50 protein-coding genes and 1 pseudogene (1 of these 51 cut by a window edge) are annotated in these 57,372 nt (G+C 70.4%); 25 read left to right on the top strand and 26 right to left on the bottom strand.

Annotated elements, in window-relative coordinates:
* The 7 genes from EDD27_RS09885 to EDD27_RS09855 all read right to left on the bottom strand — a co-directional run.
* Positions 1-892, bottom strand: the 5' portion of a protein-coding gene (locus EDD27_RS09885) for a pseudouridine synthase (RefSeq protein ID WP_241563948.1). 1,025 nt of this gene lie to the left of the window's left edge; 892 of the gene's 1,917 nt are visible here — the first part of the coding sequence; its start codon is at positions 890-892; its stop codon lies off the left edge, out of view.
* Positions 889-1,470, bottom strand: coding sequence for an SMC-Scp complex subunit ScpB (scpB, locus tag EDD27_RS09880; RefSeq protein WP_127940595.1), 582 nt, complete (start codon positions 1,468-1,470; stop codon positions 889-891). The genes EDD27_RS09885 and scpB overlap by 4 nt, the downstream gene beginning before the upstream one ends.
* Positions 1,471-1,985: 515 nt before the next feature.
* Positions 1,986-2,804, bottom strand: a complete 819-nt coding sequence (locus EDD27_RS09875; protein WP_127932125.1) for a segregation and condensation protein A — start codon at positions 2,802-2,804, stop codon at positions 1,986-1,988.
* Positions 2,801-3,736: a ParA family protein gene (locus EDD27_RS09870; protein ID WP_421917267.1), complete on the bottom strand. Its 936-nt coding sequence runs from the start codon at positions 3,734-3,736 to the stop codon at positions 2,801-2,803. Before EDD27_RS09870 ends, EDD27_RS09875 begins: the two co-directional genes overlap by 4 nt.
* Positions 3,737-3,859: 123 nt before the next feature.
* Complete coding sequence (locus EDD27_RS09865; protein WP_127932123.1) at positions 3,860-4,765, bottom strand: site-specific tyrosine recombinase XerD; 906 nt, start codon at positions 4,763-4,765, stop codon at positions 3,860-3,862.
* Between the two features lie 15 nt (positions 4,766-4,780).
* Positions 4,781-5,389: an NUDIX domain-containing protein gene (locus tag EDD27_RS09860; protein ID WP_127932122.1), complete on the bottom strand. Its 609-nt coding sequence runs from the start codon at positions 5,387-5,389 to the stop codon at positions 4,781-4,783.
* Positions 5,390-5,441: 52 nt separating this feature from the next.
* Complete coding sequence (locus EDD27_RS09855; RefSeq protein ID WP_127932121.1) at positions 5,442-7,106, bottom strand: CTP synthase; 1,665 nt, start codon at positions 7,104-7,106, stop codon at positions 5,442-5,444.
* A 111-nt stretch (positions 7,107-7,217) separates the two neighbouring features.
* On the opposite strand from EDD27_RS09855, the gene EDD27_RS09850 reads away from it, so the two are divergent.
* Complete coding sequence (locus tag EDD27_RS09850; RefSeq protein ID WP_127932120.1) at positions 7,218-7,880, top strand: DapH/DapD/GlmU-related protein; 663 nt, start codon at positions 7,218-7,220, stop codon at positions 7,878-7,880.
* Between the two features lie 120 nt (positions 7,881-8,000).
* Positions 8,001-9,125: an NAD(P)H-dependent flavin oxidoreductase gene (locus EDD27_RS09845; protein ID WP_127932119.1), complete on the top strand. Its 1,125-nt coding sequence runs from the start codon at positions 8,001-8,003 to the stop codon at positions 9,123-9,125.
* On the opposite strand, the gene EDD27_RS09840 is transcribed toward EDD27_RS09845, so the two are convergent.
* The 3 genes from EDD27_RS09840 to EDD27_RS09830 are packed head-to-tail and all read right to left on the bottom strand — an operon-like array spanning position 9,076 to position 13,213.
* On the bottom strand, positions 9,076-10,179 hold the full coding sequence (locus EDD27_RS09840; protein WP_127932118.1) for a BadF/BadG/BcrA/BcrD ATPase family protein: 1,104 nt from the start codon (positions 10,177-10,179) through the stop codon (positions 9,076-9,078). The two genes, EDD27_RS09845 and EDD27_RS09840, sit on opposite strands and share 50 nt — an antisense overlap.
* Positions 10,176-11,078, bottom strand: a complete 903-nt coding sequence (locus EDD27_RS09835; protein WP_127932117.1) for an N-acetylmuramic acid 6-phosphate etherase — start codon at positions 11,076-11,078, stop codon at positions 10,176-10,178. Before EDD27_RS09835 ends, EDD27_RS09840 begins: the two co-directional genes overlap by 4 nt.
* An 8-nt stretch (positions 11,079-11,086) precedes the next feature.
* Positions 11,087-13,213 (bottom strand): alpha-N-acetylglucosaminidase, encoded by a 2,127-nt coding sequence (locus tag EDD27_RS09830; RefSeq protein WP_127932116.1) that lies wholly within the window; start codon positions 13,211-13,213, stop codon positions 11,087-11,089.
* Positions 13,214-13,270: 57 nt separating this feature from the next.
* Between EDD27_RS09830 and EDD27_RS09825 the strand changes: the two genes are divergently transcribed.
* The 5 genes from EDD27_RS09825 to EDD27_RS09805 all read left to right on the top strand — a co-directional run bounded on the left by EDD27_RS09825 (position 13,271) and on the right by EDD27_RS09805 (position 18,577).
* Positions 13,271-14,587 (top strand): ROK family transcriptional regulator, encoded by a 1,317-nt coding sequence (locus EDD27_RS09825; protein ID WP_241563945.1) that lies wholly within the window; start codon positions 13,271-13,273, stop codon positions 14,585-14,587.
* Between the two features lie 49 nt (positions 14,588-14,636).
* A complete protein-coding gene (locus tag EDD27_RS09820; RefSeq protein ID WP_127932115.1) occupies positions 14,637-15,956 on the top strand; it encodes an ABC transporter substrate-binding protein in 1,320 nt (439 codons plus the stop codon).
* Positions 15,946-16,905 (top strand): carbohydrate ABC transporter permease, encoded by a 960-nt coding sequence (locus EDD27_RS09815; RefSeq protein WP_127932114.1) that lies wholly within the window; start codon positions 15,946-15,948, stop codon positions 16,903-16,905. The genes EDD27_RS09820 and EDD27_RS09815 overlap by 11 nt, the downstream gene beginning before the upstream one ends.
* A gap of 2 nt (positions 16,906-16,907) precedes the next feature.
* Complete coding sequence (locus EDD27_RS09810) at positions 16,908-17,723, top strand: carbohydrate ABC transporter permease (protein ID WP_127932113.1); 816 nt, start codon at positions 16,908-16,910, stop codon at positions 17,721-17,723.
* Positions 17,724-17,818: 95 nt separating this feature from the next.
* Complete coding sequence (locus tag EDD27_RS09805) at positions 17,819-18,577, top strand: GntR family transcriptional regulator (protein ID WP_164903550.1); 759 nt, start codon at positions 17,819-17,821, stop codon at positions 18,575-18,577.
* On the opposite strand, the gene EDD27_RS09800 is transcribed toward EDD27_RS09805, so the two are convergent.
* Entirely contained in the window at positions 18,555-20,921 is a 2,367-nt protein-coding gene (locus EDD27_RS09800) for a GcvT family protein (RefSeq protein ID WP_127932111.1), read from the bottom strand. The two genes, EDD27_RS09805 and EDD27_RS09800, sit on opposite strands and share 23 nt — an antisense overlap.
* Before the next feature lie 69 nt (positions 20,922-20,990).
* Here EDD27_RS09800 and EDD27_RS09795 point away from each other — a divergent pair, with 69 nt between their 5' ends.
* Both EDD27_RS09795 and EDD27_RS09790 read left to right on the top strand, forming a co-directional pair.
* On the top strand, positions 20,991-21,896 hold the full coding sequence (locus EDD27_RS09795) for a phosphotransferase (RefSeq protein ID WP_127932110.1): 906 nt from the start codon (positions 20,991-20,993) through the stop codon (positions 21,894-21,896).
* Positions 21,897-21,915: 19 nt separating this feature from the next.
* Positions 21,916-22,521 carry a DUF4126 domain-containing protein gene (locus tag EDD27_RS09790; protein WP_127932109.1) on the top strand — a complete coding sequence of 202 codons (606 nt, stop codon included), beginning with the start codon at positions 21,916-21,918 and terminating at the stop codon, positions 22,519-22,521.
* Positions 22,522-22,679: 158 nt separating this feature from the next.
* Here EDD27_RS09790 and EDD27_RS09785 read toward each other — a convergent pair whose 3' ends face one another.
* The gene (locus EDD27_RS09785) at positions 22,680-23,486 is read right to left on the bottom strand and encodes an alpha/beta fold hydrolase (RefSeq protein WP_127932108.1); all 807 of its coding nucleotides are present in this window, start codon (positions 23,484-23,486) and stop codon (positions 22,680-22,682) included.
* Between the two features lie 3 nt (positions 23,487-23,489).
* Entirely contained in the window at positions 23,490-24,290 is an 801-nt protein-coding gene (locus EDD27_RS09780) for a glucose 1-dehydrogenase (protein WP_127940593.1), read from the bottom strand.
* A 104-nt stretch (positions 24,291-24,394) separates the two neighbouring features.
* Here EDD27_RS09780 and EDD27_RS09775 point away from each other — a divergent pair, with 104 nt between their 5' ends.
* Together EDD27_RS09775 and EDD27_RS09770 are read left to right on the top strand one after the other, a co-directional pair.
* Entirely contained in the window at positions 24,395-24,997 is a 603-nt protein-coding gene (locus EDD27_RS09775) for a hypothetical protein (RefSeq protein ID WP_127932107.1), read from the top strand.
* Positions 24,998-25,050: 53 nt separating this feature from the next.
* Positions 25,051-25,263 (top strand): hypothetical protein, encoded by a 213-nt coding sequence (locus EDD27_RS09770; RefSeq protein ID WP_421915005.1) that lies wholly within the window; start codon positions 25,051-25,053, stop codon positions 25,261-25,263.
* Here EDD27_RS09770 and EDD27_RS09765 read toward each other — a convergent pair.
* On the bottom strand, positions 25,260-25,748 hold the full coding sequence (locus EDD27_RS09765; RefSeq protein WP_127940592.1) for a hypothetical protein: 489 nt from the start codon (positions 25,746-25,748) through the stop codon (positions 25,260-25,262). The genes EDD27_RS09770 and EDD27_RS09765 overlap by 4 nt on opposite strands.
* A gap of 342 nt (positions 25,749-26,090) precedes the next feature.
* Between EDD27_RS09765 and EDD27_RS09760 the strand changes: the two genes are divergently transcribed.
* The gene (locus tag EDD27_RS09760; protein ID WP_127932106.1) at positions 26,091-26,975 is read left to right on the top strand and encodes a serine protein kinase RIO; all 885 of its coding nucleotides are present in this window, start codon (positions 26,091-26,093) and stop codon (positions 26,973-26,975) included.
* Positions 26,976-26,982: 7 nt separating this feature from the next.
* Here EDD27_RS09760 and EDD27_RS09755 read toward each other — a convergent pair whose 3' ends face one another.
* Positions 26,983-27,513 (bottom strand): PadR family transcriptional regulator, encoded by a 531-nt coding sequence (locus tag EDD27_RS09755; RefSeq protein WP_127932105.1) that lies wholly within the window; start codon positions 27,511-27,513, stop codon positions 26,983-26,985.
* 58 nt (positions 27,514-27,571) lie between these two features.
* Here EDD27_RS09755 and EDD27_RS09750 point away from each other — a divergent pair, with 58 nt between their 5' ends.
* Positions 27,572-28,333 carry an alpha/beta fold hydrolase gene (locus tag EDD27_RS09750; RefSeq protein WP_127932104.1) on the top strand — a complete coding sequence of 254 codons (762 nt, stop codon included), beginning with the start codon at positions 27,572-27,574 and terminating at the stop codon, positions 28,331-28,333.
* A gap of 119 nt (positions 28,334-28,452) precedes the next feature.
* Entirely contained in the window at positions 28,453-29,367 is a 915-nt protein-coding gene (locus tag EDD27_RS09745; RefSeq protein ID WP_241563944.1) for an RpnC/YadD family protein, read from the top strand.
* Positions 29,368-29,496: 129 nt separating this feature from the next.
* On the opposite strand, the gene uvrB is transcribed toward EDD27_RS09745, so the two are convergent.
* Genes uvrB through EDD27_RS09730 form a run of 3 tightly spaced genes read right to left on the bottom strand, consistent with a single transcriptional unit; the run spans position 29,497 to position 32,372 of the window.
* Positions 29,497-31,608 carry an excinuclease ABC subunit UvrB gene (uvrB, locus tag EDD27_RS09740; RefSeq protein ID WP_127932103.1) on the bottom strand — a complete coding sequence of 704 codons (2,112 nt, stop codon included), beginning with the start codon at positions 31,606-31,608 and terminating at the stop codon, positions 29,497-29,499.
* A gap of 39 nt (positions 31,609-31,647) precedes the next feature.
* On the bottom strand, positions 31,648-31,881 hold the full coding sequence (locus EDD27_RS09735) for a helix-turn-helix transcriptional regulator (protein WP_127932102.1): 234 nt from the start codon (positions 31,879-31,881) through the stop codon (positions 31,648-31,650).
* Positions 31,882-31,895: 14 nt separating this feature from the next.
* Positions 31,896-32,372 (bottom strand): hypothetical protein, encoded by a 477-nt coding sequence (locus EDD27_RS09730; RefSeq protein WP_206641327.1) that lies wholly within the window; start codon positions 32,370-32,372, stop codon positions 31,896-31,898.
* Positions 32,373-32,521: 149 nt separating this feature from the next.
* Between EDD27_RS09730 and EDD27_RS09725 the strand changes: the two genes are divergently transcribed.
* The 3 genes from EDD27_RS09725 to EDD27_RS09715 all read left to right on the top strand — a co-directional run bounded on the left by EDD27_RS09725 (position 32,522) and on the right by EDD27_RS09715 (position 36,240).
* Positions 32,522-34,126, top strand: coding sequence for an SPFH domain-containing protein (locus EDD27_RS09725; RefSeq protein ID WP_127932100.1), 1,605 nt, complete (start codon positions 32,522-32,524; stop codon positions 34,124-34,126).
* Between the two features lie 89 nt (positions 34,127-34,215).
* Positions 34,216-35,457 (top strand): SPFH domain-containing protein, encoded by a 1,242-nt coding sequence (locus EDD27_RS09720; protein WP_127932099.1) that lies wholly within the window; start codon positions 34,216-34,218, stop codon positions 35,455-35,457.
* 9 nt (positions 35,458-35,466) lie between these two features.
* Positions 35,467-36,240 carry a sporulation protein gene (locus EDD27_RS09715; protein WP_127932098.1) on the top strand — a complete coding sequence of 258 codons (774 nt, stop codon included), beginning with the start codon at positions 35,467-35,469 and terminating at the stop codon, positions 36,238-36,240.
* A gap of 42 nt (positions 36,241-36,282) precedes the next feature.
* On the opposite strand, the gene EDD27_RS09710 is transcribed toward EDD27_RS09715, so the two are convergent.
* Entirely contained in the window at positions 36,283-37,113 is an 831-nt protein-coding gene (locus EDD27_RS09710) for a class I SAM-dependent methyltransferase (protein WP_127932097.1), read from the bottom strand.
* A gap of 148 nt (positions 37,114-37,261) precedes the next feature.
* Between EDD27_RS09710 and EDD27_RS09705 the strand changes: the two genes are divergently transcribed.
* The 4 genes from EDD27_RS09705 to EDD27_RS09690 all read left to right on the top strand — a co-directional run bounded on the left by EDD27_RS09705 (position 37,262) and on the right by EDD27_RS09690 (position 40,075).
* On the top strand, positions 37,262-38,305 hold the full coding sequence (locus tag EDD27_RS09705) for a hypothetical protein (RefSeq protein ID WP_241563943.1): 1,044 nt from the start codon (positions 37,262-37,264) through the stop codon (positions 38,303-38,305).
* Positions 38,302-38,916: a hypothetical protein gene (locus EDD27_RS09700; protein WP_127932096.1), complete on the top strand. Its 615-nt coding sequence runs from the start codon at positions 38,302-38,304 to the stop codon at positions 38,914-38,916. The genes EDD27_RS09705 and EDD27_RS09700 overlap by 4 nt, the downstream gene beginning before the upstream one ends.
* Before the next feature lie 10 nt (positions 38,917-38,926).
* A complete protein-coding gene (locus EDD27_RS09695; RefSeq protein ID WP_127932095.1) occupies positions 38,927-39,727 on the top strand; it encodes an inositol monophosphatase family protein in 801 nt (266 codons plus the stop codon).
* Positions 39,728-39,832: 105 nt separating this feature from the next.
* Positions 39,833-40,075, top strand: coding sequence for a hypothetical protein (locus EDD27_RS09690; RefSeq protein WP_127932094.1), 243 nt, complete (start codon positions 39,833-39,835; stop codon positions 40,073-40,075).
* Between the two features lie 3 nt (positions 40,076-40,078).
* Here the strand turns inward: EDD27_RS09690 and EDD27_RS09685 are convergent, their stop codons facing one another.
* On the bottom strand, positions 40,079-41,248 hold the full coding sequence (locus tag EDD27_RS09685; protein ID WP_127932093.1) for an ArsB/NhaD family transporter: 1,170 nt from the start codon (positions 41,246-41,248) through the stop codon (positions 40,079-40,081).
* A 58-nt stretch (positions 41,249-41,306) separates the two neighbouring features.
* On the opposite strand from EDD27_RS09685, the gene EDD27_RS09680 reads away from it, so the two are divergent.
* Together EDD27_RS09680 and EDD27_RS09675 are read left to right on the top strand one after the other, a co-directional pair.
* Positions 41,307-46,874, top strand: coding sequence for a WD40 domain-containing protein (locus EDD27_RS09680; RefSeq protein ID WP_127932092.1), 5,568 nt, complete (start codon positions 41,307-41,309; stop codon positions 46,872-46,874).
* Positions 46,875-46,962: 88 nt separating this feature from the next.
* A complete protein-coding gene (locus EDD27_RS09675) occupies positions 46,963-47,547 on the top strand; it encodes a hypothetical protein (protein WP_127932091.1) in 585 nt (194 codons plus the stop codon).
* 51 nt (positions 47,548-47,598) lie between these two features.
* On the opposite strand, the gene coaE is transcribed toward EDD27_RS09675, so the two are convergent.
* Positions 47,599-48,201 (bottom strand): dephospho-CoA kinase, encoded by a 603-nt coding sequence (gene coaE / locus EDD27_RS09670; protein WP_127932090.1) that lies wholly within the window; start codon positions 48,199-48,201, stop codon positions 47,599-47,601.
* 48 nt (positions 48,202-48,249) lie between these two features.
* Between coaE and EDD27_RS59175 the strand changes: the two are divergent.
* Positions 48,250-48,561: pseudogene (locus EDD27_RS59175) on the top strand (Clp protease N-terminal domain-containing protein); the annotation flags it as partial.
* Between the two features lie 262 nt (positions 48,562-48,823).
* Here EDD27_RS59175 and EDD27_RS09660 read toward each other — a convergent pair.
* The 5 genes from EDD27_RS09660 to polA all read right to left on the bottom strand — a co-directional run bounded on the left by EDD27_RS09660 (position 48,824) and on the right by polA (position 56,649).
* Positions 48,824-49,297 (bottom strand): GNAT family N-acetyltransferase, encoded by a 474-nt coding sequence (locus tag EDD27_RS09660; RefSeq protein ID WP_127940589.1) that lies wholly within the window; start codon positions 49,295-49,297, stop codon positions 48,824-48,826.
* Positions 49,298-49,366: 69 nt separating this feature from the next.
* A complete protein-coding gene (locus EDD27_RS09655; RefSeq protein WP_127932088.1) occupies positions 49,367-50,500 on the bottom strand; it encodes an epoxide hydrolase family protein in 1,134 nt (377 codons plus the stop codon).
* A 448-nt stretch (positions 50,501-50,948) separates the two neighbouring features.
* Positions 50,949-52,439: a 30S ribosomal protein S1 gene (gene rpsA / locus EDD27_RS09650; RefSeq protein ID WP_127932087.1), complete on the bottom strand. Its 1,491-nt coding sequence runs from the start codon at positions 52,437-52,439 to the stop codon at positions 50,949-50,951.
* Positions 52,440-52,631: 192 nt separating this feature from the next.
* Positions 52,632-53,726 (bottom strand): polysaccharide deacetylase family protein, encoded by a 1,095-nt coding sequence (locus EDD27_RS09645; protein WP_127932086.1) that lies wholly within the window; start codon positions 53,724-53,726, stop codon positions 52,632-52,634.
* 232 nt (positions 53,727-53,958) lie between these two features.
* A complete protein-coding gene (gene polA / locus EDD27_RS09640) occupies positions 53,959-56,649 on the bottom strand; it encodes a DNA polymerase I (protein ID WP_127932085.1) in 2,691 nt (896 codons plus the stop codon).
* A 104-nt stretch (positions 56,650-56,753) separates the two neighbouring features.
* Here polA and EDD27_RS09635 point away from each other — a divergent pair, with 104 nt between their 5' ends.
* Positions 56,754-57,125, top strand: a complete 372-nt coding sequence (locus EDD27_RS09635; protein WP_127940588.1) for a PaaI family thioesterase — start codon at positions 56,754-56,756, stop codon at positions 57,123-57,125.
* Positions 57,126-57,372: the final 247 nt, after the last annotated feature.

The following is a 57,372-nucleotide window of genomic DNA, read 5'->3' as shown; positions in this document are numbered from 1 at the left end:
CGGCTTCCCGGCCGTCGCGACCGGCGTAGCCGGCTTCCCGGCCGTCGCGACCGGTGTAGCGGGCTTCTCTGTCTCCGCGTCCGCTGGAGTCGGTCGTCCTGCCGCGGCCGGTGCGGTCCGTGTCCCTGCGGCCGGTGCGGTCGGCGCGGAACCCGCCCCGGTCGGCGCCGTAACCGCCGCGCTCACCGCGACGGTCGCCGCCAGAGGCGCCGCGCTCGTCACGCCGGTCGGCACCGTAGCCGCCGCGCTCGTCACGCCGGGCAGCGCCGTAACCGCCGCGCTCGTCACGCCGGGCAGCGCCGTAACCGCCGCGCTCGTCACGCCGGGCAGCGCCGTAACCGCCGCGCTCGTCACGCCGGGCAGCGCCGTAACCGCCGCGCTCACCGCGACGGTCGCCGCCGTAGGCGCCTCGGTCGTCACGACGCTGGGCGCCATAGCCGCCACGCTCGTCGCGGGGGCGATCCGAACGGTAACCTTCCCGCTCGCCGCGGGAAGCCTCGGGGCGGTCCCCACGCGGGTACCGGTCCTCTCGGTCCCCACGCGAGTAGCGGTCGTCCCGGTCCCCACGGGACCGGGAGTCGCGGTCAGCAGGCGCGTTGTTGCGATCCTCCCGGCCGTCGCCAGGCCTGCCGTACCGGGAGCGGGTGCCGGACCGGTCGGCGCGGAGCGAATCGCGGGAAGGGCGTGCGTCGCCCGCGGAGTCGCGGCCGTATCCACGGTCGCGGTCGTCACGTCGAGCGCCGCCACGGAAGTCGTCACGGGAACCGCTCCGGGAGTCGTCACGGTCGGAGCGGAAGGCGGGACGTCCGCCGCGGCCGGCACTACGGCCCGAGCCGCCGGTACGTCCACGACCGCGTCCATCACCGGACGGGGTGCTTCGCCTGTTGATCACTTTGTTGTCTCCTCGAGATTTTCCACGTCGTCGGGGAGGAAGGGGGCGAGCTCAGGAAGCTCGCTGAGATCCCGCAGTCCCAGACGTTCAAGGAAGTATGAGCTTGTCCGGTAGAGCACGGCCTGGCTCTCCGGGTCGGTGCCGGCCTCTTCGACCAGCCCCCTGGCGACGAGCGTCCGCATGACGCCGTCGCTGTTGACGCCGCGCACGGCGGCGACGCGGGCGCGGCTCACCGGTTGCCGGTAGGCCACGACCGCGAGTGTTTCGAGCGCGGCCTGGGTCAACCGCGTCTGCTGGCCATCGCGTACGAATCGCTCGACCAGCGGCGCGCAGTCGGCACGTGTGTAGAACCGCCAGCCGCCCGCAACTTCTCTCAAGTCAAAACCCCGTCCGGCGGCGGTGTATTCCGCCGCCAGCCCCCGCAAGGCCGCGGCCACCTCATGGGTGGGCCGCTCCAGCACCTGCGCCAGCGTCACCTCGGCCACAGGCTCGTCGACGATCAGCAGGATGGCCTCCAACGCCGCCTCCAGCGTCGGCCCCCCAGCACTCTCCTCCGATGCCTGCGCGCCGTCGTCCACCGATGCCTGGGCGCCGTCGTCCTCCGATGCCTGGGCGCCGTCGTCCTCCGATGCTCCGGTCGCGACGAGGCCGGCGTCCTCACCCTCGCCCGCGCCCCCGGCCGCACCCGTTGCGCCGGGCTCCGCCGACCCAGCACCAGAGAACCTCGGCTCAGGGATCACAGCCGAAGAGTCGGCTTCCGCGTCGGCGGCCGACGATGCCGCCTCAGGGACCGTGGCCGAAGGATCGGCATCCGGTTCGGCGGCCGGAGCGACCACGTCCGGCTCGACGCCCGAAACGGGCGCATCCTCCGACACCGCATCAGCCTCGGCCACCGGCGCATCCTCCGACACCGCATCAGCCTCGGCCACCGGCGCATCCTCCGACACCGCATCGGTCTCGGCGGCCGGTGTGTCATCCCCAGGTAGGCGGGGGGAGGGCTGGACGAGGGAGCCGGGCAAGGTCATCCAGGCGGGGAGCGGGGGTCCGGAGTCCGGGGACTGGCGGGGGTTGGGCAGCGGGTTGGGGTTGTCAGTCATTGCGTTGGTTTCTCCGCGGATTCCTCGTAGTCGTCCCCCACCGCGACGTCGCCCTCGTCGGAGCCCGTCCACGTCACGTGCAGGTCCCCGAGCGGCTCCACCTGCTCGAAGGTCACCGCCGACTCCCGGAACAGCTCCAGCACCGCCAGGAACCGCGCGATGACCTCGTAGGTGCCCTCGCAGTCGGACACGAGCGCACGGAACGTGGCCCGCCGCAGCCGGCGCAGGTGCATGACCAGGAGCGCCGCCTGTTCCTTGACGCTCGCCAGCGGCTGGTAGATGTGCCCGACGTTCACGGTGGGCGGCAGCTTGGGGGTGAAGGCACGTGCGGCGATCTTGGCGAGTTGCTCGGGCCCGATGCCCAGCACCAGCTCGGGCAGCAAGTTGGCGAACTGCGGCTCCATCGGCACAGTACGCGGGAAACGCAGCGCCTCCTCCGCCATCCGCCCCGCGAAGATCTTCGCGACCTCTTTGTACGCCTTGTACTGCAGCAACCGCGCGAACAGCAGGTCCCTGGCCTCCAGCAGCGCCAGGTCCTCCTCGTCCTCCACCTCGCCGGACGGCAGCAGCCGGGCCGCCTTAAGATCGAGCAGCGTGGCGGCCACCAGCAGGAAGTGGCTGGTCTGGTCGAGGTCCCACTCGGGGCCCCGCGAGCGGATGTAGGCGATGAACTCGTCGGTGACCTTGGAGAGCGAGACCTCGGTGATGTCGAGCTTGTGCTTGGCAATGAGGCCGAGGAGCAGATCGAAGGGTCCCTCGAAGACATCCAGGTGGACCTGGAAGCCCTGGGGTTCGCTCTGCTCAGCGTTGGTCACCTGGACATTGTCGCAGGCGCCGGCCAGCGCGCCAGCACCTCGCGGGCCAGCTCACGGTAGGCGTTGGCGCCGAGGGACGACGGGTCGAACGTGGTGATCGGCTCGCCGGCGACGGTGGCGTCGGGGAAGCGCACCGTACGGTTGATCACGGTGTGGAACACCTTGTCGCCGAACGCCTCCACCACGCGGGCGAGCACCTCGCGCCCGTGCAGGGTGCGGGCGTCGTACATGGTGGCGAGGAGGCCCTCGATCTCGAGGTCCTCGTTGAGGCGCTCCTGGACCTTGGAGATGGTGTCCATGAGCAGCGCCACGCCGCGCAGCGCGAAGAACTCGCACTCCAGCGGCACCATCACCCCGTGAGCACAGGTCAGCGCGTTGATCGTGAGCAGGCCCAGGGACGGCTGGCAGTCGATGAGGCACACGTCGTAGTGCGGCAGCAGCGGCTTGATCACGCGGCCGAGCACCTGCTCGCGGGCGACCTCGGTGACGAGCTGCACTTCGGCGGCGGACAGGTCGATGTTGCTCGGCAGCAGGTCGAGCCCTTCGACGCCGGTTTCGAGCAGCACGTCCTCGGCGGTGACGCCGCGCTCCATGAGCAGGTTGTAGACGGTCAGGTCGAGCTGGAGCGGGTTGATGCCCAGCCCGACGGAGAGCGCGCCCTGCGGGTCGAAGTCGACCAGCAGCACCTTGAGGCCGTATTCGACCAGCGCGGCGCCCAGGTTGATGGTGGTCGTGGTCTTGCCGACCCCGCCCTTCTGATTGACCATCGCGACCACGCGCGCGGGTCCGTGCACGTCTGGGGGCACCGGTTCAGGGAACACCGGCCGGGGCCGTTGCGTCGGCCCTAGGTTGACGCCATTGGAAGGCGCGTTGGTCTTCGTGTCGCCCCAGGGGTTGTCGGGGGTCCCCGGGGTAGAACCCTTGGTCGTCACAGTCACCAGCTCGAACCTCCCTGACGATCCCGAACCGGACCGTCCGGACGGACACTATGGCGTCACCACTAAACGCGGCAAGGCGGCACGCCGAGGACGCCGCACGTCGCAAAAGACTATAGATCACTGCCGGGCCCGCGGGTGCGCCGCGGCATAGACCTCGCGGAGCTTGTCGACCGTGACCAGGGTGTAGACCTGAGTGGTCGTCACGGAGGCGTGGCCGAGCAACTCCTGCACCACCCTAACGTCCGCGCCGCCGTCCAAGAGATGAGTTGCGAAGGAATGCCGGAGAACGTGTGGGCTTATCCCGTCGAGTCCGGCGCGTTCGGCGGCAGCCTGCAGCACCTCCCACGCTCCCTGCCTGGTCAGACGCCCGCCGCGGGCGTTGAGGAAGACGGCGGGGGTGCCGCGTCCGTGGGCGAGCAGCCCGGGCCGGGCGCGCACGAGGTACGCGTCCAGCGCGGAACGGGCGTAGCGGCCGAGCGGCACGACCCTGACCCGGCCGCCCTTGCCGCGCAGGCGTACCTGGTCGTCCTCGAGATCGTCCACGGCCAGCCCGACCGCTTCGGAGATGCGGGCGCCGGTGCCGTAGAGGACTTCGAGCAGGGCGCGGTTGCGCAGCGTCAGGGGCGCGCCGTCAGGGCCGGAGGCGGCGATGAGCCGCTCGACCTCGTCCACGGCGATGGCCTTGGGGAGCCTGCGGAGCTGACGCGGCGGGCGCACCTGGTGGGCGGGGTCGTGGGCGGTGACGCCTTCACGCAAGGCGAAACGGTGCAGCCCGCGCACGGCGGACACGGCGCGGGCTGCCGAGCTGGCGACCAGCGCGGGGTGCTCGCCGTCACCCTCGCGCAACGCGGCGAGGAAGGCCTGGACGTCGGCCTCCCCCACCTCGTCGAGTTCGGCGCGACCGCGCGCCTGCAGATGCTCGAAGTAACGGCGTAGGTCACGACGGTAGGACGCGAGCGTGTTGGCGGCCAGGCCCCGCTCCACCGCCAGATGGGCGAGGTAGCTGGAGAGCACTGCCTCCACGAACCGGTCCTTCCGTCACGCCTCCGGGGCGTCGGCGGGGCGCAAGCAATTGAATCCCTCGACCGAAGCCGCATATGCGGCGAGGATACCGGCCACGGCCGGGGAATTGTGGATCATTCCCATGAGCGCCTTCTCGACCGCGTCGGTCAGGGGCACCCATTCGACCGGCATGTCGATCTCCTCGTGCCGGTGGACGAAGCCGTTCTCCTCGTCGGGGATCTTGGTCAGGTCGCGGGCGAGGAAGACCCGGATACGCTCGTCGCTCATGCCGGGCGACGTGCGCAGGTCGATGAGCGTGTGCCAGGTCCCGGCCCGGTATCCGGCCTCCTCGGCTAGCTCCCGGGCCGCGCCCGCCACGAGCGGCTCGCCTTCGACGTCTCGGATCCCGGCCGGCAGCTCCCACATCAGCTGCCGGGTGGGATGACGGTACTGCCTGATCATCAGGACGCGGTCCTGGTCGTCGAGGGCCAGCACGGCGACCGCGCCGGGATGCACCACGTAGTCGCGGTCGGCGACCTCGTCGCGGGGCATCGTGACGGTGTCGGTGACCACGCGGATGACGCGACCCTCGAACCGCTCCTTCGACTCGACGACCTCCCACGCCTCGGGCGTGTCTTCGATCATGGTCGCACTCGCTTCCGGTCCTCGTCGGTCACACACGTCGCCCCAGGCATCCTCACGGGCCGACCTTAGCCCCCACGCGTCCGTCGGCGTAGATCAGGGAGGCGTTGATGAGGCCCTTGAACATCGGGTTGGCACGGGTCGGGCGGGAGCGGAACTCCGGGTGCGCCTGGGTGCCGATGAAGAACGGGTGGATGTCGACGGGCAGCTCGGTGTACTCGACGAGGCGGCCGTCGGGCGACACACCGGAGAACACCATGCCGACCTTCTCCAGCTGCTCCCGGTAGGCGTTGTTGACCTCGTAGCGGTGACGGTGCCGCTCGTCGGCCTTGGCCTTGCCACCGTAGAGGTGCCGGGCGAGCGTGCCCTCGCCGAGCTTGGCGGTGTAGATGCCCAGGCGCATGGTGCCGCCCATGTCCCGCTCGCCGGCGACGACGTCCTCCTGGTCGGCCATGGTGGAGATGACCGGGTGCTTGGTGTCGGGGTCGAACTCGGCGGAGTTGGCGTCCTCGATGCCGGCCAGGTTGCGGGCGGCCTCGATGACCATGCCCTGCATGCCGAGGCAGATGCCGAGCAGCGGGATCTTGTTCTCCCGGGCGTGGCGGATGGCGCCGATCTTGCCCTCGATGCCGCGTACGCCGAACCCGCCGGGGATCAGCACGCCGTCCACGCCGTCGAGCTCGCGCTCGGCGCCGTCGGGCGTCTCGCAGTCGTCGCTCTTGACCCAGCGGATGTTGACCCGCGCGTCGTTGGCGAACCCGCCGGCCCGCAGGGCCTCGGTCACGGACAGGTACGCGTCGGGCAGGTCGATGTATTTGCCGACCAGCGCGATCGTGACCTCCTTGGCCGGGCGGTGCACGCGGCGCAGGAGCTCCTCCCACTCCTTCCAGTCGACGTCCCTGAACGGCAGGCCGAGCCGCCGCACCACATAAGCGTCGAGCCCCTCGGAGTGGAGCACCTTCGGAATGTCGTAGATCGAGGCGGCGTCCACCGCGGAGACCACGGCGTCCTCGTCCACGTCGCACATGAGGCTGATCTTGCGCTTGATCGCCGTCTGCACGGGCCGGTCGGACCGCAGCACGATCGCGTCCGGCTGGATGCCGATGCTGCGCAGCGCCGCCACGCTGTGCTGGGTCGGCTTGGTCTTGAGCTCCCCGGAGGGCCCGATGTAGGGCAGCAGCGACACGTGCAGGAAGAACACGTTGTCGCGCCCCACCTCGTGCCGGATCTGCCGCACGGCCTCCAGGAACGGCAGCGACTCGATGTCGCCCACCGTGCCGCCGACCTCGGTGATGACCACGTCCACCTCAGGACCGGCCATGCCCCTGATGCGGTCCTTGATCTCGTTGGTGATGTGCGGGATGACCTGGACGGTGTCGCCCAGGTATTCGCCCCGCCGCTCCTTGGCGATGACGTTGGAGTAGATCTGCCCGGTGGTGACGTTGGCCGAGCCGTGCAGGTCGGTGTCGAGGAACCGCTCGTAGTGGCCGACGTCGAGGTCGGTCTCGGCGCCGTCGTCGGTGACGAACACCTCGCCGTGCTGGAACGGGTTCATGGTCCCGGGGTCGACATTGAGGTACGGGTCGAGCTTCTGCATGGTGACCCGGAGACCGCGTCCCTTGAGGAGGCGACCGAGGCTGGATGCCGTGAGCCCCTTGCCGAGACTGGAGGCGACACCGCCGGTGACGAACAGATGCTTGGTTTGCGATGCGCTGCGCAAAGGGGCTCCCGTGGCTCGAGGTGTGGTCGAAGTGTCCACGGGCTCTCAGGATATCAAACAACGCCCCTCACATGCCCGAACAGCATGGACCTAGCGGTAACTTTGGCACTTATGTCACTTGTACGGCGGGCCGTGGGCACGCTGATTCACCGTACCTACACGGCGATCCGGCGCGCCGGCGCGATTTCTCCGGCCTCGCCCGCGGGTTACCGGTTCCGCCGGTTGGGCGACGGGGTCAGCATCGCGTTCCCCCCGGGCGCGATCTTCGGCGAGGAGTGGATCGAGATCGGCGACCACACGCTGATCGGCGAGCGCGTGTCGCTCTCGTGCGGCATGATGCCCGGCGCTGACCTCGGCCCGGACTCGATCCTGCGCATCGGCCGCGGCTGCTCGATCGGCCGGGGCTCGCACGTCGTGGCCCACCAGTCGATCGACATCGGCGACGACGTCTTCACCGGCCCGTACGTCTACATCACCGACCAGAACCACGTCTACGACGACCCGGACGTTCCGATCGGCCGGCAGTGGCCGCGCAACAGCCCGGTCTCGATCGGCTCGGGCTCATGGCTGGGCGCGGGCGCGATCATCCTGCCGGGCACCACGCTGGGCCGCCAGTGCGTGGTGGCGGGTGGCGCGGTGGTCCGCGGGGAGTTCCCCGACCACAGCGTGGTCGCCGGGGTGCCCGCCAAGCGGGTGCGCGGCTTCTCGCCGGAGCTGGGCTGGCACACGCCCGGCCTCCCGTTGACCGTCGACGCCCAGCCTGCCGCCCCCTGAACACCGCTGTCCCCGTGCCGGACCGCCCCGGGGCAGGGGGCCGTCACGGGCGCCACAATCACGTGGGCGGACGACGGCGGAGGGTGGACCGAACAAGGTTCTGCCGGATAGCGTCGTGTCATGCGGACCGCCATCTGTGAGCGCCTGGGCATCGAGTTCCCCCTGTTCGCCTTCAGCCACTGCCGGGACGTGGTGGCGGCGGTCACGAACGCGGGCGGGTTCGGGGTGCTGGGCGCGATCGCGTACTCACCGGAGGAGCTCGACACCGAGCTGACGTGGATCGACGAGCGTGTGGGCGGCCGGCCGTACGGCGTGGACGTGCTCGTACCCGGCAAGATCGACGACTCGGCGCTGGACCGCCGCGTGCACCTGCTGGACCACATCCCCGACCGGCACCGCGACTTCGTCGCGCACCTGCTGGGCAAGTACGGCGTGAGCGCGCCCGCTCAGCCCCTCACGGCGGCGGCGGACGAGCTCGGCCGGCGGGTGACGGCCGCGGGCGCGACGGGGCTGATCGATGTGGCGTTGAAGCACCCGATCGGGCTGCTCGCCAGCGCCCTGGGCCCGCCGCCGCCGGAGATGGTGGCGAAGGCCAGGGAGGCGGGCGTGCCGGTGGCCGCGCTGGTCGGCACGGTCGAGCACGCCCGCAGGCAGGTGGCGGCGGGTGCGGACCTCATCGTCGCGCAGGGCACCGAGGCGGGCGGGCACACCGGCGAGATCGCCACGATGGTGCTGGTGCCGCAGGTGGTGGACGCGGTGGCCCCGGTGCCGGTGCTGGCGGCCGGCGGGATCGCGTCGGGGCGGCAGATGGCGGCGGCGATGGCGCTCGGCGCGGACGGCGTCTGGTGCGGCTCGGTGTGGCTGACCACGGAGGAGGCGGAGACGGCGCCCGCGGTCAAGCGCAAGCTCCTGGCCGCCTCGTCCCTGGACACGGTCAGGTCCAGGTCGCGTACGGGCAAGCCGGCCCGCCAGCTCAAGTCGGCCTGGACGGAGGAGTGGGACTCAGGACCGGAGAGCCCGGGGCCGCTGGGCATGCCGTTGCAGATCCTGCTGGCCGAGGGGGCGATGGCCCGTATCGGGGCGGCGGCGGAGAAGGGCGAGCCGGGGGCGGTGGACCTGGTCAACTACTACGTGGGCCAGGTCGTGGGCCAGCTCGACCAGGTGAAGCCGGCCCGCCAGGTGGTCTACGACATGATCAGCGAGTTCGGCGAGGCGGTGGAGCGTCTGTCTCGCCTGTCCGAGTGAAGACGTACAGGAACGGGTGACGCGGCCGGACCGAGCCATCGGCGGCGGCCTTGGCCAGGGCGAGCGCGCCGTCGGCCGAAGTCCCCAGCGGCGGTGTGAAGCGGGCGCCGGGCAGCGACTCGCGCACGGTCGCCTGGAACGGCTCCATCAGCAGGTCCGCGGCGTCGAAGAGGCGTCCGCCCCAGGAGAAGACGGGTTCGAGCGCGGCCGCGGCGGCGACGGCCGTGTGGCCGAGCTGCCGGCCGGCCTCGGTCCAGATCCGCCGGGCGACCGGGTCGCCGGCGCGGGCCGCCTCGGCCACGTACGGCGCGAACGACGCCAGGTGGTGTGCCGCGGAGCCCGACTCGTAGACGAGCGCCACCAGGTCGAGGGGGTCGCCGAAGCGGGCCGTCATGCGGTCGAGCAGGGCGGTGGAGCCGCCGGCCCGGCGGTCGTGGGCACGCAGGGCGGCGTGCAGGCCCTGCATGCCGACCCAGGCGCCGCCGCCGTGGTCGCCGAGCAGGTGCCCCCATCCGTCGGCCTGGTTCCAGACGTCGTCCAGGTCGGTGCCGAGCGTGATGACGCCCGTGCCGGCGGCCACGACGACCCCCGGCCGGAACCCGAGCGCGCCCACGTGTGTCGTCACCATGTCGCCGGCGACCACGAGCGTGTCCAGGTCGAACCGCTTCCCCAGCGCCCGCCACAACGTGCCGGGGTCCTTGACCAGGCCGGGCAGCCCGGTCACCCCTACCGCCATGCCGGCGAACCGGTCGAGAGCCGGCAGGGCGTCCCGCCCCGCCGCACCGGCCTCGTGCCTCCCGAGCCGGACCTGGGTCGCGTTCTCGACCATCCCGAGCCGGGCGTGGGTCGCGTTCTCGACCATCCCGAGCCGGGCGTGGGTCGCGTTCTCGATGACGGTGACGATCCGGGCGGCGAGCCGGTCGAGATCGACGCGGCCCCCGTCCCGTGGCACCGGCGCCGAGTCCTCCCCGTGGGCGATCCCCCCTCCGGCCTCGATCCGTGCCCTGATCCCTCCGCCGCCGACGTCCACGCCGGCGAATCCGGTCCTGCTCATCCGGCGTGCCCGCCGAGCGTGGCGACGGCCGCCCGCACGCCCTGGCCGGCGCTGAGCGCGGCCCGGGCCTCGGCGGCGGAGCAGCCGGTGAGCAGCCGCACGAGCGCCTCCGGGACGGCCCCGTCCGCCTCGGCGAGGGCGGTGCGGCAGGCGTCCGCGCCGGCGCCGGTCGCCTCCACGAGCAGGCTCACCGCGCGCTCGGCCAGCTTGGCGTTGGTGGCGACGAGCCCGACCATGAGATTCCCGTACGTCCGCCCGGCCTTGATCATCAGCGCCGTCGAGAACGCGTTGAGCACCACCTTGGTCGCGGTGCCCGCTTTGAGCCGGGTGGACCCGGTCAGCGCCTCCGGACCCGTGTCGGCGGCGACGACGATGTCGGCCAGGTCGCGTAGCGGCGCGTCCGGGTTGCAGGTGACCAGCACCGTCAGGGCGCCCGCGGCGCGAGCCGCGCGGAGAGCGCCGGCGACATATCGCGTGGAGCCGGACGCCGTGATCCCGACCGCCACGTCCCCCGGCCCGAGGGTCTCGGCGTCCGCCTCGCCCAGCGTATCGGCGTCCTCGCGATCGATGGAGGAGTCGGTGAGCGCGGCGGGCCCGCCGGCGAAGTGGGCCGTGAACAGCTCACGCGGCGCGCCGAACGTCGGGGTGATCTCGGTGGCGTCCAGCACCGCCAGCCGCCCCGACGCGCCGGCGCCGAAGTAGTGCACCCGCCCTCCTCCGGCCAGCCGCCGGTGCGCCGCGTCCACGGCCAGGGCGAGCGGCCCTGTGGCGGCGCGGACGGCCTCGACGGCGCGGGCGTCCTCGTCCAGCAGCAGCCGCAGGACGTCGCCGGACTCCAGGGTATCGATGTCGGTGGTGCGGGGGTTGCGGCGTTCCGTGGGCGGGACTGCCTGGCTCATGGTGCTCCTCATCGTCCGTCCTCCGCTTCCCGTGCGCCCGCGTACGCGGCGAGCAGCCGGCGCGACTCCGCGGCGAGGTCACCCGGCCGCGCCGGGGCCGCACCGTCCCGCAGGAAGGTCTCGGCCCGCTCGCGGAGCCGTTCGCGCAGCTCCGTCTCGGCGGCGGGGTCGCCGGCGAGCCCACGGGTGAGGCCTCGCGCCCACAGCTCCCAGCGGTCGCGGTAGTAACCGCCGACGAGCCCCGCCCAGTGCCGGCCCGCGTAGTCGTCGAGCAAGGGGCTGTCCACGGTGCCCCACACCGTGATGATGCGGCGGGCGTTGTCCCGCAGGACCTCGCGGTCGGCCGGCCCGGCGGCCCACGACAGGGCCTTGGCCTCCCAGTGCTGGAAGGTGTACTCGGGACGGCAGGCCAGCATGCGGTCGAGGTCCTCGAAGACCTTCAGGAAACGGGCCACCCGCTCCGGGTCGCCCGCCGACTCCACGACATCGAGGTAGAGGCGGTCGGCCGCCCTGGCCATGTAGGCGATGCCGGTCTCCACGAGGTCGTGCCCGAGCGGCCCGTCCAGCAGGCCGGGATCCTGCTCGGCCACTTCGATCATCCGCTCCCAGGCCTGCGCCAGCACGGCCGGCCGGTACCACAGGGCACGGGACACGTCGGGTGTCCGCTCGTAGGAGGGGTTGGTGGTGAGCACGCCCGGGAACTGGTCGGGAGCGATCCGCACGCCCTGCGCGCCGTAGACGGTGTCCAGGAGCCCGCGCCAGGCGGCCCGCAGCCCGGCCGTCCCCTGTCCCCCGTAGCGCTGGGTCACGAAGGCGTCGAGCCAGGCGTCGAGATCGGGGACCCGGTTCCAGAGCTGGTCGGTCACCAGCTCGAAGACGACGGGGTTGTTGCGGGTGGCCTCCATGGACAGGCCGAGCCCGGCGGGCGGGCTCGGCGATGCCAGGGCCGCGTCGATCCCTTCGGGAACGCCGCGCAGGTCGGCGGCCGGGTCGGTGCGGCCGCCGAAGTTGAGCAGCGCGCACCACAACCAGGGTTTCCCGGAGAATCCGTCGAAGCGACCCCAGAGCGGATCGTGCTCCGCCCACAGGTCGGCGACGAGCATGCGGTCGTCCGAGATGGCGTCCAGGAAGGCGATGACGCGGTCCTCGGTCCAGAAGTCCCGCTGGTAGGAGAACGGCCAGGCCTGCATGAGCCAGACCGCGTCCGGGTCGGCGGCGCGCAGGCCGGCCAGCGTCGCCGACGCCACGGCGCCGGGGAAGGCCGGGTCGGCGTCGATGGGGATCATCTCGATGAACGGGTCGGCCGCGTACAGGTGGTCGGTGCCGAAGAGCTTGATCTGGGCGCGGGTGATCTCGGCGCCGATGCGCTCGTACAGCGGGTCGGCCGGGTCGAGGACCCAGGTCTCGAACCCCTGCCATTGGCGGCGGCCGGCTCGCGCCGTCGAGGCGATCTCGCGGGGGACGTGTCCGGTGAAGGCCGGCAGCACGGGCGTCATGCCGAAGGCACGCTCGCGGTCGAGGATGCGCGCTCCAAGCTCGCGGTGGCTCTCGATCCAGGACGAGGAAAGAGGGCCGGCGAAGTCGTCCAGGCAGCCCATGTACTGGAACGGCAGGTAGCCCGGCCCGCCCAGGAAGCCGCGGATCCGGTCGTCGTCCAGGCCGAGCAGGGAGTAGGCGGCGTGCAGCACGGCCTCGTGGCCGGTGACGGCGAGCGGCATGGTGATGCCGTGCAGGGCCATCCAGTCGATCTCGCGTTCCCAGTCGGCCCAGTCCCAGTAGGGCATCGTGTAGCTGAAGGTGCAGAAGTTGAAGTAATAGCCCTCACGCACGCGGGCCGAGGCGTGGCGGAGCGGGGCGTCGGGAAACGACGTCACCCGCAGGGGCAGCACCGTGTCCCAGCCCACGGACATGCCGCAGTGCTCCCGGAGGTAGTGGTGCAGCGCGACGGAGGCGCTCACCCCATCGGTCGCGGCGACGGTGAGCACGCCGTCCCTCGCCTCGTAGGCGTACTCACGGGCTCCGTCGCGCGCGGCGGAGCCCGCGAACCGGATCGACTCCGCCACGGGCCCGAGAACACGATGAGCGAGGCCGCGGACGGTGTCCGCCCACAGCGGCGCATGCTCGCCGGACGACATCACAGGTCACACCCCTCGACGAATTAGTTCCGTACGATACATAATTAATATGCTAGCGTGCCGGGACATCGATACGAAGGGCTCGGAGAGGTCATGGAGCAGCTGGTCGCCGCGGGCACGCAGTTCATGCGGGAGGTCAACGCGGCCGCGATCCTGAGCAAGCTGCGGGCCGAGACCAGCATGAGCGTGTCGGCGCTGGCCAAGGCGGTGGGGTTGTCCAGGCAGGCGGTCACCCGCGCCCTCAACGCGCTGGCCGAGGAGGGCCTGGTCGAGTTCGGCCCCCTCGAGCGCGACGCCCGCCGGGCGGGGCGGCCCGCACAGCTCGTGCGGTTCCGGGCGGAGGCGGGCCATGTGCTGGGCCTGTCGATCAGTCCGCAGGACGCGCGCGTGGCGGTGGCGGATCTGTCCGGTTCGGTCATCGCGACCGACGCCGTGCAGCTCGGCCCCGATGCCGGTGGGTCCCAGGTGGTGGAGACGCTCCTGTCCACGGTGGCACGGGCGCTGCGCGCGGCGGACCTGACGACCGGTGATCTCTGGTTCGCCTCGGCGGGCACCCCCGGCATCGTCGACCCGGCGTCCGGCGTCATCAAGCTCATCCCGAGCATGCCGGAACTGGCCGGCGACATCCTCCAGCGCCGGCTGCGCGAGACGCTGGGCTGCCCGGTCTACCTGGACAACGACGTCAAGCTGGCGACGCAGGGCGAGCGGTGGCGAGGCGCGCGACGACGCGAGGACTCGCTGGTGATGGTCCACTGGGGGGAGCGCGTCGGCGCCGGGATCGTTCTCAACGGCGAGCTCTACCGCGGCGCCTCCAACGACGCCGGCGACGTCGGCTTCCTCGATCTGTTCGCCGAGGGACTGCTCACCGACGAGGCGGAGACCGACGGGGCGGACGCCGGCCGTTCCGGGACCCGCCATCCGCACGGCCTCGGACCGTTCGAGGACCGGGTGGGCGGCGAGGAAATCGTGCGCCAGGCCGCGGCGGCGGCGGAACGCGCGGGCGACGGCGTCTTCCGCGCCCGGATCGAGGCCGCCGGAGAGCGTGCGTTCGAGGCCGTGCTGGACGCCGTCGTCGAGGGCAGGCCGGCGGCTCTGGAGGCGATCGACGTGGTGGCGCGCCGGTTCGCCAAAGGCATCGCCGTGATCAGGGCGATACTCAACCCCCGGCTCGTGGTCATCGGCGGCCCTTTGGCCAGATGCGGAGAGACGTTGCTGGCGGCGCTGCGGCGGCATCTGGCCCGCGAGCCGCTGGACCAGCCGGCGCTGGAGGTCTCGACGCTCCAGGAGGACGCCGTCGTCCACGGGGCGCTGCTGCACTCGCTGGAGGAGATCGAGCGCACCAGGTTCGGCCTGGTGAGAACCCGGTCGTCATGAGGCCCGTCGAGGACCCGACGCCACCACCCCCCGATAGAGGAGAAAGGTCATGCGTATAACGACACCAGCCCGGCGGCACGCGCTCGTGGCGCTGGGCGTCACGGCGGCACTGACCCTGACGGCGTGCGCGGGCACCAGTGGCCCGGCCGGGAACACGGCGCCGAAGGTCGACGTATCGACGACCATCCCCAGCGACCCGGTGACGCTCACCCTCGCCTATACCAACGACCCGCCGACCAAGGCGCTCATCGACGGCTTCACCAAGAAGCACCCCAACGTCACCATCAAGCCCCAGATGACGCCGTTCAACGACTACATCAAGTCCATCAAACTCGCGATGTCGTCCGACGCGGCGCCGGACATCGCCCAATACAACCCGGGTGCGATGAACTCCCTGGTCCCTGCCGGCCTCATCCTGGACCTGGGCCCGTGGTCCAAGGCGTACGGCTGGAACACCAAGTTCCCTCCGGCCAGCCTCGAGGTCCTCAGCTCCGACAAGTCGGCCAAGCAGTTCGGGACCGGCAGCCTGTACGCCGTGCCCGGCGGGCTCTCCGTGCTCGGCGTCTTCTACAACAAGAAGATCGTGAAGGCGGCGCCGAAGACGCTGGCCGAGTTCGAGGCGGCGATGAAGCAGGCGAAGGACGCCGGCCACACCCCGCTGAGCAACGGCGCGCTCCAGGTCGGCGGGTTCCACCTGTGGAACGCGCTGCTCAACGTCACCGGCGACGTCGACGACTACCGGTCCTGGGTGTACGGCAAGCCAGGCTCGACGATCGAGACCCCGGCCGCGCAGAAGGCCACCCAGTTGCTGACCGACTGGGCGAAGAAGGGATACATCTCCAGCTCGGCGAGCGCCACGGCGGACCCCGACGCGCTGGCCAGTTTCGCCAAGGGCGGCAGCGCGTTCCTGATCACCGGCAACTGGGCCGCCTCCACCCTGGAGACCGAGATGGGGAACGACGTCGGCTTCTTCCTCATGCCGACGGAGTCGGCGGACAAGCCGGCGAACGTCGCCTCGGGCGCGAGCGTCGCCTACGCCATCTCGGCGAAGAGCAAGCACCCGAACGTCGCCGCGGCGTTCCTCGACTACCTGGGCTCGCCGGAAGCGGCCAAGATCGAGTTCGACGGCGGCTTCATGCCGGTCGACACCAAGACCGAGCTGGGCGCGCAAGGGCTGCGCGGCGAGATCTCGACCGTCTTCGCGCAAGTGGCGCAGAACAACGGGATCGTCCCGTTCCCCGACTTCGCCTCCCCCGGCATGATCGACAAGCTGACCCCCGGCATCCAGGGCCTCATCAACGACAAGATGACCCCCGACGCCTTCCTCCGCTCCCTGCAGGAGTCGTGGGACGCCCACCATGGCTCGTGAGCTGACCTCGTCCGTCTCCCCGCCGCGCGCCCACGAGGCACGCGGCGGGGGGCGGGCAGCCCACGCGCCCACGCGCCCGCCGCGCTGGCGCGGGCGACGGGCGCGCGGCTGGCTCTACGTGCTGCCCGCGCTCGCGGTGTACCTGGGATTCGCCATCTGGCCGGCGCTGAACACGCTGCGCCTGTCCCTTCTGACGTGGGACGGCATCCTGCCCGCGACCTGGGCAGGCTTCGACAACTATGTCGAGATTTTTCAGGACTCGGCGCTATATGAGGCCATCCTGCACAGCCTCGTGCTGATCATCTTCTTCTCGTTCATCCCCATCGGCGTCGGGCTGCTCATGACGGCGCTGCTGATGGGGAAGGTGCGCCGGGGGATGACGTTCTTCCGCGTCGTCTTCTTCCTCCCCCAGGTGCTGCCGCTCGTCGCCGTCGGCATCACCTGGCGGTGGCTCTACAGCGACTCCGGCGTCGTCAACCAGTTCCTCGACCTGGTGGGGCTGGGGGCGATCACCCGCGCCTGGCTGGGCGACTACCAGCTGGCGCTGATCGCGCTCGGGCTCATCGGCACCTGGGTGATGAGCGGGCTGTGCATGATGCTCTTCCTGACCGGCGCGCAGAAGATCGACCCCTCCCTGTACGAGGCCGCCAAGCTCGACGGCGCGGGCTCGTTCCGGCAGTTCCGCCACGTCACCCTGCCCGGCGTGCGCAGGGAGATCACCGTCGCCGGCGTCATCACCACGATCGCCGCGCTGGCCAGCTTCGACCTCGTCTTCGTCACCACCAACGGCGGCCCGGCGGGTCAGACCAACGTGCCCGGCCTGCTGGTCTACCGGTTGGCCTTCAACGAGGGCGACATCGGCGGCGCCAGCGCGCTGGCCGTCGTGCTGACCGTCATCGTGGTCGCCGTCGTCAGCGCCGTCCGATACTTCACCAGGGATGAGAGTTGAGCATGCGTGGCGGTGTCAGTTTCAGGTACGGAGTGCTCGTCCTGCTGGCGGTCATGGTGCTGGTGCCGTTCATCGGCATCGTCCTGGCCGCCCTGCATCCGCCCGGCTCACAGCTCAACGGGCTGAGCATCCCGGACCGGTGGTCGTGGGAGAACTTCACGCTCGCCTGGGAGCGGGGCAACATGACCGCCCTCATGCGTTCGAGCCTGCTGATCGCGGTCTTCGTGGTGCCGCTGTCGGTGGTGCTGGCCACGCTCGCGGGCTACGGGCTGGCGATCCTCAGGGTGTGGGGGCACCGGACGTTGTCGTTCGGGTTCGTGATGGGGCTGACGCTGCCGATCGAGCTGATCGTCGTGGCGCTCTACTTCAACCTGCGCGAGGTCGGTCTCACGAACTCCTACATCGGCATCATTCTGGCCGAAGCGGCCCTGTTCATGCCGTTCGGGGTGTACTGGATGCAGACGCACTTCTCGAACGTGCCCGAGGAACTCGTGGAGGCGGCGCGCATCGACGGGGCCAGGGACCTCATCGTGCTGGCGCGGGTGCTGGTGCCGATCTCGTGGCCGGCGATCACCACGTTGTCGGTGCTGTACTTCATGTGGTCGTGGAATCAGTTCATGCTGGTGCTGGTGATGATGCAGGATCCCGATCGGCGTACGGCGCCGAGCGGGCTGGGGTTGTTCGTCGGCGAGCACACGACGGACATCCCGTTGCTGGCGGCGGCCTGCTTGATCGTCATCGCCCCGATCGTGGTCGTTTACCTCCTCTTCCAGCGCAGCTTCGTCAGCGGCATCACCCAAGGCGCCATCAAGGGCTGACCACCGCCCATGCCCCGGCCCGTCCTGGCACGGCCACAGGCGGCGGGATGGGGTGGATTTTGGCGTTCGTACCACCCTCCGTGTCAAGATGCGGTGTGGTCGGTACCCCGCCTGAGCTGGAGCGCGGCACCGGCGTCCCCGCGCACGTGCAGATCGAGCGATGGCTGCTCGAGTCGATCGACAGGGGCGAGCTGGCGCCGGGCGACCGGCTGCCCGGCGAGCGGGAGCTGGCCGGGCGGCTCGGCGTGAGCAGAATGACGCTCAGGCAGGCCCTGGCGACCCTGGAGCACGACGGTGTGCTGATCAGAGTCCCCGGCAGGACGGGCGGCGCGTTCGTGGCCGAGCCGCGCATCGAGTGCGACCTGACCGGCCTGGCCGGTTTCACCGAGCAGATGCGCCGGGCCCACCTGCGGGCCGAGGCGCGGATCCTGACCGCCCGGACGGTGCCCGCGACGGGCACGGTGGCCAGGGCGCTGGAGGTCGAGGCGGGCTCGCCGGTGCACGAGGTGGTGCGGGTGCGCTCGGCCGGGCGCTCACCGGTGGCGCTCGAGCGTTCCTACTTCCCCCACCTGCCCGGCCTGCTCGACCAGGACCTCACCGGCTCCCTCTACACCCTGCTGGCCGGCCACTACGACCTGGAGCCGCGCACCGCGGTCGAGCACCTCGACCCGGTGATCGCCCGTCCCGGCGACGCCGCCGAGCTGGGCATCGCGCCAGGTGCGCCGCTCATGCTGATCGAGCGCACGGCCTACGCGGCCGACGGCACGCCGGTGGAGTTCGCGCGCGACCTGTTCCGCCCCGACCGGGTCCGGATCTCCGTACGCAGCGGCGTCACGGGACCAGCGGGGTCTTGACCACCGTGCCCGGCACCCACGCCCCCTCGACCTCGATCTCCACCTCGGCCCCCGGCTCGGCCGTCAGGTAGGCGTAGGCGATGGACTCGCGGGCGGTGTAGCCGTAGCCGCCGGAGGTGACGCGGGCCACGACCCGCCCGTCCAGCCGGACGGGCTCGTTGCCGAGCGCCACGGCCCTCGGGTCGCTCAGCGTCACGCACCGCAACCGCCGGAGCTCGCGCCCGGGAACCGGGTCCAGCGCATCCTTCCCGAGGAAGTCCTTGTCCGATGTGACGCAGAACCCCAGCCCTGCCTCGTACGGCGTGGTCTCCGGCCCGATGTCGGCGCCCCACACGCGGTATCCCTTCTCCAGCCGCAGGCTGTCGATGGCCTTGTACCCGCCGGCCACCAGCCCGTACGGCTCCCCCGCCCGCCACAGGGCCTGCCACAACGCCAGGCCGTACTCGCTGGAGCAGTAGAGCTCCCAGCCGTGCTCGCCCACGAACGTCACCCGCAGCGCCAGCACCGGCACGTCCCCCACGGTGATCTCCCGCGACGACATGAACGGGAAGTCCATCGGATCCGGCGTCAGCTCCTTGACGATGTCGCGGGCGCGCGGCCCCCACAGGGCGAAGCAGGCGTACTGGCCGGTCACGTCGGCGATCCTGGCTGTGGAGCCGGTGTGCGCGGCCTGCTTGCGCAGCCATCCCAGGTCGTGCGAGCCGAACGCGGTGCCGGTGACGATGAGGAACTCCTCCTCGCCGCGCCGGGTGACGGTGAAGTCGCACTCGATGCCGCCGCGCCGGTTGAGCGCCTGCGTGTACGTGACCGCGCCCACCTCACGGGCGACCCGGTTGTCGCACACCCACTCCAGCAACTCCGCCGCTCCGGCGCCGGTGACCTCGATCTTGGCGAACGAGCTCTCGTCGAACAGCCCCGCCGTGGTGCGGGTGGCCCGGTGCTCGACCCCGATCGCGGGCGACCACAACCGGCCCGCCCAGCCCGCCGGCCGCTCCCCTCCCCCGTCCTCGTTCGACGCGTAGTAGTTGACCCGCTCCCAGCCCGACTTCTCCCCGAAGACGGCCCCGTGGGCGGCGTGCCAGCCGTAGGCGGGCGAGACCCGCAGCGGCCGCCCCGCCGACCGCTCGTGCCCGGGGTAGCGGATGTCGTAGTACGTCTCGTAGTTCTCGACCGCCCGCTTGAGCGTGTACGACGGCGAGCGGTAGTGGCGGCCGAACCGGCGCACGTCCATGTGCCACAGGTCCATGCTGGGCTCGCCCTCGACGATCCACTCGGCCATCACCTTGCCGATGCCGCCCGCGCCCGCGATGCCGTGCGCGCAGAACCCGGCCGCCACGAAGAACCCGGCCACCTCGGTCTCGCCGAGGCAGAACTCGTTGTCAGGGGTGAACGCCTCGGGCCCGTTGATCAGCTTGCGAATGCCGACGTCGGCCATCGCCGGCACCCGGATCCGGGAGTTGTCGAAGATCTCCTCGAGCCGGGGCCAGTCCTCGGGCAGCAGGCGGCCGTTGAAGTCGGCGGGCACCGCGTCGTAGGTGTTGGGGCCGGCCGTCCAGGGCGCGCAGGTGCGCTCGTAGCCGCCCATGACCAGGCCCTGCACCTCCTGCCGGTAGTAGACGAGCAGGTCGGGGTCGCGCAGCGTGGGCAGGCCGGTGTGGTCGTGGAAGGCGTCGGTCACGACGTACTGGTGCGACATCGGCACGATCGGGACCCGCACGCCGGCCATGCGGCCGATCTCGGCCGCGAACATGCCACCGCAGTTGACCACGATCTCGCAGTCGATGTCGCCCTGGTCGGTGCGGACCCGGGTGACCCGGCCGTTCGCGGTGTCGATGCCGAGCACCCGGGTGCCGGTGCGGATGACGGCGCCGCCCTCGCGGGCCCGCGCGGCCAGGGCGTAGCACAGCTGGGACGGGTCGATCTGGCCGTCCGTCGGCAGGTACGCGGCTCCGACGACGCCTTCGGGGTTCATGAGCGGGAACAGCTCCACGGCCTCGGCCACCGAGATCTCCTCAAGCGGCAGCCCGAACGTCCGCGCCCACCCGATCTGGCGCCGGATCTCGGCCATCCGCTCGGGGGTGGAGGCCAGCTTGATGCCGCCGCATTCGGTCCAGCCGGCGTCGAGGGTGCGGTAGAGCTCGACGGAGTACTGGTTCATCCGGGTCAGGGTGGGGTCGGCGCGCAACTGGCCGACGAGCCCGGCGGAGTGGAAGGTGGAGCCGCTGGTCAGTTCGTCCCGCTCGAGCACGACGACGTCGCGCTCGCCGAGCTGGGTGAGGTGGTAGGCGACGGACGCGCCGCCCACGCCGCCGCCGATGATCACGATGCGGGCCGAGTCGCTCATGCTCGCGAGGCTAGCCGCCACGCCGTAAAAGGTCTAGACCGTTTAGCGCGGGTCGTCCTAGCATCGAGCATGGCCGTGCCCCAGGTGCTCGATCGTATCCCCCTGCTGTCCGGCGTGCCCCGTACCGTCGAGGAGTTGCCCGGCGGGCTGACCAACCACAACTACAAGGTCGTCACACCCGATGGGGCGTACGTGGCGCGCGTTTGGGCCAGCGACGGGGCGATGCTGGCCATCGACAGGGACGCCGAGCACGCGAACTCGATCGCGGCGGCGGCCGCCGGGGTGGGGGCGCCGGTGCACGCGTACCTGCCCGAGCTCGGCGTGCTGGTGGTGGGGTTCCTGCCGGGGCGAACCTTCACGGAGGCCGACCTGCGGGATCCGGCGAACCTGCCGCGCGTGGCGGAGGCGTGCCGGCGGCTGCACGGCGGGCCACGTTTCGTGCGTGACTTCGACATGTTCGACGTCCAGCAGCGCTACCTGGAGATCGTCCAGAGCCGCGGCTTCCGACTTCCTGCGAAATATCTCGAATTCATGCCCGTTGTCGCCCAAATCCGGAAATGTCTGGAAGTGCGGTACGAGGGCACCGTTCCGTGCAACAACGACCTGCTGCCGGGCAACATCCTCGACGACGGCGAGCGCCTCTGGCTGATCGACTACGAGTACTCCGGGAACAACGACCCCTGCTTCGAGCTCGGCAACATCTGGAGCGAGTCGGACCTGCCGCTGGGCCACCTGGAGGAGCTCGTCACGGCATACTACGGCCGCCGGCTCCGCAACAAGATCGCCCGGGCCCGGCTGCTCGGCCTCATGTCCAAGTACGGCTGGACGTTGTGGGCCTCGATCCAGGACGGCGCCAACGAGAGCATCGACTTCGACTTCTGGTCGTGGGGGATGGAGAAGTACGAGCGGGCGGTGGCCGAGTTCACCGGGCCCGAGCTGACGTCCCTCATGGACGAGGCCGCGCGTACAGATTAGGCCGGGCAGACTTGGTGGCATGCTTGCCGCATTGACCGGTCTGGGCCTGTCCACGGCCGCCGGCCTGAACGCCTACATCCCGCTCCTGGTGGTGGGCGTGTTGTCGAACGTCACCGACGCCGTGAAGCTGCCCGACGGCTACTCCTGGCTGTCCAACTGGGGCGTGCTCGCGATGATCGCGGTGCTGCTGCTCGCGGAGATGGTCCTCGACAAGGTCCCTGCCGTGGACAGCGTCAACGACGCCATCCAGACCGTGATCCGCCCGGCCTCCGGCGGCGTGGTGTTCTCGGCCACGAACGCCGCCGCCGAGCTTGAGAAGTCCACGTGGATGACCGAGAACCCGTGGGTGGGATGGCTCCTGGGCATCATGGTGGCCCTGGCCGTGCACGCGATGAAGGCGGCGGCCCGCCCGGTGGTCAACGCGGGCACGGCGGGCGTGGGCGCGCCGGTGGTGAGCACGGCGGAGGACGCCGGGTCGCTCGGCATGAGCCTGATCGCGGTTTTCGCCCCGATCCTGGTGATCGTCGCGTTGCTGGTGCTCGCCGTCCTGTCCTGGTGGCTGTTCAGGAGGGTACGCCGTTTCCGCGCCCGCCGCCGTGCCGCCCGAAGTCAGCCTCCGGGCTGACCCCTTCTCCGTCTGCGGGGTGATCCGCCGGCCCTGCCGCGCCTCGTACGGTGATCCCGGTTAGCGAACAACCGCAAGACGTGTGCGCGTCACCGTGGCCCCCCACCCAGGACGCTCACGCGGCAGAGGGCCCGGCGGCGTCCGCACCGCCGGGCTCCTCACACCCGCAGACTCCGCAGCCACCCTCCCACGAGCTGGACGAACTCGGCCGGGCGCTCCTCGTGCAGCCGATGGCTGGAGCCTTCCCAGCACACGACCTTCGACTTCGGCACCTTGAGCAGGCCCGCCTCCCAGTTCGCACGCCGCGGATCGGCCCAGATCGACAACACCGGGCATCGCCTGCGTGCCAGGTAGTCGTCGCTGGCCGGCCGCACCCCGATGGCGTCCGGCGCCGTGAACATCGCCTCGAACGCCTGGACGAGCACGTGCGGCGGCATGCCGTGCAGCCTGCGCTTGTGCCAGCGGCGGATGACGGCGGGCGTGGCGGCGTTCGTACACCACTCGTCGATCGCCTCGGCGGCGGCGTGGGGATGCTCGCCACGCAGCCCCTCGATCATCGTGGGGAATCCCTGGGCGATGTCGGCGGTCATGCCGTAACCGGGGTCGAGGGCGACGAGCGCGCGCACCCGGTCCGGGTGCTCGACGGCGAGGATCGAGGCCACCTGGCCACCCATCGAGTGCCCGACGGCGACGACCTGGGCGACGCCGAGGCGGTCGAGCAGCACACTCAGATCCTCCGCCATCATGCGAGGCGTGTTGCCCGTCTCCGGGACCGACGAGTAGCCGTGACCGCGCAGGTCCGCCGCGATCACCCGGCGCCCGGCGGCGACCAGCGCGTCGATGTGCCAGGACCATTGGTGCGAGTCGGTCCCCCAGCCGTGCACGAGCAGCAGCGGCGGCCCGTCGCCGCCGCCGTCGTCGGTGTAGAAGAGGCTGATGTCGTCGCCGACGTCCGCGTACGGCATGACTCACCCCGCTTCTTCCGGGCGGGGCGGCAGCAGCGCCGAGTCCCCCGCCGTCCAGCCGCCGTCGATGGCGAGCTCGGCGCCGGTGACGTACGAGGCGGCGTCGGACAGCAGGAACGCGATCGCCTCCGCGACCTCCTCCGGCTGGCCCCACCGCCCGGCAGGGGCCAGAGGGAAGGTGCCCTCGCCCGACACGGCACCGAACGGCTGGGTCATCGGGGTGACGATCATGCCCGGGTGCACGGAGTTGACCCTGATCCGGTCCTTGCCGAACTCCAAGGCGGCGATCTTGGTGAGCCCGCGCACGCCCCACTTCGACGCGCCATACCCGCCCGTTCCCGGCAGCGCGAAGAGCCCCGCGACCGACGACAGGTTGACGATGGCGCCGCCGCCCGACTCCCGCATGGCCCCCACGACAGCCTTGAGCCCCAGGAAGACGCCGACCAGGTTGACCTGGAGCACCCGCTCGAACTCGTCCAGCGGCTGCTGCTCGATGGGCACCAGGCTGGCGATGCCGGCGTTGTTCACCAGGCCGTCGAGCCGCCCGAACTCCTCCACGGTCCGCGCGACCACGGCCGCCCACTGGTCCTCGCTCGTCACGTCGTGGGGGATGAAGCGGGCCTCCAACTCCTTGGCGGTGGCCGTGCCCTCCTCCACGAGCACGTCCGAGAGCACGACCCGCGCACCGGCCGCGACGCAGCGCCGCGCGGTCGCCGCCCCCATCCCCCTCGCACCACCGGTGATGATCACAACCTTGCCGTCCAGCACGCGCCACCGCCCCTTCTCCGCCCTGACCGCGAACATGTGCACTGAAACACAGGCCTCCGTCTCGTATCAAGGGCTTGCTTGGTCGCGCGCGCCAGAACCGCCCGGGCGCACTATCCTCTAGGCATCAACACCAACAGGGGGTGGCGAAGATCGAGTTCATGGTCATCGTGCTAGTGATCCTGGCGTTCCTGCTGCTGATGATGGGCGTCGGCGTCTACCTGCTGGTCAAGGTGGGCAAGAAGGCGGCAGGCAAGGCCAAGGAGGCCGCGACGCGGCTGAGCACGCACGTCAACGCGATGGGCACGGGTGACGCCGCCGAGGTCGAGCGGCTCCGCCTCGACCTGCGCCGCGAGGTGTCGCTCACCCGCCAGGCCGTCGAGCAGGCGCAGCGTCAGGGCTGGGGGCTCGGCGACCTGCCGCGACTCCTGGCCGACCTGGAGGCGCAGGCCGAGGTGCACGACGGGCAGCTCGGCATGTACGCCCAGCAGCGGCGCGTGTCGCCGTACATCGACCACGCCACCCTGGACCGGCTGCGCGAGCACCAGGCCAAGCTGACGGCGATGTGCGCCCGCATCCGCGCCGACCTCCTCGGCGACCAGGTGCACCACACGGCCTCGGGCATCGCCGACCTCAGCTCCCGCACGGACCTGGAGATCGAGGCCCGCCGCCGCGCGCCGGACCCACTGGAGGAGATCGACGAGCTCTACCGCCGCTCGATGGAGGAACGCAAAGACCGCCCCTGACTCACTGTGACATCATGGACGCGTCACGTGAGGTTCGCTGAGGAGGCGGCGTGGTGAGCACGACCTTGCCGACGTGGTTTTATCCCGGGCCTCCCGGCGGCTGGACCGCCGACATGCTCGACCACCTACCTCCCGAGGCACCGCGGCACATCGAGCTGATCGATGGGTCGCTGATCGTGAGGTCGCCGCAGACCAGCAAGCGGCTGCAGACCAACATCGGATTCGACGTGGACATCGACCTCACGTTGAAGTGGCCGCCGGCTTAGAGACGGCCCCACTCCCCGTAAACCAACTCCGCCAGCTCGGCCTCCGTGGCGCCCTCATTGGCCTTGGCCTTCGTGGCCTGGGCCTGGGCTTTGGTGGGCAGCAGGCCGTCGAGCAGGACGGGCAGCGACAGCCGCCGCAGCAGCACTTCGGACTCCGAGACCCCGTAAGGTCTGCGCGTCACCGCCACGTTCACCCGCAGCGCGTGCTCGTTCCCCGGTGGAACACCTGGACGATCGATCTCGATGGCCGAATACCGGAAGCCGTTCGTCAGGTTGCAGGCAGCACACGAGGCCGGGCCCCTGCTGAGTCTGCCGCCACATTCCGCACAGGTCAGGCGGTCGTAAGCGGCGTCGACCACCCGCCACGGATGCTTGTCTGGCTCATCGACGACCATTTCGGCAATGAGACGCTCGTCGAGCGGCTCCCCCGTGCCGAACTCGCGCTCGAGAAAGCCCCGCCAACCCTCCTCGACGATCTCGTCCACCAGCCCGGCACATCGGTCACAGCCAGGCGCCCCGGCCGGCTCCCAGTGACCACACACCCCGCAGCGTCGCATGCCCGCACGCTACAAGGCGCCCAGCACCGACCGCATCGCAATATCGGCCGGCCGGCTTTCCCTCGGGTCGGCCGGCGAATATTCGGTTGCGGCATGGAGACGTGCCTCGGCATACTCGGCCACGTTGATCGCTTACCGCGATGCGAAGGGAGGGTGAGACCGTGACGACGACTGTTCGCGTGCCGTTTTCCGCGTCCTCATTCCTTCCCACCGCATGCTCATTGATCTGATCGACGTGCCGGTGGGTCTCACACCTGGAGCAATCCCACCGTGCCGAAGCACTCACAGCACCGCCGCCGTGGCAAGTACGCCCTCGACGCCGACGACCTCGAATGGCTGGAGAGCACTCCCGACACCACCATCGCCGACGACGGCCCGCCCGAGGGTGACCGCTGGTCCACCTGGGACCAGAGCACGCCCACCGAGAAGGGCCCCAGGCCGTACCCCCACTGGCTGGTCACCGACCTGGCTGCCGTCGACACCGAGCACGGCGTGCTCAAGACCGGCAAGGAAGCCGACGTCCATCTGATCTCGCGCGGCGTGCCGGGCACGGACCGGGTGTGCCTGCTGGCCGCCAAGCGATACCGCTCGGCCGAGCATCGCCTCTTCCACCGCGACTCCGGCTACCTGGAAGGCCGCAGGACCCGCGACGACCGCATGAACCGGGCCATGGCCAACCGCACCGCGTTCGGCAGGCAGGCGATCGCCGGCCAGTGGGCGGTGGCCGAGTTCGGGGCGTTGTGCAGGCTGTGGGAGCTGGGCATTCCGGTGCCCTACCCGGTCCAGATCGTGGGGACGGAGATCCTGCAGGAGTTCATCGGGTCTCCGGACGGGTACGCGGCCCCTCGCCTCGCCCAGGTGTCCGACGGCCTGAATGACCTGTGGAAGCAGTTGGTCGAGGCCATGGTCACGCTGGCCGGCGAGGGCCTCGCCCACGGCGACCTGTCCCCGTACAACCTGCTGGTCCACGACGGCAGGCTGGTGATCATCGACCTGCCGCAGATCGTGGACGTCATCGCCCATCCGGCCGGGCCGTCGTTCCTGGACCGCGACGCCCGCAACGTCGCCACCTGGTTCGCCGCCAAGGGCGTCGCAGCGGCGGACCCGGAGGCTTTGGCCGCACTCCTGCGTACCGAGGCAGGAATCTCCCGGTGACGCACCGTCAACGGGAGCCCTCAAGGGACTCGATGGTGGCGCGGAGCCAGGCCAGCTCGGCCTGGCTCGTGGCGTGGGCGATGGTCAGCAGCCCCTGCCGGAACGGATCCCCGAACTCCTCTGCCCCCATCGGCCGATCCCCGTCATAGAAGAAACTGGTCGGCTCCTCCAGGAACGCCAGCCGCCGCCGCAGCACGACCGCCTGCGCGTCCGGCTCGCCCAGATGGCGGAGGAACGCCAGCAGCGTGAACCACCGGTTCTCATCGCTGATGTCGAGGTCGTCCGGCTCCCGCAGCCGCCGCTCCAGCTCCTCGCGCCCCTCGTCCGTCAGGTAGAGCGTGCGCCGCGGCGCGGCGGCCATCCCGGGCTCGTCCTTCCTGATCAGCCATCCGGCCGCGGCCATGCGTTTGATCGCCGGGTAGAGCGTGCCGTCGGCCACCGGGCGCACGTGCCCCATCAGGGCCGCCACACGTTTCCGCAGGTCGTATCCGTGTAACGGCCGGTCTCTGAGGAAGCCCAGTATCGCCAGCTCCAACATGACGACGATCATACCTCGGAGCCGATATATATTGGCCCCGATACACGAGGAGGCCGTCATGCACGATGCCATCGTCCACCCCAGCGGCGCTCGCATGCGCTGGGTCGAGCTGCCGGGTGCCGAGCCGGCCCGTGTGTACGTTCACGGCCTCGGCGCCACCTCGGCCCCCTACTACGCGGAGGTCGCGGCACACCCTCTGCTGGGGCGCCACCGCTCGCTCCTGATCGACCTGCTCGGCTTCGGCATCAGCGACCGGCCGGAGGACTTCGCCTACACGCTCGAAGCCCACGCGGACACGCTGGCCGAGGCGCTGGGCAAGGCGGGGGTCGCGGGCGCGTCGCTGATCGCCCACAGCATGGGCGGGGCGGTGGCCATCGTCCTGGCCGCCCACCACCCCGAGATGGTCGCCAACCTGATCCTCGTGGACGCCAACCTCGACCCGTACTCCCCGATTCCCGTCCAACCCGGCAGCAGCGGCATCGCGAGCTACACGGAGGAGGAGTTCGTCGCGCACGGATGGAAGGAGGTCCGTGACCGGGTGGGGCCGCACTGGTGGTCCACGATGCGGCTGGCGGACCTGCGCGGCCTGCACCGCACGGCCGTGAGCCTCGCCCAAGGCACCGATCCCACGATGCGCGAGATGCTCAAGGCCCTGCCGATCCCCCGCGCCTTCCTGCACCCGCAGGGCGACCCGCCGGAGGCCGCCGACGACCTGCGTGCGGCCGGCGTCCAGGTCCTCGGCATTCCCGAGTCCGGCCACAACATCATGCTCGACAACCCGGAGGCCTTCGCCCAGACGCTCAGGACCCTCCTCCCCTAAGTCCCTGTCGCGCCGACCGCCTCTCAACCGACCCTGCATCGCACGCCTGCACGACCAACCGGCGAAGGATCTTCCCACCTTCCAATACTCTCCGCGATCAACATGCGACAATAAGCGACATGCCGTCCCCCCGACACGACACGCTCATCCAGATGTTCAGCGACCGCCCGCAACTGGCCGTAGAGATCCTGCGCGACCTCATGGGCGTGGAACTGCCCGCCACCCCACTCCTTCGGGTGGAGGACAACACCTTCAACACCCGCCCCTCCGACGACTTCGAGGCCGACCTGGTCATCGTCCTGGGACCACCGCAAACCCCCGCGCATGCCATCATCGTGGAGATCCAGCAGGACACGTCCAAGCCTCCCCGGCAGCTCGCCCGCTACGCCGCCGCACTGTGGCTGATGCTTGGCTGCAACGTCACAGTGCTGGTCATCTGCCCGAACCGTGCGGCCGCCGCCTATTACACGCGACCGATCGATTCCGGGCTGGACGGTTATCGCCTGCAAGCCCGGGTGCTGGGACCCGACTGCATCCCGGCCATCACCGATCCCGAGCACGCCCTCGCCCACCTGGACCTGGCCACCATGTCGGTCATGGTCCACGGCCGCAACCGCAAGGTCGTCGAGGCGTTCGCCGCAGCACTCGTAAAGACAGACGACGAACACGCTCTGCAGTACCATGAATACGCATACAGCATGGCCTCGCCCGAGATCCGGTGCCTTATGGAGGAGATCATGACGTCCACCACCTGGCCGGTCTACAGCCCCATGGCCCGCGAACATTTCGGCCGCGGCAAAACGGAAGGCAAGGCGGAAGGCAAGGCGGAAGGTAAGGCCGAAGGGAGAGCGGAGGAGGCGGCCAGGATGGTGCTACTCGTGCTGGGCGCCCGCGGCCTCGACGTCCCGGACGGCATCCGGGCCCGGATCAGCGCCTGCACCGACCTCGACCAACTCGAAACCTGGGCCACCCGGGCTGCCACCGCCCAAACCCAGCACGACATCTTCGACGAACCAGACGATCAGCGGCATTAGTGCGTGGCGTCTTTACTCCCACGCGGCCGCAGCGAGAAAGGGAGCCGGCCTGGACGAGCGGCATGATCGTCCGTGGGCCGGTGTCCCTCTCCGTCGCGTGATCTGCCGGACGCCCAGGCCAGGGGGCCCTTACCGCACTCCGGCCTCGCGCATGTCCCTGAGCTCCCGCTTGAGCTCCTTGATCTCGTCGCGCAACCGGGCGGCCACCTCGAACTGCAGGTCGGCCGCGGCCTGGTGCATCTGCTCGGTCAGCGACTCGACCAGCGACTCGATCTGCGCGCGCGGCATCTCGCCCGCGATGGCCTTGGCGTGCTGCCCGGCCTGCCGCGACGCGAACCCGGGCATGGGCGCCTTGCCGCGCGACTGCTGACGGCCCCCGCCGCCGAGCAGCTTGTCGGTGTCGGCGTCCTCGCGCTGCAGCGAGTCCAGGATGTCGGCGATCTTCTTGCGGAGCGGCTGCGGGTCGATGCCGTTGGCCTGGTTGTAGGCGATCTGCTTGGCCCGCCGCCGGTTGGTCTCGTCGATCGCCCGCTCCATCGACGGGGTCACCTTGTCGGCGTACATGTGGACCTGGCCTGACACGTTTCGGGCGGCGCGGCCGATGGTCTGGATCAGGGACGTCTCGGAGCGCAGGAAGCCCTCCTTGTCAGCGTCGAGGATGGCCACCAGCGACACCTCGGGCAGGTCGAGGCCCTCGCGCAGCAGGTTGATGCCGACGAGCACGTCGAACTCGCCGGTGCGCAGCTCGCGCAGCAGCTCGATGCGGCGCAGCGTGTCGACCTCGCTGTGCAGGTAGCGGACCCGGATGCCGAGCTCCAGGAGATAGTCGGTGAGGTCCTCGGACATCTTCTTCGTCAGCGTGGTGACCAGCACGCGCTCGTCCCGGTCGGCGCGCTCGCGGATCTCGTGGACCAGGTCGTCGATCTGCCCCTTGGTGGGCTTGACGACGATCTCGGGGTCGACCAGGCCGGTCGGGCGGATGACCTGCTCGACGACCTCGCCCTTGACCCGCCCCAGCTCGTAGGACCCCGGCGTGGCCGACAGGTAGACGGTCTGGCCGATGCGCTCCAGGAACTCCTCCCACTTCAGCGGCCGGTTGTCCATCGCCGACGGCAGCCGGAAGCCGTGCTCGACCAGCGTGCGCTTGCGGGAGGCGTCGCCTTCGTACATGGCGCCGATCTGCGGCACGGTCTGGTGCGACTCGTCCAGGACCAGCAGGAAGTCCTCGGGGAAGTAGTCGAGCAGCGTGTTGGGCGCGCTGCCGGGCTCCCGCCCGTCCATGTGGCGGGAGTAGTTTTCGATGCCGGAGCAGGTGCCGATCTGCCGCATCATCTCGATGTCGTACGTCGTCCGCATCCGCAGCCGCTGTGCCTCCAGCAGCTTGCCCTGCCGCTCCAGCTCCGACAGCCGCTCGGCCAGCTCCGCCTCGATGCCCGCGACCGCGGCCGCCATGCGCGCCTCGCCGGCGACGTAGTGGGAGGCGGGGAAAATGTAGAGCTCCTCGTCCTCGGTGATGACCTCGCCGGTCAGCGGGTGCATGGTGGAGAGCTTCTCGATCTCGTCGCCGAACATCTCGATGCGGACGGCGAGCTCTTCGTACTTCGGGATGATCTCGATGGTGTCGCCGCGCACCCGGAACGTGCCGCGGGTGAAGGCGAGGTCGTTACGCGTGTACTGCATGTCGACCAGGCGGCGCAGCAACTGGTCGCGGTCGACGTCCATGCCGACGCGCAGCCTGGCCATGCGGTCGACGTATTCCTGCGGGGTGCCCAGGCCGTAGATGCAGGACACGGAGGCGACCACGATCGTGTCCCTGCGGGTGAGCAGGGAGTTGGTGGCCGAGTGGCGCAGCCGCTCGACCTCGTCGTTGATCGAGGAGTCCTTCTCGATGTAGGTGTCGCTCTGCGGGACGTAGGCCTCGGGCTGGTAGTAGTCGTAGTAGGAGACGAAGTATTCCACCGCGTTGTTGGGCAGCATCTCCCGCAGCTCGTTGGCGAACTGGGCGGCGAGCGTCTTGTTGGGCTGCATGACCAGCGCGGGCCGCTGCAGGCGCTCGATCAGCCAGGCGATCGTGGCCGTCTTGCCGGTGCCGGTGGCACCGAGCAGGACGTTGTCCTTCTCCCCGGCCTTGACGCGGCGCTCCAGCTCGGCGATGGCCGTCGGCTGGTCGCCGGAAGGAGTCATCTCGGTGACGACCTCGAACGGCGCCACCCTCCGCTGCAAATCTGTGACCGGTCGCATAATGCCCACTGTAGGCGGCGGGGCTGACAGAATCCGCCGTCAGGCCGACCGCTCCCCGATCCGCGGGAACGGGGTGGTGGAGAAGACGACCTCCACGGGCACCTCGAAGTATTCGGCGATCTTCAGCGCCAGGTAAAGGCTCGGGCTGTACTCCCCCCGTTCCAGGTAGCCGATGGTCTGATAGTGCACCCCCAGGGCATCGGACAGCTGCCTGCGGGTGACGTTCCGCTCTGCGCGCAGCAGCGCGATGCGGTTGTAGACGGTCTCGCTCATCACCACGTATTTTCTCAGACGACCCGCTGGAGTGCCCGGTGGCGCCGCGCCTCCATCAGCGGGCCCGACTCGCGCCTGGCCATCCTGCGCAGGATCGGCGGCGCGATGAGCAGGCTCGCCACCGCCCAGGCCAGGAGCACCAGGACCACCCCGGCCACGACCATGATCGCCAGACCGGCCGAGGACTGCAGCATCAGCAGCGCGATGCGGCCGACGAGACAGCCCAGCATGCCCTGCGGAACCGCCTTGACGCGCAGCAGGGTGCCGTCCTCGCGCTCGACGGCCATCATGCTGATCACGCCGATCAGCCCGTTGAACGCCACCCCCAGGCCGAGGATGCCCGGCAGGGTCAGCATGGCCAGGGGAACGGCGGAGCCCGGCGCCGTCGCGTCGCGCTGGAAGTAGAGCACGACCACGAAGGCCGCCGTGGAGATCACGTTGAAGGCGATGTCCTGCGGGCTGGTCAGGCTGTGCTTGACAAGCACTCTCACCGCCCCCATGAAACCTCCAAGTAGTATGTCTACTACATAGATAGCACCTCTACTACGAGACGCAACAGACCTGTGACAGGGCTTTGCAAGCGAACAGCAAGTCACACCCGATACGGTCGGATTCGCCTGTAGCGGAAAAGGAAGGTCTAATGTCACGACCCAGAGAGGCACTGATCCAGGCAGGTCAGGGCATAGCCCAAGCGGTCGCCCAAGGGGGTGATGTACGACAGGCCATGGGCCAGGCCATGGGACAGGTCGTCGACCAGGCGGGACAACTGGCCGGGCAGGGCCGCGGCTTCGCGCTGAACCCCCACGACTTCGCCGCCGCGCGTGACGGAGGCGCCTCCGTCGGCACGCTCATCGAGGCCAGGACGGCGTCGCTGACCGAGGCCGGGGAGATCGTCAACCGCAGCTTCGCCGAGAACGGCATGCACGTCATCTCCCCCGTGGTGATCCCCAAGGGCAGCACCGCGAAGGTGATCGTGCCGCTGGGCATCCTGGTGGTGCTCGGCCTCATCGGCGCGCTCGGCAACGTCATCCCGAACACCGATCTGATCTTCGGGCCGCACTACTGGGTGGTGCTGGTCCTGGCCGCGGTGTTCCTGTGGTGGCGGCGCAGCGTGGTGATGGTGCCCGAGGGCTGCAAGGCGCTGATCACCCAGTTCGGCAAGCTGGTGCACATCGCGGACCCGGGCCGGGTGACGCTGTTCAACCCGTGGAAGCGGGTCAGCTACATCGTCAACACCACCCGCGAGTACCCGTTCAACGCGCCGATCAGCGAGGCCCCGACCCAGCAGGGCGTCAAGGCGAGCGTGGACCTGTTCCTGCAGTTCAGGATCGAGAACCCGGCGGAGTTCATCTTCGTGCTCGGCTCGGTCAGCGGCTTCCAGTCCAAGCTGCAGAACGCCATCAGCGAGGTCACCCGCTCCCTCATCTACGCCCAGCGGGCCGAGGAGATCTACGACCTGGTGGGCGAGAGCACGCACGGCATGCTGGAGAGCCTCAACCAGCAGTTCCTCCCCGCCGTACGGCTCACCGACGTGAACATCACCCACGCCGAGCCGTCCAGCCAGGAGTACCGCATGGACCTGGCCGCCCCCGAGATGGTCCGGGTCGCCAAGGAGGCCTACACCTACGAGTACGAGCTGCAGCTGCGCAAGGAGCAGAACGAGGGCGACCTGATCAAGGAGCTGGCCGGGCTGCAGGAGACGCTGAGCGCCATTCAGGCGGAGATCGCCGGCTACCAGGCCCGCATGGACACCGCCCTCGAACGCGCCAGCCACCAGGCCAAGGCCCAGGCCAGGCAGCGCCTGGTCGAGGCGGAGTCCACGGCCAACGCCAACGCCGCGCTCCTGGAGGCGCAGGCGCTGGACATCAGGGCGCTGTCGGCCGCCGAGGCGCCCGAGATCCTGGACTACCGCTTCCAGCAGGACCTGCTGAACAAGCTCGAGTCGATCGCCACCAGGCTGCCGCAGGTGGTCCAGGTCGGCGACCAGACCGACATCGACTTCCTGGCCCTGGCCCAGCAGCTGGTGGGCGGCAAGGGCGCGGCGTTGTTCTCGGCCGAGGACATGGCCGCCATCCGCTCCAGGCTCGACGAGATCGCCTCCCGCGTGGCAGGCCGCGAGGCCGAGATCGCCGCCCTGCTCAAGAAGGCCGCCGCCGACGTGACCGTGCCCCAGGACCCGCCGGAGCCGGACGCGGACCTGGCACGCACCGTCGAACGCCTGCTGCCCGGCAAGGGGGAGATTTGATATGGCGGAGCGAACCCGACGCAGTGAGCGTAGTGGAGGCCCGACGGAGTCGGGACTCCGCGGAGTGAATGAGGAGTGGTGAGCGACCAATGACACGCGAGTTCTCGAAGATCAAGGAGTCGCTCGCCTCCTGGGGTGAGATCCGCCAGCTGCTGCGCGGCGGCGAGCAGGGGCAGCTCGTGCCGGTCGTGATCCCCAAGGACCGGCGCGGGTTCGCCTGGATGTCGCTGGTGTTCCTGGCGCTCTACTTCGCCGGCATGGCGGCGCTGACGGACCTCACGCTCATCGCGGCGTTCCTGGCACTGCTCTTCCTGCTCCTGGCGATGGTCACGATGTGGCGCAAGGCCATCATCGAGATCGAGGAGGGCACCACCGGCGTACGCAGCCGCTGGGGCGCCATCACCGGCACGCTCCCGCCGGGCCGCCACTACCTGTGGCTGCCGTGGGACCGGGTGGACGCGGTCGTCGACACCTCCACGGAGATCCCGTACTCGGCGCCGATCGTGGCCTGCCCGACGGCCGAGAACGTGCCGCTGAAGTCGATCGAGTTCTTCCTGAAGTTCAGGATCGTGGACCCCGTCGCGTTCGTGCGCACGATCGGCGCGGGCAACTTCGACCTGGTGCTGTCCAGCGCGGTGCAGGATGCGATCAGGCAGCGCAGCCGCCGGGTCAACACCGAGCGCGCGTACGACCTGCGCGGCTCCGACGTCGGCGACATGCAGGACGCGCTCAACCGCCAGCTCGGCCGCTACGGCGTGCGCATCACCGGCGCGAACATCCCCGACGTGCAGCTGCCCGACCAGTACCAGCAGCACCTGGCCACCCGCGAGAAGGTCGCCAAGGAGCTGTCGGCCTACGAGCGCGAGTGGGAGCTGACCCGAAAGCGCCGCATCGACACCCTGCTGATGGAGATCGAGCGCTCCAAGAAGACCCGTGACGCCCGCGTCGTCGAGGTCAAGGCCGCCCACAACAACGCGCGCAAGAACGTGGCGCGCATGCTGGAGGAGCAGGAGACCGAGGCGCAGCGGGTGACGTGGGAGATCGAGGCGCGTGGCAGGGCCGACCTGACCTCCGCCGAGAACGAGGCCAAGGCGCTGCGCCGGCTGGCCGAGTCGTACCGGGACAACCGGGCCGTGCTGCAGTACGAGCTGGCCCGCAAGCGCCTCGACGTGGGCGCCAAACTGGCGGAGAACGCACCCCAGGCGCTGGTCGTTCGCACCCAGCAGGGGCAGTCGGACTCCGCACTCTCCACCCTCCTCCTGGCCCAGTTGCTCCCCCGCATCTCGGGCACGGGAACAGCACAAGTGAACGGCCACACACCTTCCCCCTAGGAGAACCCCATGGTGTTCCGCAAGTTGATGGCCGCGTTCGGCGCGGGCGTCGAGGTTGACACGGTGTTGACCAACACGGGTGTGCGCCCGGGCGAGCCGCTGCGCGGCGTCGTGCACTTCCGCGGCGGCAACTCCGATTACAAGGTCGAGGGGATCTACATCGACCTGACCGCGGTGGTCGAAGTCGAGTCCGGCGACAACGAGTACAAGACGACCTACAGTTTCCTGCGCCAGCAGGTCGCGGGGACGTTCCAGCTCGCGAAGGGCGCGCAGCACCAGCAGTCGTTCGAGATCATGATGCCGTGGGAGACGCCGATCAGCGCGATCGCCGGGCACCCGCTGCACGGCATGAAGCTGGGCGTGCAGACGGAGCTGGCGCTGGCGGGCGCGCTCGACAAGGGCGACCTCGACCCGCTGTTCGTCAGCCCGCTGCCGGTCCAGGAGCACGTCATCGGCGCGCTCGACCGGATGGGCTTCCACTTCAAGAAGGCCGACCTGGAGCGCGGCACGCTGTACGGCTCGACGATGCCGTTCTTCCAGGAGATCGAGTACTACGCCGGCGGGCAGTGGCGGAAGTACTTCAACGAGCTGGAGCTGACGTTCATCGCCGGGCCGCGGCAGATGGACGTCATCCTGGAGGCCGACAAGCGAGGTGGCTTCCTGACCTCCAGCCACGACGCCTACAACCGGTTCACGGTCCGCTACGACGACCCGCCGAACTCGGCGGACGCCGTCCTGCAGCGGGGCCTTGAGCAGATGGCCCGCCACCGCGGCTGGTTCTGATGGGCTCGTCCTCCCGCCGCAAGCGGGAGGAACCGCCCGTCGTCACGTCGCTGCCGGCCGAGGAGCTGGAGCGGCTGACGGTCGGGCCCACACCGTCGTGACGGCCAGGAGGTGGCCGCTGACGCCCAAGAGGGACGGCTCGGACTCCAGGCGACGGGCGGCGTCGAGCAGCAGCTCGCGCCGCTCGTCGTCGTCCAGCCAGTCGTCGACGTCGCCGTAGAGCCAGAAGGCGCCCTCCAGGCCGTAGCGGCGCGGCTCGGGCAGGCCGGCGTCGGCGAACTCCCCCACGATCTCGTCGGGGTCGTGGAGGTAACCGCGGAATCCCTCCGCCCGGGGCGAGATCATCACACCGGTCTCCATCGCGTGGTATTCGGCCGCGCGCTGCTCCTCGCGGATGAGGTATCCGTGGTAGACGCTGTCGTGGAGGGCGGCGTACCGGCTGATGAACGCCACCGCGACCAGCCCACCCGGACGCACGGCGCGGCGGGCCTCCGACAGGGCGCGTAGCCGGTCGGCGCGGTCCGGCAGGTGGTAGAGCGGCCCCAGTAACAGCGCCACGTCCGCCTCCCCGTCCGGGACCGGCAGGTCGCGGGCGTCGCCCAGGCGCGAGGTCACGCCGGGGAGCGCCGACGCCTCCCTCACGTGCAGCGGGACAGGGTCGATCAGCTCGACCTCATACCCCTCCTCCGCCAGCCATTCGGCGTGCACGCCCGTGCCGCCGCCGACGTCGAGCACCCGGGCGGGCGCCGGCGGGAGCGTGCGGCGCAGCACGTCCCGCGTGCGCAGGAACTCCAGCCGGTTACGGCCGTGCCGCAGCCTGGTCAGCTCACCGCCGCGCTCGTAGTATCCGAGCACGTCAGGATCCAAGATCATGCCCAGGGATCCTACCGAGCGGCCCTCATCCGGCTCGAGGCAATATTCCCCGGCACCTTTCGCCACGTGATCGTTCTCTGGTGGTCGCGTGGCATGGTCGTTACCATGACCTCGGGAACTGACTGATCGTCGAACGGCGGGGCGAGCGATGGCACGGTTCATGGCGGCGATGAAGCGGGTCGCCCCATGGGCGGCCCGGAACGCCGACGGCGCCATCGCGCTCGGCCTGGCCATCGTGGTCGGCGTGCTCGGCATCATGCCGCACGAGATCTTCGGCCCGAAGGGCGAGGACGTCCAGCGCCAGCTCGTGACCGCCGCGACCCTGGTCATCCTCGCGCTGGTGGCCACCGCGCTGCTGCGCGACCGCGCCCGTCAGGCGCCCGTCGAGAAGACGATCACCTCGGGCGTGCTGGCCGAGCTGCCGGTGCGGCTGGCCCGCCTGGAGCAGATCGAGACGCTGGCCCACAGCACCCGCCGGGCCCTGGACACGCTGCAACTGGTACGGGTGCTGGGCAGCAGGCAGGAGATCGCCCAGTCGCACGCCGAGGCACGCAAGGACACCGCCAGATGGAGCTTCAAGGGCGGCACCGGCACCTACATGCGCGCGGTCACCCTCCCCGAGTGCGTGGCCGCGGCCCGGAGGGACAAGCGCCATCTCACGATCAGGATCGAGGTGATCGACCCGTCCGACGCCGAGGTGTGCGAGACGTACGCTCACTACCGCCGCTCGTTGTCCGACGTGCCCGACGGCACCGGCGAGACGTGGACGACCGACCGGGTCAGGAAGGAGTCGTACGCGACGATCCTGGCCGCCTTCTGGCACCGGCAGCGCTACGGCCTCCTCGACATCGCGGTGGGCCTGTCGCGGACGATGACGACGTTCCGCTGGGACCTGTCCACCACGCGCCTGATCATGACGGTCGAGGACCCGAACATGGCGATGACGGCGCTGGCGGGCACGTTCTACTACGAGAACTGCGACACCGAGCTGCGGCTCAGCTTCGAGCAGGCCCGGCGGGTGCCCCTGGAGATGTACAAGAAGGCGCCGCTGAGCGACGAGCCCACCATCGAGGAGGTGCAGGAGTTGTTCGAGCGCATCGGGATGCCCCTGCCCAAGTCCTACAACGGCCACGACGTCGTGGACATCGCCCGCAAGGCGTTGCGTGCCGTGGATCCTTATGGTGGGCCATGAGCTACCACGCCGTGCACCAGCTGTTACGCGAGGGCCGGGGCAGGTCGTGGGCTCTCGGGGCGCTGGCGGGCCCGGTGACCGCGGTGCGCCACCCGCTCGGGTTCGTCTGCCTGCCGCTGGAGCGGGACGGCGGCGAGGGGGTATGCCTCCACCTGTGGTCCGACTCGCTCGCGCACGCCCAGAGCACCACCTCGCAGATCCACTGCCACAGCTGGGACCTCGTGAGCCATGTGCTCTACGGCCAGATGCGCAACGTGCACGCGGTGGTCACCGACGCCGGCGCCGACGCCACCCACCGGGTGTTCGAGGTCGTCAGCGGGACCGACGGCGACCGCATCTCGCCGACCAGCCGCACCGTGCGGCACGCGACCGGCCTGGTGGAGGTCTTCGGCCCCGGCGACACCTACACGCTGCCGTCCGGCCGCTTCCACAGCAGCGTCGTCCCCGAGGGCGGCGAGGCGGCCACGATCGCGCTGGGCCGCGGCCGGCCCGGCAGCCGCGACCTGTCGCTCGGCCCACTGGGCGCCGGGCCGCACCAGGTGTCCAGGCAGCCGCTGGACCGCGACGAGACGGCCCTGGCCGTACGACTGATCACCGCGCACCTGACCTGAGAGGCACCTGATGGATCTGGACCACGCTCGCACGGTCGCCGTCGAAGCCGCCGAGGCCGCCGGGGCCCTGCTCCTGGAGGGCACCCGGGGCGCTGTCGGGGTGCGCGCCAAGGGCGGGGCGGGCGACGTGGTCACCGATCTCGACCTCGCCTCGGAGAAGCTGCTGCTGGAGCGCATCCTGACCGCCTATCCCTCGCACTCGGTGATCGCCGAGGAGTCAGGGCTGGTCGGGGACGCGGGCGGCGAGTGGACGTGGCTGGTCGACCCGCTGGACGGCACCAACAACGTGGCGATCGGGCTGTCGGCGTTCGTGGTGGGGGTGGCGCTGTGCCGGGACGGGCTGCCGGTGCTGGGCGTGGTGCACGATCCGGTCTCCGCCCACACGTGGTCGGCCGTCAGGGGGCGCGGCGCGCTCTCGTCCGAAGGGGTGCGCCTGGCGCCGCCGTACGCGCCGCGCCCGCACGGGCCGCTGCTGGCCTGGACCCAGGGGCACGGGGTGAGCAGAGACGACGCGACCGTACGCGCGCTGAAGCAGGCTCTGGAGCTCAACGCGCGCAGGGTGCTGCAACTGTGGGCGCCGCTGTTGTCGTGGGCGATGCTGGCGCGCGGCGACATCGACGGCATCGTCGGCTACCGGGCCGAGCTGGTGGACCTGCCGGCGGGCGCGCTGCTCGCCCAGGAGGCGGGCATCGAGATCAGGACGTTCGACGGCGGCCCGTTCGAGGCGTGCATCGACACCACCCCCGAGCAACGCAGCTTCGTGGCCGCCCACCCGCGCGCAATCCCCGGACTCCTCGCCCTTCTCCACTGAGGAAAAGTGCACAGAAATTGTGTGTCGAATGTCGATGAGTTCCGCCGCCGTTCGACGTCTCTTTAGAGGGAGCCGGACAACGGCACCGTGTGAGAGGAGCCCGACATGATGACCACGACCGAGCTGGCGCAGGTGCTCTTCACGACCGCCCTGCAGCCGTCCGACGAGCTGTCCCCGTACCAGATCCGCGAGGCCGTGGACGAGCGGCTGTGCGCGTGCGGCGGCGACTCCGGGTGGTGCGCGGCGTACGTGGCGCAGGAGGCCGGCGACCACCCCGAGACGTACGTGATGCGGATGCGCTGGGCGCTGAACGCCGTCGCCGGCGCCTACGCGCTGGCCGCCGCGTGAAGCTCATAACGCGACCAGCGCCCACACCGTGGCGAGCAGACCGACGACGGCCAGCCCGGCGCCGGTGAGCAGGAAACGCCGCATCGGCACCTTGACGCCGTGGCGGCGGCACGACTCGAACCACAACAGCGTGGCCAGCGACGCCCACGGCGTCACGACCGGGCCCACGTTGGTCCCGACCAGCAGGGACAGTAAACGGTCCCGCTCGGCGGCCGGGATGACGGTCTCGACGGCCTGGTAAGCGGGCAGGTTGTTGATCAGGTTGGACAACCCGGCGCCCACGGCGGCCGTGCGGTAGGGATCGCCCTCGGTGCCGATCATCCACGTCATCAGGTCCGACAGGCCGTTCCTGCTCAGCATGGGCACCACCAGGAACAGCCCGGTCACGAAGATCACCAGCTGCCACGGGAACAGGCTCCACGTCAAACGCTCACGAGCGCGCACCAGGAAGGCTCCCAGCACGATCGCGGCGGCCGCGGTGGCGGCGACGGCCACGTGCGTCTCGAGCAGCAGCAGGACGATGAACAGCAGGCACCCGGCCGACGCCACGCCGAACAACACCCGGTCGGCCACCGGCTCCAGCAGCGGCGGCGTGTAGCGCAGGTCGCGCCGCTCGCCGCGACGCCAGAAGAACACCCACAGGAACACCATCGTCACGGCGATGGAGACGATCTGGGGTGCCCACATGCGGGCCGCGAACTCCTGCGCGTCCAGGCCGATCTTCTCCATGCCGAGGAGGTTCGTCAGGTTGGACACCGGCAGCAGCAGGCTCGCCGTGTTGGCCAGCCAGATCGTGGTCATCGCCAGGGGAAGGGCGGCGATGCGGGCCTTGGGGGCCAGGGCGAGCATCACGGGGGTGAGGAGCACCGCCGTGGTGTCCAAGTTCAGAAATATCGTGACAAAAGACGCGAAAGCCGTACAAAGAAAGAACAGGGCGGCGTAGTTGCCGCGGCCCAGCACCGCCATCCGCGCCGCGATGGCGTCGAAGACCTGGGCCTCCTTGGTCAGCTCGGCCAGCACGATGACGGCGACGAGGAAGATCAGCAGAGGCCCGATGTCGTCCAGGCTCTCAGCCGCGGCCTCCCAGGGCAGCAGCCCGACCGGCACCGAGACCACACCCAGAACCAGCAGCCCGATCCTGATCCAGTCGAGCACTCCGAAACGCCGCCACACCCGTCGATGATCGCACATGGCCTGCAAAACGCCGACGCAGCAAGGGATACTGAGCGGCATGGCGCGTGACGGCAGGCCGACCGACATCTTCGTCAGCTACTCCCCCGCCGACACGGCGTGGGCCACGTGGATCGCCTGGGAGCTCGAGGCGGCGGGCTACAAGACCATGATCCAGGCGTGGGACTTCGTGCCGGGCACCAACTTCATCGACTTCATGGACCGAGGCGTCAGCGAGGCGCAGTTGGTGGTGGCGGTGCTCTCGCGCAACTACCTGACCTCCCGGTACGGCCGGATGGAGTGGCAGGCGGCGCTGCGGGCCGATCCGGACAACCCCTCCAACAAGCTCGTCACGATCCGGATGGAGGACGTCCAGCTGGAGGGCCTGCTGTCCACGATCACCTGGGTCGACCTGCTCGGCGTCACCGACCCGGGACAGGCCAGGGCGTTACTGCTGGGCCGGGTCAGGGAGGCGCTGGCGGGCCGGGCCAAGCCCGAGGCTGCGCCGGCGTTCCCCGACGGCTCCGGCGTGCCGGCGGCAGCGCCGACGCTGCCGCCGCCCGGTGAGCGGGCAAGGGCGCGCCGCGCCCCGGTCACGGCTCCCAAGTTCCCGCCCGCGGCGAGCTCCGAGCGCGGGCGGGAGTCGATCAGCGTCCTGCACATCGGCGGCCCGCGGTTCGGCCGCGCGCTGCCCGACCCGGGCGACCCGTTCACGCCGGAGGACATGCAGGCGCGGATCTGGGCGGATCTGACCGCCATGTACGACCGGGGCATGCCCCGCCCCGACCTGATGATCGTCAGTGGTGACCTGACCGAGTCCGGCAGCCTGGGGCAGTTCGGGCAGGCGACGCGGTTCGTGACCGACCTGCGGCTGCTGATCGGGCTGGAGCCGCACCGGCTCGTGCTGCTGCCGGGGCCGCGCGACGTCACCAAGGCGGCGGCCAACGCCTACTTCATGACGTGCGAGGCCGACGACGTGAGCCCGCAGCCTCCTTACTGGCCCAAGTGGCGGCATTTCGCCGGGTTGTTCGGCGAGGTGTATCAGGGGCTGGACGACCGGGTGTTCGACGGCGGGCAACCGTGGACGTTGTTCGAGGTGCCCGACCTGAAGGTGGTCGTGGCGGGGCTCAATTCGACGATGGCGATGAGCCATCTGGAACGGGACGCGTACGCGCTGCTGGGCGAGGCGCAGGCGGCCTGGTTCGCCGAGCGGCTGAGGCCGTACGAGGAGAGCGCGTGGTTGCGACTGGGCGCGATCGGGCATCCGCCGGGCGAGCTGAGGGACGCGCCGACGTTCGAACGGCTGCTCGCGCACCGGCTCAACCTGCTCTTCCACGGCGGAGCCCTGGAGGCCGCCGAGGGGCGGATCGCCGCGCCGCGGGCCGGGCGGCACCAGGTCGTCGAGATCACCCCGGACGGGCTGCGCACGTGGCGGCCCGACATGGGCGAGCCCGAGCCGGTGTCGTACAAGTGGCGGGCCGCGCGGGCGACGTTCACCGGCGAGGCCCCGCCCGCCCCGTCGCCCGGGCCCAAGCCGGACGAGCGCGAGCCCAGCCCGGTCGAGCTGCTCCTCGACCGGATCACCGAGGTCTGCGAGGCGCGGCACGAACGGGCCAAGATCCGCAGATTCGCTTCCCACCTCGTGGTGACCCACCCGGAGGACGGGTTCGTCCGTCAGACGATGATCGGCGCGCACGCCGGCGCGGTCACCGCGGAGGCGGCCGACGCCTTCGCCCGGCAGGCGCACGCCACCGGCCTGGCCGCCGAGCTGGTCTACCAGGGGCCGCCCGCGTCCCGTGCGGTCCGCGACGACCTCATGCGCAAGGGCGTGCGGCTGCGCAGCTTCACCGAGTTCCAGGGCCTGCTCGACCTGACCGGCTACGTCACCGAGCAGACGGCCAGGCTGACGACCGACCGCCGCTACCCGCCGGGCCTGTACGTGCCGCAGCGCTACCGCGAGCTGGACCGGCCGGGCAGCCAGGTCAGGAACGGGCTGACGGACGAGCTGATGCGCCTGCTGTCCACCGACCACGGCCGGTTCCTGCTGCTGCTCGGCGACTTCGGGCACGGCAAGACGTTCGCGCTGCGCGAGCTGGCCCGCCGCATTCCGGCCGAGCTGCCGCACCTGACGCCGGTCCTCATCGAGCTGCGTGCCCTGGACAAGGCGCATTCGGTGGACGCGCTGGTGGCGGCGCACCTGGCCAACCACGGCGAGGAGTTCATCGACCTCAAGGCGTTCCGCTACCTGCTGCGGCAGGGACGGATCGTGCTGCTGTTCGACGGGTTCGACGAGCTGGTGACCCGGCTGACCTACGACCGGGCGGCCGACCACCTGGCCACGTTGCTGGCGGCGGCCGAGGACAAGGCGAAGATCGTGGTGGCCAGCCGTACCCAGCACTTCAAGTCGAACAGCCAGGTGCTGACCTCGCTCGGCGAGATGGTGGGGGTGCTGCCGCAGCGGCGGGTGCTCAGTGTCGAGGACTTCACGCCCGACCAGATCCGCTCCTACCTGGACAAGAGGTTCGACGACGCCACCGAGGCGGTGGCCCGCATGTCACTGATGGGCGAGATCAAGGACCTCCTCGCCCTTGCGCAGAACCCGCGCATGCTGAGCTTCATCGCCGATCTCGACGCCGACCGGCTGCGTACGGTGGCCGGAGCCCGCCACACGATCAGCCCCGCGCTGCTGTACGAGGAGATCCTCGGCTCGTGGCTGGCGTTCGAGGAACGCCGGGCCAGAGTGCCCGGCTCGGCGACGGCGCTGACCGCCGAGGAGCTCCTGCGGGTGGTGACGGCGCTGGCGCTGCGACTGTGGGAGTCCGGGGAGTCGCTGCTCGGCGTGGACGAGCTGACCGAGATCGGCGAGACGCTGACCGACCTGGCCGGCGGGCACCTGTCGGCCGAGCACGCCGCCCACGCGATGGGCTCGGGCAGCCTGCTCGTGCGGACCGAGGAGGGCATGTTCGGGTTCATCCACGCGTCGGTCATGGAGTGGCTGATCGCCCGGCACATCGCGCGGGACGACGTCACGCTGCTGTCCCGCAGGCCGCTGTCGGCGCTCACGGTGGAATTCCTGTGCGACCTGGCCGACGTGCGGGCGCTGCGCGCGTGGGTGGCGGACCCGCCCGCTGACGACGTGTCCCGGGCGAACGCCGTCAAGATCGCGGCCCGGCTGCGCACCCCCGCCCGCGCCGACCTGCGCGGCGCCAGCCTCAAGGGCGAGGACCTGTCGGCCAGGGACCTGCGGGAGGTCGACCTGACCGGTGCGGACCTGTCGGAGGCGACGCTGGCGGGCACCAACCTGTCCAGGGCCGTCCTCCGCGACGCCAAGCTCACCGGGGCGCGGCTCGACGGCGCGGTGCTGACCGGGGCCGACCTGACCGGCGCGGACCTGTCGGGGGCGCGGCTGGCGCAGGTGGACCTGAGCGACGCGGCCGTCGAGGGCGCCCGCTGGCACCGCGCCTCGCTGATCAACGTGACCGGCACGCTGCCGCGCCTGCCCGGCGCGGCGGTGGTGCCGGGGCAGCCGGTGGAGGTGGAGTTCGCGCCGGCCGCGATCGGTGTCCCGTACGGCTACCACTTCCAGACCACCCGCCTGCCCGAGCCGGTCGCCTACAGTCCGGACGGCGCCACGATCGCCATCGGCAACGAGGACGGCAGCGTGCTGCTGTGCGCCGGCGGCGCGCCCGTGCGCACGCTGCAGGGGCATCGGGGCCGTGTCTACGCGGTCACCTTCGCGGGCGACCTGCTGGCGACCGGCGCGAGCGACGGCGCCGTGCTGTTGCGTGACGCACTCACCGGGGAGCTGCGGCACACGCTGACCGGTCACGCCGACGGTGTCTGGCCGGTGCGTCTGAGCCCTGCCGGCGACCTGGTGGCGGCCGGCGGCGGGGACGGCGTCGTGCGCGTGTGGGAGACCGCCACCGGACGGCGGGTCCACGAGCTGGACGGGCACGAGGCGCCGATCTACACGGCGGCGTTCGTCCACGGGGCGCTGGTGACCGGCGACGCCGCGGCTGTGGTGCGGGTCTGGGACCTGGCGTCCGGGCGGATGACGCGCACGCTCGACGGCCACCACGGCAAGGTCTACCGCGTGCTGGCCGCCCCCGACGGCCGTCTGCTGGTCACCGGCGACGAGGCAGGCGTTCTCAGGGTGTGGGACACCGCCACGTGGGAGCTGCGGCACACGCTGACCGGCCACCAGGGCAGCATCTACTGCGTGGCGTTCTCGCCCGACGGCTCGCTGCTGGCCTCCGGCGACACGGCCTGCAGCGTCCGCCTGTGGGACCCGGTGGGCGGCGTGGCACGCGGGGTGGTCACCACGCATCCGGCGTTCGTCTACCACGTGGCCTTCAGCCCGGACGGCCGCACTCTGGCGAGCGGTGACTCCAGTGGCGTGATCAGGCTGCAGCCGGTGGACGGCGGGCAGCGGGTGGAGTTGTCCGGGCACCGCAGCTCGGTCTGGCCGTTCGCCTACCGTCCTGACGGGCGCCAGCTCGTGACGACCAGCAACGACGGCACAGTGCGGTTGTGGGACCCGGACACGGGCAAGTGCCAGCGGGTGATCCGCGGGCACGGGCGGCGGATCTCGTCGGTCCGCTTCAGCGCCGACGGCTCGATGCTGGCGACCAGCGGCAATGACGGCGTCGTGCGCGTGTGGGAGCCCCGTACGGGGCGGCGGCTGCGGGAGTTCACCGGCACCTCCGACCGGCTGATCTCCGCGGTGTTCTCCCCCGCCGAGCCGGTGCTGGCCACCTCCAGCAACGACGGCGGCGTGCACCTCTGGAACGCCACCACCGGCGACTACGCGCGCGAGCTCAACGCCGAGACCGACCATGTGTGGGCCGAGGCGTTCAACCCCGACGGCACCATGATCGCCACGGCCAACGACGACGACAGCGTCAAGATCTGGAACCGGCCGACCGGACGGCTGGCGGTCAACCTGATGGACCACCGCGGGCGTGTGCGCTCGATCGCGTTCAGCCCGGACGGCGTGTACGTGGCCACGGGCTGCGACGACAAGCTCGTCCGCATCTGGCACGTGGCGTCAGGCGGCCGGGTGGCGACCCTCGAGGGGCACACCGACCGGGTGTACGCGGTGGCGTTCTCCCCTTCCGGGCGTCATCTGGCCAGCGCCGGCAACGACGGCCGGGCCATGGTGTGGGAGCTGCGGCCGAGCCAGCCCTGGCAGCCGCGGCTGCTCCACACGCTCGAGGGGCACGACGGGCGGCTGTGGAGCCTGGCGTTCAACGCCACCGGCGACCGCCTGGCCACGGGGGGCGACGACCTGGTGGTGCGGGTGTGGGAGACCGTCGGCGGGCGGCTGCTGCACGAGCTGGCCGGGCACGCCCGGCGGGTCTGGTCGCTGGCCTTCAGCCCTGCCGCCGATCTGCTGGCCAGCGCGGGAGACGACGGTGTGGTGATCCTCTGGGAGGGAGGCGAGCGGCGGGCGACGCTGCTCGGGCTGCCCGAAGGGTGGGCGGCGCTGGCGCCCGACGGCCGCTACAAGATCCATGGGGCGCCGGCCGGGCAGTTCTGGCACGTCATCGGGATGTCGCGGTTCGAGCTGGGCGAGCTGGACCCGTACCTGACGACGGTGCGTCAGGTGCCGCTCGACTCCCCGTTCTGACAGCGGGCGACCGCGCGGGGCCGTGAATGTGGAAAGATCCTTCTCGCAATCGTGTCGGTTGGGCCGAGCAGCACGAAGGGGATCGCGGATGGCTTCCTGGCGTGGGCGGGCGCGGCCGGTCAAGATCGCTGTCGTCCTGGCCGGCGTGGCCAACCTGGTGGTGGCGGGGATCCTGATCGGCACCACGGGCTTCCGCGCCACGCTCGACCCCGTTCCCGACCGGGCTGTGGACCGGACCCCGCGTCCTGCGGCGGCCCTCAGCCGAAGCCCCGCCGCCACCCCGGTCTCCAGCAGTCCCGTCCCCGTCACCCAGGCACCCAGCAGTCCCGTCCCCGTCCCGCAGGCACCCCTCGTTTCTCCCACCACCCCGTCTCCCGCCACGACGCCGGTTCTCGCCGCTCCGGCCACCAGCGCACCGGCGGCCACGCGCAGTCCGGCCGCTCCGGGGGAGATCAGGCCGCAGGGGGCGCACGTGACGCGGACCCGAGGAGCCCGGCCGCGCTCCGACCGCCCGCGTGTGGTCCGCCCCAGGAAGACGTCCGTCGTCACCCGGCACACCAGCGACTCCCTCGTGAGCGGTCCGACGACCCCGGCGGCGTCTGCCGGCGGCACGCCGACGAACTCCCCGCAGGTGTCCGGCGATGGGGCGGTCGAGGGCAACGGAGCCGGCTAGCGCTCCCGGCCACGGTGCCGATGATGCAGCGCCTGTCACCGGGGGGCGGCGTCAGCCGCGGGCGGCCCGCCTCACCAGCTCGTCCCACACCTCGCGCACCCGCGCGTCCAGCTCCTCCAGCGAGCCTTCGTTCGGGACCACGATGTCGGCGACCGCCAGCCGGTCCTCCCGGCTCGCCTGCGCCCCGATACGGGCCCTGGCGTCGGCCTCCGCCATCCCCCTGTGCTCGGCCAGCCGCCTGACGCGTACGTCGTCGGCCGCGTCCACCACGATGACCACGTCGTACATCGGCGCCAGCTTGTTCTCGGCCAGCAACGGCACGTCGTAGACGACGATCGCGTCGTCGGCGGCCTCACTCTGCAGGTGCGCCACCCGCTCCCCCACCAGCGGATGGACGATCGCGTTGAGCGCCGCCAGCCGCTCGGAGTCGGCGAAGACGATGGACCCCAGCTTCTCCCGGTTGAGCGTGCCGTCGGGATGGAGCACCTCGTCCCCGAACGTGGCCACCACCCTCGCCAGGCCAGGCGTGCCGGGCTCGACCACCTCACGCGCGATCTTGTCGGCGTCGATCACGACGGCGCCCCTGGCCGCGAGCCGCTTGGACACCTCGCTCTTACCGGAGCCGATGCCACCGGTGAGCCCAATCTTCAACACCGGGAAAGCCTATCCACCAACCGGGGCGTACAGGGTCATCATCGACGTATGACCACCACGATCCTAGGGGCGGCGCACGACCAGGCCACGGCGGTCGGTGACGACTGGGTGGGGCCGCAGCACATCGTCCTGGCCCTGCTGGCCGGGGACTCGATCGCCGCTCGCGTACTCGCCGAAGCCGGGCTCGACCGGGCCAAGGCACTGGAGTGCCTGCCTCGCCGCCGCACGAGACCCGGTCACGGGTCGGGCGGCTTCGCCAACCCGGCCTTCCACAAGCTGTACGGGGTCGCCACCGGCCTGGCGCTGGCCGCGGGCACCCGGAGCCCGGAGCCGGAGCACTGGCTGCTCGCGCTGGCCTACGAGGCGCAGGGCAGGGAGGCGACGCCGCTGCACCTGTTCGGCCTGGAGCCGGCGCGGGTGGTGGAGGCGCTGCGCCGGCACGGCGTGCTGGTGCCGCCGCTCGACCCGCCCGAGCACGTCCCCTGGCGGGGCCGGCATCAGATCGTCGTGCCCGCGAGCAGGCTCCAGCCGGTCCTCGACCGCCTCAACGCCGAGCATCCGGCGGGTTCGGAGTGGCGGTGGGGCTGGAGCTGGATCGACGACGACATGGCCCGCGCCATGATCACTGCTGAGGAGGGGATCGATCTGGCCGCGGCCTGCGCAGATGAACCATCGTCAGATGATCGTCCATCCGCTCACGATGCGTCTCCCGATAGCCGAGGCGGCGATAAAACCGCAGATTGACCTCCGACAGGTGCCCGGTGAACAGGTCGAACGCCTCGGCCTCGGGCACCTCCTCGTGCAGTGCGCTCAGCAGAGCCGTGCCCAGCCCTTGGCCCTGCCGGTCAGGGGCGACGACGAGACGGCCGACCAGGCAGGTGGTGCCGGACACCTGACCGCGTACGGCGCCGACGATCCGGCCCGCGTCGAGCGCCTTCAGCACGACGGCGGTCTCGATGACCTTCCGCAGCTGCTCCAGCGACTCGACGAGCGGCAGGATGAACGGGTCGCCGTAGAGCTGAGCCTCGCTCACGTACGCCGCCCGCTGCACGGTGAGGATCTCCCCCGCGTCCGCCGCCACCGCCCGTTCGATCATCACGCGCAGCACCCTATCCGGTCGGCGTCGCCGCGGCGGGCATGTCGGCCACGCAAACCTCAGCCCCGGTCAGCCAATGATCCGGAAAAATGCGCGGATGCCCTCCACCAGCGACTCCGGCGAGGCCATCGCCACCATGTGGCTGGGAGAATGGGCATCTCCCCAGTACACGATGTCGTTCGTGCGCTCGGCGATCCGCCGCAGCAGCGCCGGCCCGCCATGGGTGGCCCCCGACGGCACCGCGGTCTGGTCGATCGGCATGCCGGCCGCCCCTTCGTAATACGTCCACGACGACGAGCCGCCGGTCCCCGTCAGCCAGTACAGGCTGGCGTTCGTCAGCACCAGGTCACGATCGACGGGCTCGGCTTCCGATCCCCACCCGTCGAACTCCTTGAACCGCTCGACCAGATAGGCCAGCTGCGCCACCGGCGAGTCCGCGAACCCGTAGGCGAGCGTCTGCGGCCGGGCGGCGAGATACGGCCCGTAGCCACTGCCGCCGGCCATCCAATCGGTCATCTCCTTCAACTCGGCCAGCTCCTCCTCGCTCAGCCCCTCCAGCTCGGCGGGGTCCCCGGTGGGGATGCCCAGCCCGGCCGTGATGACCGCGCCGGCCACGTGCTTGTGGTCCAGCACGGCCAGCTGCGGCGTCACCAGTGCTCCGGCGTCGTTGCCGTGCGCGCCGTACCGGTCGTACCCGAGCCTGCTCATCAGCTCGGCCCACGTGCGTGCCACCCGCTCGATGCTCCATGGCCGCTCGTCGGCGGGCTCGGGGAAGGGCGAGAACGCGAACCCGGGCAGCGACGGCGCGACGACGTGGAAGGCCATGTCGGGGTCGAGCCCATGCCCGCGCGGGTCGGTGAGCGGGCCGATGACGTCGAGGAGCTCGGCGACGGAGTTCGGCCAGCTGTGCGTGATGATCAGAGGCAGCGCGTCCGGCTCAGGGGACCGCACGTGCATGAAGTGGATCGTCTGCCCGTCGATCTCGGTGGTGAACTGCGGGAAGGCGTTCAGCCTGGCCTCCTGTGCCCGCCAGTCGAACCCGTCGGCCCAGTATGCGGCCAGCTCGCGCAGATACTCCACCGGCACGCCACGGCTCCACCCGCCCGGCAGCTGCCTGGCCCATCTGGTCCGCCGCAGCCGGTCCGTCAGGTCGTCGAGGTCGGCCTGCGGGATATCGATGCGGAAACGCTTGATCTCATCCATGCGAACGACGTTAGGGCCAAAAGCGGCAAGGATCGTTCCGCTTTCCCACGACATCCTCGGCAACGATCCCCGTCGGCATCCGCCCGATGCCGGCGCAACCCGCCCTGCCGCCCCCACCTGCCGACCACCCCTGCTGTGCTCGCTGTGCTGCCGGGACCGGCCATAAGAGTCGGCGCGTCCGTCGCAGTCGCGAGAGCCTCAGCCCAAGCCGGCACCGCACCGCGCCACCGCACACCATGCCCGCACGCCGTCCGTGGTGATGTGATCGGCGACGTGATGCCCGGGGGCGCCGGCAAGGGGTGCCGACCGCACACGCGTGGACCGGGGGTGGGCTGTGCGGAGTGGGGGAGGTGGAACCAGGGCGAAGGCCCCGGCACCGTCGCGGGGTGAGCACGCCAAAAGGCCCCGCACGGCAACCGTGCGGGGCCTTGAGTAAGGCTAGGGCGCCTTAGCTCTGGCCGCCCGCGAGCTTCTCGCGGAGGGCCGCGAGCGCCTCGTCAGAGGCGAGCGCGCCGCTGGCCGGAGCCGACGACGAGGAGCCGCCGCCGCCCTGCTGGGGCTGCGTCTCGCCGCTGTAGGACGAAGGAGCAGCCTCGCCCGCCTCGGCCTCGGCCTTGCGGGCCTCCTCGATCTGCTTCTTGTGAGCCTCGAAGCGCTGCTGGGCCTCGGCGTACTGCCGCTCCCACTCCTCACGCTGCTTGTCGAAGCCCTCGAGCCACTCCCCGGTCTCCGGGTCGAAGCCCTCGGGGTAGATGTAGTTGCCCTGGTCGTCGTAGGTGGCCGCCATGCCGTAGAGCGTCGGGTCGAACTCGACCTCGGTGCCCACGCCTTCGTTGGCCTGCTTCAGCGAGAGACTGATGCGACGACGGTCGAGGTCGATGTCGATGATCTTCACGAAGATCTCGTCGCCGACCTGGACGACCTGCTCCGGGATCTCCACGTGGCGCTCGGCCAGCTCGGAGATGTGGACCAGGCCCTCGATGCCCTCCTCGACCCGGACGAACGCGCCGAACGGCACCAGCTTGGTGACGCGACCCGGCACGACCTGGCCGATCTGGTGGGTGCGAGCGAACTGCTGCCACGGGTCTTCCTGAGTGGCCTTGAGCGACAGGGAGACGCGCTCGCGCTCCATGTCGACGTCGAGGACCTCGACCGTGACCTCCTGGCCCACCTCGACGACCTCAGACGGGTGGTCGATGTGCTTCCAGGACAGCTCGGACACGTGGACCAGGCCGTCGACCCCACCGAGGTCGACGAAGGCGCCGAAGTTGACGATCGAGGAGACGACGCCCTTGCGGACCTGACCCTTCTGGAGGGTGTTGAGGAACGTCTGGCGAACCTCGGACTGCGTCTGCTCCAGCCAGGCACGGCGCGACAGGACCACGTTGTTGCGGTTCTTGTCGAGCTCTATGATCTTGGCTTCGAGCTCGCGGCCGACGTACGGCTGCAGGTCGCGGACACGGCGCATCTCGACCAGGGACGCCGGGAGGAAGCCACGGAGGCCGATGTCGAGGATGAGACCACCCTTGACGACCTCGATGACGGTGCCGGTGACGATGCCGTCCTCGTCCTTGATCTTCTCGATCGTGCCCCAGGCGCGCTCGTACTGAGCACGCTTCTTGGACAGGATCAGGCGACCCTCCTTGTCCTCCTTCTGGAGAACCAGGGCCTCGACGTGTTCGCCGACTTCCACGACGTCAGCGGGATCGACATCGTGCTTGATAGAAAGCTCGCGCGAGGGGATGACACCCTCGGTCTTGTAGCCGATATCGAGAAGGACCTCGTCTCGATCGACCTTGACGACGGTGCCCTCAACAATGTCACCGTCGTTGAAGTACTTGATGGTCTCGTCGATCGCGGCGAGGAAGGCTTCCTCGGACCCGATGTCGTTGACCGCTACCTGCGGGGTGCTCGAGGTGGCCTCAGTGCTGGACGTCATGTGTGGAATTGCTCCGAACGCGGACAGGATGTCGATGTGGCGGACGCGCGGCAGGCCCTCTTCCGCATCAAGCCGAGGAATTACGACATCGACGTGACCGAGCGCGAGCCCGCTCCGTCTGAGGCGCGCGCGAGCCCACAGCGCAGCGATCAGCATATGAGACCTGACGCACGGGGTCAATCCGGGGAGCGGTCAGTAGGCGATGACCTGGAGCCCTCGCTTGGCGCCGATATTACCTCTAACCCTCCGGGGGATGGAGATCCGGTCCGGGTCCCCGTCGGAGACGTAGCGCTCGCCAGGGTGCTTGTCCAGCCACTCCAGCCAGTGCTGCGAGCACCACTTGCGGCACTCGCCTTTCTTGCCGTTGCTCTGGATCCGCTGGATCGCCCCTCGGTCGAATTTTTTCGCGTAGGGCGAAACCGAGGGCTCGGCTCCTGCGAGGAACACGCCGGCGAAATCATACCGTGTGCCGTCCCAAGATCCGGTCCGCGCCGCCTTCCTGTCGCGGGATAACGCCCCGTACGGCAGCGCCATGGTCTTGGAGGGCGGCGCGCCGAGCTTCTTGAGCAGCCGTTCGAGCCGGACGATCTGCTCGCGGACCCTCTTCGTCTTGAGTGCGCGCAGGTTGGGGTGGCCCCAGGTGTGGTTGGCCACCTCGTAGCCGTGCTCGACCAGCCACCGTACGGCGGCCGCCTGGGAGGCGTGGTCGCGCAGCCCGAACGGCTCCTTGTTGATCCAGAACGTGGCGACCGGCCGGAACCCGGGATATCGGGCGGCCACGTCCTGGATCACGGCCACGGCAGTGCCGGGAGCGGGGTTGCCGTACGCGTCCAGCGCGAAGTGGCTGCGGTGCCCGTCGTCGAACGTCAGCACCACCGGGAACTTGCCCGCCGGCACGTGGATGTCGCCGGTGGCGAACTCCCTGGCGCTGATCGGCACGTACCCCTTCTCCGCCAGCCTCTCCAGCTCCTTCCTGAGCTGGTCGGGCGTCCGGTCGAGGAAGGCCATCCGCTTGGGGAGGATCCGGTGGTACATCAGGACCGGCACCAGGCCTAACTCGTTGGCGCCGACCTGCCTGGCGAACTCGGGCGTGGCCACCACCCCCGGCGGCTGGCCGACCGGGGTGGGGTCGACGGGCGGGACGGTGTCCTGCACCTTGGCCCCGAGCGGCGCCTTGGCGTGTGGCCGGTCCCCGGACGGCATGAGGCTCAGACCGATGATCGCCACGGTGACCACGACGGCGTTCGCGATGCCGATGATCCGCGTGAGTGACGCTGATATCCGCACAAAACTCCCGTGCCCGTCGGGGAAAAAGTCACTCAAGAGTAGTGCAGATCCCCGTGGCGCAAGGCTCGCGAGCGCCCGTCCGGACGGTCAGTGCCCGGGCGTCCGGGGCCGGCCGCGGGGAGGTCACCACCCGACGTCCGGGGCGGCCTCGCGGAGGGCGGCGCCCGGCGTCCCGGGGCGGCCTCGCGGGAGGTCGGCGCCCGGTGTCCCGGGGCCGACCTCCCGCGGACGATCAGTGCCCGGCGTCTTCCCAGGTGCGGCCGACGCCCACGGAAACCTCCAGCGGCACCCGCAGGTGGTAGGCGGCGTTCATCTGGTCGCACACCAGCTGCCTCAGCTGCTCCAGCTCCCCGGGCGCCACCTCGAACACGAGCTCGTCGTGGACCTGCAGCAACATCCTGGAGGCCAGCCCCTCCTCGCGGATCGCCTGGTGCACGTGGAGCATGGCGACCTTGATGATGTCGGCGGCCGACCCCTGGATGGGGGCGTTGAGCGCCATCCGCTCGGCCATCTCGCGGCGCTGGCGGTTGTCGCTGGTCAGGTCGGGCAGGTAACGCCGGCGGCCCATGATCGTCTCGGTGTAGCCGTCGGTCCGCGCCTGGGCGACGATCGCGTGCAGGAAGTCGCGTACGCCGCCGAACTCCTCGAAGTATTCCTCCTTCAGCGCCCGCGCCTCGGCCACCGGGATGTTGAGCTGCCCGGCCAGCCCGAAGTCGGACAGCCCGTAGGCCAGGCCGTAGTTCATGGCCTTGATGCGGGCCCGCAGGTCGCCGTCGATCTGCTCGGGCGGCAGGTCGAACACGCGCGCCGCGGTGGCCTGGTGGAAGTCGTGCCCCGACTCGAAGGAGGCGATCAGCGACTCGTCGCCCGACAGATGGGCCATGATGCGCAGCTCGATCTGGCTGTAGTCGGCCGTCAGCAGCGTCTCGTAGCCCTCGCCGACCACGAAGCCCTGCCGGATGCGGCGGCCCTCCGTGGTGCGGATCGGGATGTTCTGCAGGTTGGGCTTCTCCGAGGAGAGCCGGCCGGTGGCGGCGATGATCTGGTTGAACGTGGTGTGGATGCGCTGGTCGTCGCCGATCTCCTTGATCAGGCCCTCGACCGTGGTGCGCAGCTTCTGCTGGTCGCGGTGGCGGAGCATGATCGTCGGCAGCTCGTGGTCGGTCTGGGTGGCGAGCCAGGCGAGCTGGTCGGCGTCCGTGCTGTAGCCGGTCTTGATCTTCTTCGTCTTGGGCAGGTTGAGCTTGACGAAGAGGATCTCCTGCAGCTGCTTGGGCGAGCCCAGGTTGAACTGCTCGCCGACGGCGCGGTGCGCCTCCTCCACGGCGTGCTTGACCGCGGCGCCGAACTCGGCCTCCAGGCCGGCGAAGTATTCGCTGTCGACGGCGATGCCCGCGCGCTCCATCTCGGCCAGCACGCTCAGCAGCGGCAGCTCCACCTCGCCCATCAGATGGGTGCCGCCGCGTCCGGCGAGGAACCGCTCCAGGGCCTCGGCCAGCTCGCGCACGGCGTGGGCGCGCAGCGCGAGGTCCTTGGCGGGGGCGTCCTCGTCGTCGCCGAACAGCGCGGCCTGACCGGTGGACTCCTCCTCCGCCCGCAGGTCGCGGTTGAGGTAGCGGCGCGCCAGGTCCTCCAGCGCGAACGTGCGCTGCCCCGGCATCGCGAGGTAGGCGGCCAGAGCGGTGTCGCAGCTGAGTCCGCGGAGCTCCATGCCCTGCGCCCACAGGGCCAGGATGGGCCCCTTGGCGTCGTGGACGGCCTTGGGCTTGGTCTCGTCGGCCAGCCAGGCCCGCAGAGCGGCCTCGTCGGCCTCGGTGAGCTTGACGGGGTCGATGTAGGCGGCGGCGCCGGCGGGCGAGGCGATGGCGATCGCGTCGATGCGGCCGGTGCCTCGGCCGTAGACACCCTTGAAGGCGAGCCCGGTGCGGCCCTCGGGCAGCGCGGCCAGCCAGCCGGCCACCCGGTCGGGGCCGAGCAGCACGGTCTCCACCTCGAAGCCCTGGTCGGGCTCCTGCTCGCCGGTGCCGAGCACCTTGAACACCCGCTCGCGCAGCTCACCGCGGATCTGCAGGGTGTCGAACAGCTTGTTGATCTCCTCGCGCTCCCACGTGCCCTGCTGGAGGTCCTCGAGCTCGAGGTCGATCGGGACGTCGCGCAGCAGCTCGGTGAGCCGCCGGTTCATCAGCACCTGGGCGACGTGCTCGCGCAGCTTGTCGCCCACCTTGCCCTTGACCTCGTCGACCCGGTCGACGAGCGCGGTCAGCGAGCCGAACTCGCGCACCCACTTGGCCGCGGTCTTCTCCCCCACGCTGGGGATGCTCAGCAGGTTGTCGCTCGGGTCGCCGCGCAGGGCCGCGAAGTCCGGGTATTGAGCCGGGGTCAGGCCGTATTTCTCCTCGACCGCCTCCGGCGTGAACCTGGTCATGTCGCTGATGCCGCGCCGTGTCATCAAGACGGTGACGTGCTCGTCGACCAGCTGCAGCGCGTCGCGGTCGCCGGTGACGATAAGGACGTTCATGCCCTGCGCGGAGGCGCGGGTGGCGAGCGTGGCGATGAGGTCGTCGGCCTCGAATCCCGCCTTGGACAGGCGCGGGATGCGGAAGGTGTCGAGCAGCTCGAAGATGAGCTGCATCTGGCCGCGGAAGTCCTCGGGCGTCTCGCTCCTGTTGGCCTTGTAGTCGGAGTATTCCTCGTGGCGGAACGTCGGCTCCGACCTGTCGAAGGCCACCGCCACGTGGGTCGGCTGCTCGTCGCGCAGGACGTTGGTCAGCATCGAGGTGAACCCGTAGACCGCCTCGGTGTGCTGACCGTCGGTGGTCATGAGGTTGGCGTCCTTCAGTGCGTAGAAGGCGCGGTAGGCCAGCGAATGCCCGTCGAGCAGCAACAGGCACGGGCGGTTGGGGGTCACTTCACTCTTCGGCACACAGGCAGCCTAGTCTGCGACTGCGACAGAAAACCTGAGCTCGGAAGAGTGGAGACGTCCCTTTGACGCAGACGAACCCCCAGGATCTCCTTGTGCTGAGCGGCATGCACGACGGCACTCTGGCCCAGCGCATGGGGATCGAGTTCCTCGAGGCCGGCCCGGAGCGGGTCGTGGGCCGGATGCCGGTCGAGGGCAACACCCAGCCGTACGGACTGCTGCACGGCGGCGCATCCGCGGTGCTCGCCGAGACCCTGGGCTCGGTGGCCGCCGCCATCCACGCCGGTCCCGACCGTCTCGCGCTGGGCATCGAGATCAACGCGACCCACCATCGCGCGGCGTCGTCCGGGTACGTCACCGGTGTCGCGACCAGGTTGCACGGCGGCCGTACTCTGGCGACGTACGACATCGAGATCACCGATGAGCAGGGACGACGCGTCTGCACCTCCCGCCTTACCTGCATGCTGCGCGACCGCTGACCCTTACGTCACTTGAGCGGATCCTTTGCGCACCGGCCCCGCGGGTCGCTACGGTGGTCCGAACGCGAGCCCGCGGGGAGGCTTAGTAGATAACGTGTACGGCCGGGGAAGCCCTACATGGCCCCAAAGGCAGCCCCGCGGGCTCGTCACGATTTCCCGATGATTGTTACGGATTTTTTACCGTCCAGGCCAGGCGTCTACCCTCATTTAGCCCCTGACCTGCCACGTTGTTTCCTCACATGAGTGA

The organism is Nonomuraea polychroma, from assembly GCF_004011505.1.
Classification (GTDB): domain Bacteria; phylum Actinomycetota; class Actinomycetes; order Streptosporangiales; family Streptosporangiaceae; genus Nonomuraea; species Nonomuraea polychroma.
Note: the sequence above shows the minus strand (reverse complement) of the source record. Positions and strands in the feature narration are given on the sequence as shown.

Bases quoted from the DNA above. Each gene is read 5' to 3' on its own strand.
- EDD27_RS09860 (WP_127932122.1), bottom strand. From the start codon at position 5,389: ATGATCGAAGACACGCCCGAGGCGTGGGAGGTCGTCGAGTCGAAGGAG.
- EDD27_RS09850 (WP_127932120.1), top strand. From the start codon at position 7,218: ATGTCACTTGTACGGCGGGCCGTGGGCACGCTGATTCACCGTACCTAC.
- EDD27_RS09845 (WP_127932119.1), top strand. From the start codon at position 8,001: ATGCGGACCGCCATCTGTGAGCGCCTGGGCATCGAGTTCCCCCTGTTC.
- EDD27_RS09840 (WP_127932118.1), bottom strand. From the start codon at position 10,179: ATGAGCAGGACCGGATTCGCCGGCGTGGACGTCGGCGGCGGAGGGATC.
- EDD27_RS09835 (WP_127932117.1), bottom strand. From the start codon at position 11,078: ATGAGCCAGGCAGTCCCGCCCACGGAACGCCGCAACCCCCGCACCACC.
- EDD27_RS09830 (WP_127932116.1), bottom strand. From the start codon at position 13,213: ATGTCGTCCGGCGAGCATGCGCCGCTGTGGGCGGACACCGTCCGCGGC.
- EDD27_RS09820 (WP_127932115.1), top strand. From the start codon at position 14,637: ATGCGTATAACGACACCAGCCCGGCGGCACGCGCTCGTGGCGCTGGGC.
- EDD27_RS09815 (WP_127932114.1), top strand. From the start codon at position 15,946: ATGGCTCGTGAGCTGACCTCGTCCGTCTCCCCGCCGCGCGCCCACGAG.
- EDD27_RS09810 (WP_127932113.1), top strand. From the start codon at position 16,908: ATGCGTGGCGGTGTCAGTTTCAGGTACGGAGTGCTCGTCCTGCTGGCG.
- EDD27_RS09800 (WP_127932111.1), bottom strand. From the start codon at position 20,921: ATGAGCGACTCGGCCCGCATCGTGATCATCGGCGGCGGCGTGGGCGGC.
- EDD27_RS09795 (WP_127932110.1), top strand. From the start codon at position 20,991: ATGGCCGTGCCCCAGGTGCTCGATCGTATCCCCCTGCTGTCCGGCGTG.
- EDD27_RS09790 (WP_127932109.1), top strand. From the start codon at position 21,916: ATGCTTGCCGCATTGACCGGTCTGGGCCTGTCCACGGCCGCCGGCCTG.
- EDD27_RS09785 (WP_127932108.1), bottom strand. From the start codon at position 23,486: ATGCCGTACGCGGACGTCGGCGACGACATCAGCCTCTTCTACACCGAC.
- EDD27_RS09780 (WP_127940593.1), bottom strand. From the start codon at position 24,290: ATGTTCGCGGTCAGGGCGGAGAAGGGGCGGTGGCGCGTGCTGGACGGC.
- EDD27_RS09755 (WP_127932105.1), bottom strand. From the start codon at position 27,513: ATGTTGGAGCTGGCGATACTGGGCTTCCTCAGAGACCGGCCGTTACAC.
- EDD27_RS09750 (WP_127932104.1), top strand. From the start codon at position 27,572: ATGCACGATGCCATCGTCCACCCCAGCGGCGCTCGCATGCGCTGGGTC.
- EDD27_RS09745 (WP_241563944.1), top strand. From the start codon at position 28,453: ATGCCGTCCCCCCGACACGACACGCTCATCCAGATGTTCAGCGACCGC.
- uvrB (WP_127932103.1), bottom strand. From the start codon at position 31,608: ATGCGACCGGTCACAGATTTGCAGCGGAGGGTGGCGCCGTTCGAGGTC.
- EDD27_RS09735 (WP_127932102.1), bottom strand. From the start codon at position 31,881: ATGAGCGAGACCGTCTACAACCGCATCGCGCTGCTGCGCGCAGAGCGG.
- EDD27_RS09725 (WP_127932100.1), top strand. From the start codon at position 32,522: ATGTCACGACCCAGAGAGGCACTGATCCAGGCAGGTCAGGGCATAGCC.
- EDD27_RS09720 (WP_127932099.1), top strand. From the start codon at position 34,216: ATGACACGCGAGTTCTCGAAGATCAAGGAGTCGCTCGCCTCCTGGGGT.
- EDD27_RS09715 (WP_127932098.1), top strand. From the start codon at position 35,467: ATGGTGTTCCGCAAGTTGATGGCCGCGTTCGGCGCGGGCGTCGAGGTT.
- EDD27_RS09710 (WP_127932097.1), bottom strand. From the start codon at position 37,113: ATGATCTTGGATCCTGACGTGCTCGGATACTACGAGCGCGGCGGTGAG.
- EDD27_RS09705 (WP_241563943.1), top strand. From the start codon at position 37,262: ATGGCACGGTTCATGGCGGCGATGAAGCGGGTCGCCCCATGGGCGGCC.
- EDD27_RS09700 (WP_127932096.1), top strand. From the start codon at position 38,302: ATGAGCTACCACGCCGTGCACCAGCTGTTACGCGAGGGCCGGGGCAGG.
- EDD27_RS09695 (WP_127932095.1), top strand. From the start codon at position 38,927: ATGGATCTGGACCACGCTCGCACGGTCGCCGTCGAAGCCGCCGAGGCC.
- EDD27_RS09690 (WP_127932094.1), top strand. From the start codon at position 39,833: ATGATGACCACGACCGAGCTGGCGCAGGTGCTCTTCACGACCGCCCTG.
- EDD27_RS09680 (WP_127932092.1), top strand. From the start codon at position 41,307: ATGGCGCGTGACGGCAGGCCGACCGACATCTTCGTCAGCTACTCCCCC.
- EDD27_RS09675 (WP_127932091.1), top strand. From the start codon at position 46,963: ATGGCTTCCTGGCGTGGGCGGGCGCGGCCGGTCAAGATCGCTGTCGTC.
- EDD27_RS09660 (WP_127940589.1), bottom strand. From the start codon at position 49,297: ATGATCGAACGGGCGGTGGCGGCGGACGCGGGGGAGATCCTCACCGTG.
- EDD27_RS09655 (WP_127932088.1), bottom strand. From the start codon at position 50,500: ATGGATGAGATCAAGCGTTTCCGCATCGATATCCCGCAGGCCGACCTC.
- rpsA (WP_127932087.1), bottom strand. From the start codon at position 52,439: ATGACGTCCAGCACTGAGGCCACCTCGAGCACCCCGCAGGTAGCGGTC.
- EDD27_RS09635 (WP_127940588.1), top strand. From the start codon at position 56,754: ATGCACGACGGCACTCTGGCCCAGCGCATGGGGATCGAGTTCCTCGAG.